52 protein-coding genes and 1 pseudogene (2 of these 53 running past the window's edge) are annotated in these 57,381 nt (G+C 59.6%); 25 read left to right on the top strand and 28 right to left on the bottom strand.

The features are described from left to right. Positions 1 to 684, bottom strand: partial view of an AraC family transcriptional regulator gene (locus JFU37_RS00785; protein ID WP_342214899.1) — the 5' portion only. It extends 324 nt beyond the left edge of the window; 684 of the gene's 1,008 nt are visible here — the first part of the coding sequence; its start codon is at positions 682 to 684; the stop codon falls past the left edge of the window. A 288-nt stretch (positions 685 to 972) separates the two neighbouring features. Here JFU37_RS00785 and JFU37_RS00780 point away from each other — a divergent pair, with 288 nt between their 5' ends. The 5 genes from JFU37_RS00780 to JFU37_RS00760 all read left to right on the top strand — a co-directional run bounded on the left by JFU37_RS00780 (position 973) and on the right by JFU37_RS00760 (position 6,812). After that, entirely contained in the window at positions 973 to 2,028 is a 1,056-nt protein-coding gene (locus JFU37_RS00780; RefSeq protein WP_201111905.1) for a 3-keto-5-aminohexanoate cleavage protein, read from the top strand. 113 nt (positions 2,029 to 2,141) lie between these two features. Next, complete coding sequence (locus JFU37_RS00775; protein ID WP_342214898.1) at positions 2,142 to 3,428, top strand: MFS transporter; 1,287 nt, start codon at positions 2,142 to 2,144, stop codon at positions 3,426 to 3,428. Between the two features lie 63 nt (positions 3,429 to 3,491). Continuing rightward, positions 3,492 to 3,818, top strand: a complete 327-nt coding sequence (locus tag JFU37_RS00770) for a Rieske (2Fe-2S) protein (RefSeq protein WP_201111903.1) — start codon at positions 3,492 to 3,494, stop codon at positions 3,816 to 3,818. A 19-nt stretch (positions 3,819 to 3,837) separates the two neighbouring features. Next, a complete protein-coding gene (locus tag JFU37_RS00765; protein ID WP_201111901.1) occupies positions 3,838 to 5,535 on the top strand; it encodes an AMP-binding protein in 1,698 nt (565 codons plus the stop codon). A gap of 266 nt (positions 5,536 to 5,801) precedes the next feature. After that, complete coding sequence (locus JFU37_RS00760) at positions 5,802 to 6,812, top strand: YeiH family protein (protein WP_201111899.1); 1,011 nt, start codon at positions 5,802 to 5,804, stop codon at positions 6,810 to 6,812. A 61-nt stretch (positions 6,813 to 6,873) separates the two neighbouring features. Here JFU37_RS00760 and JFU37_RS00755 read toward each other — a convergent pair whose 3' ends face one another. Next, positions 6,874 to 7,275, bottom strand: coding sequence for a carboxymuconolactone decarboxylase family protein (locus tag JFU37_RS00755; protein ID WP_201111897.1), 402 nt, complete (start codon positions 7,273 to 7,275; stop codon positions 6,874 to 6,876). Positions 7,276 to 7,397: 122 nt separating this feature from the next. Between JFU37_RS00755 and JFU37_RS00750 the strand changes: the two genes are divergently transcribed. Both JFU37_RS00750 and JFU37_RS00745 read left to right on the top strand, forming a co-directional pair. Beyond that, positions 7,398 to 8,432 carry an AraC family transcriptional regulator gene (locus JFU37_RS00750; protein ID WP_201111895.1) on the top strand — a complete coding sequence of 345 codons (1,035 nt, stop codon included), beginning with the start codon at positions 7,398 to 7,400 and terminating at the stop codon, positions 8,430 to 8,432. A 563-nt stretch (positions 8,433 to 8,995) separates the two neighbouring features. Next, positions 8,996 to 9,574: a hypothetical protein gene (locus JFU37_RS00745; protein ID WP_201111893.1), complete on the top strand. Its 579-nt coding sequence runs from the start codon at positions 8,996 to 8,998 to the stop codon at positions 9,572 to 9,574. A gap of 193 nt (positions 9,575 to 9,767) precedes the next feature. Here JFU37_RS00745 and JFU37_RS00740 read toward each other — a convergent pair whose 3' ends face one another. Next, the gene (locus JFU37_RS00740) at positions 9,768 to 10,760 is read right to left on the bottom strand and encodes a GlxA family transcriptional regulator (RefSeq protein WP_201111891.1); all 993 of its coding nucleotides are present in this window, start codon (positions 10,758 to 10,760) and stop codon (positions 9,768 to 9,770) included. Between the two features lie 128 nt (positions 10,761 to 10,888). Between JFU37_RS00740 and JFU37_RS00735 the strand changes: the two genes are divergently transcribed. The 4 genes from JFU37_RS00735 (at position 10,889) to JFU37_RS00720 (ending at position 15,065) form a co-directional block, all read left to right on the top strand. Continuing rightward, positions 10,889 to 12,115: an acyl-CoA dehydrogenase family protein gene (locus tag JFU37_RS00735; RefSeq protein WP_201111889.1), complete on the top strand. Its 1,227-nt coding sequence runs from the start codon at positions 10,889 to 10,891 to the stop codon at positions 12,113 to 12,115. 37 nt (positions 12,116 to 12,152) lie between these two features. Further along, positions 12,153 to 12,866, top strand: a complete 714-nt coding sequence (locus JFU37_RS00730) for an NAD(P)H-dependent oxidoreductase (protein ID WP_201111887.1) — start codon at positions 12,153 to 12,155, stop codon at positions 12,864 to 12,866. Between the two features lie 195 nt (positions 12,867 to 13,061). Next, the gene (locus tag JFU37_RS00725; protein ID WP_201111885.1) at positions 13,062 to 14,777 is read left to right on the top strand and encodes an amidase; all 1,716 of its coding nucleotides are present in this window, start codon (positions 13,062 to 13,064) and stop codon (positions 14,775 to 14,777) included. A 138-nt stretch (positions 14,778 to 14,915) separates the two neighbouring features. Further along, positions 14,916 to 15,065 carry a hypothetical protein gene (locus JFU37_RS00720; protein ID WP_201111883.1) on the top strand — a complete coding sequence of 50 codons (150 nt, stop codon included), beginning with the start codon at positions 14,916 to 14,918 and terminating at the stop codon, positions 15,063 to 15,065. 188 nt (positions 15,066 to 15,253) lie between these two features. On the opposite strand, the gene JFU37_RS00715 is transcribed toward JFU37_RS00720, so the two are convergent. Next, complete coding sequence (locus JFU37_RS00715) at positions 15,254 to 16,579, bottom strand: OprD family porin (protein WP_201111881.1); 1,326 nt, start codon at positions 16,577 to 16,579, stop codon at positions 15,254 to 15,256. 146 nt (positions 16,580 to 16,725) lie between these two features. Next, a complete protein-coding gene (locus tag JFU37_RS00710; RefSeq protein ID WP_201111879.1) occupies positions 16,726 to 18,075 on the bottom strand; it encodes a GntT/GntP/DsdX family permease in 1,350 nt (449 codons plus the stop codon). Positions 18,076 to 18,363: 288 nt separating this feature from the next. Between JFU37_RS00710 and JFU37_RS00705 the strand changes: the two genes are divergently transcribed. The 8 genes from JFU37_RS00705 to JFU37_RS00670 all read left to right on the top strand — a co-directional run bounded on the left by JFU37_RS00705 (position 18,364) and on the right by JFU37_RS00670 (position 28,101). After that, positions 18,364 to 19,035 carry a glutathione S-transferase family protein gene (locus JFU37_RS00705; protein WP_201111877.1) on the top strand — a complete coding sequence of 224 codons (672 nt, stop codon included), beginning with the start codon at positions 18,364 to 18,366 and terminating at the stop codon, positions 19,033 to 19,035. A gap of 260 nt (positions 19,036 to 19,295) precedes the next feature. Then, complete coding sequence (locus JFU37_RS00700) at positions 19,296 to 20,726, top strand: IS1182 family transposase (RefSeq protein WP_201111875.1); 1,431 nt, start codon at positions 19,296 to 19,298, stop codon at positions 20,724 to 20,726. Positions 20,727 to 21,647: 921 nt separating this feature from the next. Beyond that, positions 21,648 to 22,457: a response regulator transcription factor gene (locus tag JFU37_RS00695; protein WP_201111873.1), complete on the top strand. Its 810-nt coding sequence runs from the start codon at positions 21,648 to 21,650 to the stop codon at positions 22,455 to 22,457. 104 nt (positions 22,458 to 22,561) lie between these two features. Beyond that, positions 22,562 to 23,677, top strand: coding sequence for a polyamine ABC transporter ATP-binding protein (locus JFU37_RS00690; protein WP_201111872.1), 1,116 nt, complete (start codon positions 22,562 to 22,564; stop codon positions 23,675 to 23,677). Between the two features lie 38 nt (positions 23,678 to 23,715). Further along, positions 23,716 to 24,858 carry an ABC transporter substrate-binding protein gene (locus tag JFU37_RS00685; RefSeq protein WP_201111870.1) on the top strand — a complete coding sequence of 381 codons (1,143 nt, stop codon included), beginning with the start codon at positions 23,716 to 23,718 and terminating at the stop codon, positions 24,856 to 24,858. Between the two features lie 31 nt (positions 24,859 to 24,889). Next, entirely contained in the window at positions 24,890 to 25,807 is a 918-nt protein-coding gene (locus JFU37_RS00680; RefSeq protein ID WP_201111869.1) for an ABC transporter permease, read from the top strand. A gap of 1 nt (position 25,808) precedes the next feature. Then, positions 25,809 to 26,636, top strand: a complete 828-nt coding sequence (locus JFU37_RS00675; protein ID WP_201111867.1) for an ABC transporter permease — start codon at positions 25,809 to 25,811, stop codon at positions 26,634 to 26,636. Beyond that, the gene (locus JFU37_RS00670) at positions 26,629 to 28,101 is read left to right on the top strand and encodes an aldehyde dehydrogenase family protein (RefSeq protein ID WP_201111865.1); all 1,473 of its coding nucleotides are present in this window, start codon (positions 26,629 to 26,631) and stop codon (positions 28,099 to 28,101) included. Before JFU37_RS00675 ends, JFU37_RS00670 begins: the two co-directional genes overlap by 8 nt. A 1,039-nt stretch (positions 28,102 to 29,140) precedes the next feature. On the opposite strand, the gene JFU37_RS00665 is transcribed toward JFU37_RS00670, so the two are convergent. The 9 genes from JFU37_RS00665 to JFU37_RS00625 form a co-directional block, all read right to left on the bottom strand. After that, entirely contained in the window at positions 29,141 to 30,649 is a 1,509-nt protein-coding gene (locus tag JFU37_RS00665; protein WP_201111863.1) for an aldehyde dehydrogenase family protein, read from the bottom strand. Beyond that, entirely contained in the window at positions 30,630 to 31,703 is a 1,074-nt protein-coding gene (locus tag JFU37_RS00660) for an aminoglycoside phosphotransferase family protein (RefSeq protein WP_201111861.1), read from the bottom strand. The genes JFU37_RS00665 and JFU37_RS00660 overlap by 20 nt, the downstream gene beginning before the upstream one ends. Before the next feature lie 5 nt (positions 31,704 to 31,708). Beyond that, positions 31,709 to 32,053, bottom strand: a complete 345-nt coding sequence (locus tag JFU37_RS00655; protein ID WP_084317822.1) for a cupin domain-containing protein — start codon at positions 32,051 to 32,053, stop codon at positions 31,709 to 31,711. 130 nt (positions 32,054 to 32,183) lie between these two features. After that, positions 32,184 to 32,552 carry a cupin domain-containing protein gene (locus JFU37_RS00650; protein ID WP_201111859.1) on the bottom strand — a complete coding sequence of 123 codons (369 nt, stop codon included), beginning with the start codon at positions 32,550 to 32,552 and terminating at the stop codon, positions 32,184 to 32,186. After that, positions 32,545 to 33,828 (bottom strand): nucleotide disphospho-sugar-binding domain-containing protein, encoded by a 1,284-nt coding sequence (locus tag JFU37_RS00645; RefSeq protein WP_201111857.1) that lies wholly within the window; start codon positions 33,826 to 33,828, stop codon positions 32,545 to 32,547. The genes JFU37_RS00650 and JFU37_RS00645 overlap by 8 nt, the downstream gene beginning before the upstream one ends. Positions 33,829 to 33,860: 32 nt before the next feature. Then, the gene (locus JFU37_RS00640; RefSeq protein ID WP_201111855.1) at positions 33,861 to 34,940 is read right to left on the bottom strand and encodes an ABC transporter ATP-binding protein; all 1,080 of its coding nucleotides are present in this window, start codon (positions 34,938 to 34,940) and stop codon (positions 33,861 to 33,863) included. Next, positions 34,933 to 35,739 (bottom strand): ABC transporter permease, encoded by an 807-nt coding sequence (locus tag JFU37_RS00635; RefSeq protein ID WP_201111853.1) that lies wholly within the window; start codon positions 35,737 to 35,739, stop codon positions 34,933 to 34,935. Before JFU37_RS00635 ends, JFU37_RS00640 begins: the two co-directional genes overlap by 8 nt. After that, a complete protein-coding gene (locus tag JFU37_RS00630) occupies positions 35,736 to 36,596 on the bottom strand; it encodes an ABC transporter permease (RefSeq protein WP_201111851.1) in 861 nt (286 codons plus the stop codon). Before JFU37_RS00630 ends, JFU37_RS00635 begins: the two co-directional genes overlap by 4 nt. A gap of 81 nt (positions 36,597 to 36,677) precedes the next feature. Continuing rightward, positions 36,678 to 37,733 (bottom strand): polyamine ABC transporter substrate-binding protein, encoded by a 1,056-nt coding sequence (locus JFU37_RS00625; RefSeq protein ID WP_201111849.1) that lies wholly within the window; start codon positions 37,731 to 37,733, stop codon positions 36,678 to 36,680. A gap of 197 nt (positions 37,734 to 37,930) precedes the next feature. Between JFU37_RS00625 and JFU37_RS00620 the strand changes: the two genes are divergently transcribed. Both JFU37_RS00620 and JFU37_RS00615 read left to right on the top strand, forming a co-directional pair. Continuing rightward, positions 37,931 to 38,863 carry a GntR family transcriptional regulator gene (locus JFU37_RS00620; protein WP_201111847.1) on the top strand — a complete coding sequence of 311 codons (933 nt, stop codon included), beginning with the start codon at positions 37,931 to 37,933 and terminating at the stop codon, positions 38,861 to 38,863. Between the two features lie 99 nt (positions 38,864 to 38,962). Continuing rightward, positions 38,963 to 40,243 (top strand): nucleotide disphospho-sugar-binding domain-containing protein, encoded by a 1,281-nt coding sequence (locus tag JFU37_RS00615; RefSeq protein ID WP_201111845.1) that lies wholly within the window; start codon positions 38,963 to 38,965, stop codon positions 40,241 to 40,243. 264 nt (positions 40,244 to 40,507) lie between these two features. Here the strand turns inward: JFU37_RS00615 and JFU37_RS00610 are convergent, their stop codons facing one another. Beyond that, on the bottom strand, positions 40,508 to 41,797 hold the full coding sequence (locus tag JFU37_RS00610) for an NAD(P)/FAD-dependent oxidoreductase (RefSeq protein WP_342214897.1): 1,290 nt from the start codon (positions 41,795 to 41,797) through the stop codon (positions 40,508 to 40,510). A 272-nt stretch (positions 41,798 to 42,069) separates the two neighbouring features. On the opposite strand from JFU37_RS00610, the gene JFU37_RS00605 reads away from it, so the two are divergent. Continuing rightward, complete coding sequence (locus tag JFU37_RS00605; RefSeq protein ID WP_201111841.1) at positions 42,070 to 43,023, top strand: nuclear transport factor 2 family protein; 954 nt, start codon at positions 42,070 to 42,072, stop codon at positions 43,021 to 43,023. Between the two features lie 367 nt (positions 43,024 to 43,390). Here JFU37_RS00605 and JFU37_RS00600 read toward each other — a convergent pair whose 3' ends face one another. Both JFU37_RS00600 and JFU37_RS00595 read right to left on the bottom strand, forming a co-directional pair. Next, entirely contained in the window at positions 43,391 to 43,798 is a 408-nt protein-coding gene (locus tag JFU37_RS00600) for a DUF1801 domain-containing protein (protein WP_201112622.1), read from the bottom strand. 39 nt (positions 43,799 to 43,837) lie between these two features. Further along, a complete protein-coding gene (locus JFU37_RS00595; RefSeq protein WP_201111840.1) occupies positions 43,838 to 44,356 on the bottom strand; it encodes a hypothetical protein in 519 nt (172 codons plus the stop codon). Between the two features lie 84 nt (positions 44,357 to 44,440). Between JFU37_RS00595 and JFU37_RS00590 the strand changes: the two genes are divergently transcribed. Then, positions 44,441 to 44,767 (top strand): NIPSNAP family protein, encoded by a 327-nt coding sequence (locus JFU37_RS00590; RefSeq protein ID WP_201111839.1) that lies wholly within the window; start codon positions 44,441 to 44,443, stop codon positions 44,765 to 44,767. On the opposite strand, the gene JFU37_RS00585 is transcribed toward JFU37_RS00590, so the two are convergent. Both JFU37_RS00585 and JFU37_RS00580 read right to left on the bottom strand, forming a co-directional pair. Beyond that, on the bottom strand, positions 44,710 to 45,198 hold the full coding sequence (locus JFU37_RS00585) for a GNAT family N-acetyltransferase (protein WP_201111838.1): 489 nt from the start codon (positions 45,196 to 45,198) through the stop codon (positions 44,710 to 44,712). The two genes, JFU37_RS00590 and JFU37_RS00585, sit on opposite strands and share 58 nt — an antisense overlap. A gap of 38 nt (positions 45,199 to 45,236) precedes the next feature. Then, positions 45,237 to 46,175 carry a Ppx/GppA family phosphatase gene (locus JFU37_RS00580; protein WP_201111837.1) on the bottom strand — a complete coding sequence of 313 codons (939 nt, stop codon included), beginning with the start codon at positions 46,173 to 46,175 and terminating at the stop codon, positions 45,237 to 45,239. Between the two features lie 223 nt (positions 46,176 to 46,398). On the opposite strand from JFU37_RS00580, the gene ppk2 reads away from it, so the two are divergent. Beyond that, on the top strand, positions 46,399 to 47,292 hold the full coding sequence (gene ppk2 / locus JFU37_RS00575; RefSeq protein ID WP_201112620.1) for a polyphosphate kinase 2: 894 nt from the start codon (positions 46,399 to 46,401) through the stop codon (positions 47,290 to 47,292). 159 nt (positions 47,293 to 47,451) lie between these two features. Here ppk2 and JFU37_RS00570 read toward each other — a convergent pair whose 3' ends face one another. After that, positions 47,452 to 48,468, bottom strand: coding sequence for a succinylglutamate desuccinylase/aspartoacylase domain-containing protein (locus tag JFU37_RS00570; RefSeq protein ID WP_201111836.1), 1,017 nt, complete (start codon positions 48,466 to 48,468; stop codon positions 47,452 to 47,454). A 170-nt stretch (positions 48,469 to 48,638) separates the two neighbouring features. Here JFU37_RS00570 and JFU37_RS30510 point away from each other — a divergent pair. Next, positions 48,639 to 49,124, top strand: a pseudogene (locus tag JFU37_RS30510) (TetR/AcrR family transcriptional regulator); the annotation flags it as partial. Here JFU37_RS30510 and JFU37_RS00565 read toward each other — a convergent pair. The 8 genes from JFU37_RS00565 to JFU37_RS00530 form a co-directional block, all read right to left on the bottom strand. After that, positions 49,080 to 50,087, bottom strand: coding sequence for a DMT family transporter (locus JFU37_RS00565; RefSeq protein ID WP_201111835.1), 1,008 nt, complete (start codon positions 50,085 to 50,087; stop codon positions 49,080 to 49,082). The pseudogene JFU37_RS30510 and the gene JFU37_RS00565 sit on opposite strands and share 45 nt — an antisense overlap. After that, on the bottom strand, positions 50,087 to 50,785 hold the full coding sequence (locus JFU37_RS00560) for an ABC transporter permease (RefSeq protein ID WP_201112597.1): 699 nt from the start codon (positions 50,783 to 50,785) through the stop codon (positions 50,087 to 50,089). Before JFU37_RS00560 ends, JFU37_RS00565 begins: the two co-directional genes overlap by 1 nt. A gap of 5 nt (positions 50,786 to 50,790) precedes the next feature. Further along, positions 50,791 to 51,504, bottom strand: a complete 714-nt coding sequence (locus JFU37_RS00555; RefSeq protein ID WP_201111834.1) for an ABC transporter permease — start codon at positions 51,502 to 51,504, stop codon at positions 50,791 to 50,793. 146 nt (positions 51,505 to 51,650) lie between these two features. Next, the gene (locus tag JFU37_RS00550) at positions 51,651 to 52,433 is read right to left on the bottom strand and encodes a transporter substrate-binding domain-containing protein (protein WP_201111832.1); all 783 of its coding nucleotides are present in this window, start codon (positions 52,431 to 52,433) and stop codon (positions 51,651 to 51,653) included. Between the two features lie 27 nt (positions 52,434 to 52,460). Beyond that, on the bottom strand, positions 52,461 to 54,464 hold the full coding sequence (locus JFU37_RS31005; protein ID WP_201111830.1) for an aminotransferase class I/II-fold pyridoxal phosphate-dependent enzyme: 2,004 nt from the start codon (positions 54,462 to 54,464) through the stop codon (positions 52,461 to 52,463). A 346-nt stretch (positions 54,465 to 54,810) separates the two neighbouring features. Continuing rightward, entirely contained in the window at positions 54,811 to 55,140 is a 330-nt protein-coding gene (locus JFU37_RS00540; protein WP_201111828.1) for a hypothetical protein, read from the bottom strand. A 121-nt stretch (positions 55,141 to 55,261) separates the two neighbouring features. Further along, on the bottom strand, positions 55,262 to 56,950 hold the full coding sequence (gene betA / locus JFU37_RS00535) for a choline dehydrogenase (RefSeq protein WP_201111826.1): 1,689 nt from the start codon (positions 56,948 to 56,950) through the stop codon (positions 55,262 to 55,264). A gap of 2 nt (positions 56,951 to 56,952) precedes the next feature. Beyond that, on the bottom strand, positions 56,953 to 57,381 hold the final stretch of the coding sequence (locus JFU37_RS00530; RefSeq protein WP_201111824.1) for a purine-cytosine permease family protein. It continues 1,140 nt past the right edge of the window; 429 of the gene's 1,569 nt are visible here — the last part of the coding sequence; the start codon falls outside the window, past its right edge; the stop codon is at positions 56,953 to 56,955.

Below are 57,381 nucleotides of genomic sequence, written 5' to 3'. Positions count from 1 at the left end.
CGGCATCAACAAATAGATCGCCTTGCGCACATCGAAAATCACCGAGTGCTCACTAGCTCCTGCCATCGAGTCCATGAACTGGCGAGCGTAAATAGCCATCGCCGGGTCGGCTTGCGGATTGAGTTGATCGATATCCGCGCCATTACAGACGATGCCATCGAATTCGGCGTCGAACACCACCCGGCAACGAAAGAATCGCGTGTAGTCCTGCAGGCTTGCCGGGGCCTCATGGCTGAAATGAATGCTGCGCGGATGCCAGTCGCTACCCATAAGCGATTTGCACGTACGGTGCAGGATGCCGATTGCCAGTTCGGCGGCTTGACGCTTGGGTACGCCCGCCTCGGCCATGATTTCATCACGGATCAGCACCGTGTTTCCCACCGTTTCCAGGTTCATGGCCAGCGTCCGATTTAGCAGATGCCGATACTCGATACTGGTGAGCAACATATCGCGCAGTGTGCGCTGATGACTGAACAGCAAGCTGATGGCACCGAGGTCCGAGAGTCGTCGGGCCTCTGCCATGCGCAGGCCAAAGGTCGGGCAGGATGAGCGAGCCGCCGAGCTTTCCAGCAGCTTGAGCGCCGCCTCCAGCGGTAGCATGCATTCCGGGTCGTTCAGCATGGCCGGCGTCAGACCGACGCCTTGCAGCATCTCGCTCGGATTCAAACCAAGGCTCTGGGCCACCTCCCTGTAATTCTTGAGAGTTGCAGCTCTTACGAACGCTCCCATCGCACATTCTCCAGTGATGTCGGCCGCGATATCAGCGAGGCCTGCACTCGATTATATGGCACCGATTGAAAACTCACGCAACGAGCGCACCGACCCTATAACACGCTGCCGCTGGCACGTAATGAAAGGTTTTTGGCACGTCTTGAGAGGTTTTCACCTGCCATCTGCCTCAAAGTACAAGCCATGAACCAGCGTCATCAACACCTTGAAAAGCACAAAAACAACAACAGACTGGAGACATGCATGAACTTTCTCGACGGATCCCTGCACCCCGAAAATCAACAGAAGCTCGTCATCACCGTTGCGCCCTACGCTCCCGAGTGGATGCCTTCGGACTTCCCGGAAGACATTCCGGTCACCATGGCAGAGCAGGTTCAGATGGCGGTCGACTGCTACAACGCCGGCGCCACTGTACTTCACCTGCATGTCCGCGAGCTGGATGGCAAGGGTTCCAAGAGACTGTCCAAGTTCAATGAATTGATCGCCGGCGTCCGCGAAGCGGTGCCGGACATGATCATTCAGGTCGGTGGCTCGATTTCCTTCGCCCCGGAGGATGACAGCGACGTCGCCAAATGGCTCTCCGATGACACGCGCCACATGCTCGCCGAACTCTCGCCGGTGCCCGACCAAGTGACGATTGCCATCAACAGCAACCAGATGAACATCGTCGAGCAGATGTGCGAAGCCGATCTCGCCGGCACCAGCATTGCCACGCCCGAGATCTATCGCGCCTACCGCGAGATGACCATTCCGGCCGGCCCCGAGTGGGTCGAGGAACACATCAAGCGTCTCTCGGCCAGTGGCATCCAGGCGCAATTCCAGCTTGGCAACATCCCCTCGTTCGAAACGGTCGAGCGCATGATGCGCCGTGGCGTGTGCAATGTGCCGTTGGTCCTGACTTGGGTGGCGATTGGTGGCGGCTCCGACGCCCCTAACCTCTACAACCTGGCGAACTTCGTGCGTGCCTGCCCGGACGGTTCCGTGCTGACCCTGGAAACCGCCATGCTCAATGTGCTGCCACTAAACGTAATGGCGATTGCCATGGGGATGCATGTGCGTTGCGGCACCGAGGACAACCTCTGGACGCAAAGCCGTGATCGCAAGATGAGCAATGTCGAGCAGATCGAGCAACTGGTGCGCATTTCCAGGGAAATGGGGCGCGAAGTGGCCAACGGCAAAGAAGCCCGTGAGATCTACAAGATCGGCACGTTCTACAAGGACGCCGATGAGACGCTGGCCGAGAATGGCTTTGCGCCAAACCGCAAGCCTGGCCAGAAAGGCTTTACGCAACACGGCTGAGTCAAATTTGCGGGGTGCGCGTTCCCTGTACATGAGCGCACTCCGCACGTATCGCGGCACCCAATTTACAAGAGCTGCGCAATGAACGCGGCCGTAACGAGAGGAGAGTCTTCGTGACTTTGCACGCCCCAATAGAAATAGGCGGTGACACCTGGCGACGTATCGCCCGACCCTACGCCTGGGTGGTTTTCGCCCTGACCTTCGGACTGCTGCTGTCAGACTTCATGTCACGGCAGGTGCTGACGGTGGTTTTTCCGCAGCTCAAGGCTGACTGGGGCCTCTCCGATTCCGAGCTGGGCGCGCTTTCCAGCGTCGTCGCCATCGCCGTCGGCGTGCTGGCCTTTCCGCTATCGTTATTCGCTGATCGCTGGGGGCGTGTCCGCAGCCTCATCCTTATGGCCTCCATCTGGAGTCTGGCCACCCTGGTGTGCGGCTTCGCTGCCAACTATCAGGAAATGTTCGTGGCGCGCTTCTTCATCGGCGTCGGCGAGGCAGCCTATGGCAGCGTCGGTCTTGCCGTGGTGTTGAGCATTTTTCCGCCGCAGCAACGGTCCACAATAACCGGCGCTTTCCTGGCCGGAAGCATGGTCGGTTCCGTACTCGGCATCGGTCTGGGCGGCGTCCTCGCGACACATTTCGGTTGGCGTGCGTCCTTCGTTGGCATGGCGATCTATGGCATTGCACTGACGGCTGTGTACGCACTGGTCGTCAGGCCTGCTCGCATCGAATCGCCTCGCCAGAGTGCGGACTCGGGTCTGCCCAAGGTCCATCCTCCGCTCAGAACCCTGTTCTCGACGTCTTCGGTGCTGAGCGTCTATATCGGCAGTGGCCTGCAGTTGTTCACCGTCGGCGCCCTGCTGACCTGGCTGCCCAGCTACCTCAATCGTTTCTACGACATGCCGCTCACCCAGGCGGGTGCAGTCGCCGCGATCTTCATGCTCTGCACGGCGGTCGGCATGCCATTGTGCGGTGCCATCGCCGACCGACTGTGTCACGGCTCACCAACGCGCAAGATCAGGTTGACCATGGGCTACTGCCTGCTCTGCAGTGCTCTGTTGGCCGTGGCTTTTCAGCTTCCGGTGGGCATGGGACAACTGGTCATGATCGGCCTGGCAATGTTCGTTGGCGGTGGCGTCGTCGGCCCCTCCGGCACCATGGTCGCCGACCTTACTCCCCCCGCGCTTCACAGCACCGCAATGGCCACGCTGGCCATTGCAAACAATCTGCTGGGCATGGCCCCCGGCCCCTTCGTCACCGGCTTGCTCGCCGATCGCATTGGCCTCGCCTCGGCGCTACAACTGCTGCCATTGGCAGGCGTTGCAGCTGCCTTGGCGCTGATGGTGGGGGTACGCAACTACCGCACTGATCTGGAACGCGTGTGTCCTCAGCCCTGTTCCTGAGACGAGCGCCATGGCACGCGAAAGCCCTCGTCCAAGCGTCTCCCGCACGCTAGAGGCCAAATCATGACTCGTACCCTGGATGTGCCCGTCTCTGTCGATCTGGGCATGGGTAAACGCGCTCGCGTGCAGTCCGACGGCATCGATATCGCGTTGTTCAATATCGAGGGTCAGATTTACGCCATCAACGACAGTTGCCCGCACTCCGGCGCCTCGCTGTTGTTCGGCAAACTCGACGGTCGCTTCGTGCAATGTCCCGCCCATGGACTGCGTTTCGACCTTGCCACTGGCTGCATGCGCGGTGGCGGCATGACCGTGCGCGCCTATCCCGTCGAGGTCGTCGAAGGTCGCGTGCGTATCACTCTGCCCGTCCCCATCACCCATCAACAATAACTTCAAAAGCAGGTTGATCATGACCACTTCCTTCACCCCTCCTCGTCATTGGCAACAGAGTTACGACGCCCGCGTACCGACGGACATCAACCCCGATGCCTGGCCTTCTATCGTGGCGATGGCGCAAGAGGCAATGCAGCGTTATGCAGGCCACACAGCATTCCGCTGCTTCGGGCACTCACTCAGTTATGCCGATGTCAACCGGCAGTCGTGCGCATTTGCTGCCTACCTGCAGCATGAAGGTGTGCGTCGTGGGGATCGTGTCGCGGTCATGCTGCCCAATATTCCGGCATTTCCCGTTGCGATGTTCGGTGTCCTCCGAGCCGGCGCAGCCCAGGTTAACGTTAATCCGACGTACACCGCGCAAGAGCTCTTGCACCAGCTCAACGACGCTGGGGCCCAGACCATTGTCATCATCGCCAGTGCGCTCCCGACACTGGAAACGATACTGGTCGGCACAACCATCAGAAAAGTCATCGTGGTACACCCCGGCGACACCTTGGACGGGGCGGTGGTGACCGCCGACATCGATACCCAATCATCGCAGAGATTCCCGTTGACGCGTTTCGACGATGCCCTGCGCTTGGGCAGCGCATTGCCAGTTACACCGGTCGACCTGACGGGTGATGACTTGCTCTTTCTGCAGTACACCGGCGGTACCACTGGCCCCTCAAAAGGTGCCGCCCTCTCTCATCGCAACTTGATCGCCAACATTATGCAGGCGCGCGCTTTTCTCCCTGACATGTTCGACACTGACGGTGACAACGTTGTGGTCACGGCACTCCCGTTGTTCCACGTGTTTGCTCTGATGGTGAATCTGCTGACCTGCTTTTCGGCCGGGGCCGAGAATTGGCTGATCCCCGATGCGCGCAATAGCGATGATCTGGTCGACACGCTGATCGCGGCCCGGCCGACGCTGTTGACAGGGGTCAATACTTTGTACGGCGCACTGGTGCGCCATCCACGCATTGGCGAAGTGGATTTCTCGCGCTTGCGACTGGCCATTGGCGGTGGCGCCGCCGTACTGCCGGCAACTTCGGCGCAGTGGAAGCACATCACCGGTCAGGAAATCCTCGAAGGCTACGGCCTCTCCGAGACGTCGGCCATCCTGTGTCTGAACGTCATGGGACGGAGCAATTTCTCTGCAGCCGTTGGTTTGCCGTTGCCTTCGACCGACATCGTGCTGCTCAAGGACGATGACCAACCGGCCACGCTCGGCGAGGCCGGAGAAATTTGCGCCAAGGGGCCGCAGATCATGTCCGGTTACTGGCAAAAACCCACTGCCAACGCCACTGCGTTTACGGCCGATGGCTATTTGCGCACCGGCGATATCGGCATCTTTTCCACCAACGGCTTACTCAAGATCGTCGATCGCAAGAAGGACTTGATCATTGTCTCGGGCTTCAACGTTTACCCCAACGAGGTGGAAGCCGTTGTTGCCAGCTGCACAGGTGTCAGCGAGTGCGCCGTGATCGGTATGCCGGATGAGCGCAGCGGTGAATCCGTATGCCTGTACGTCGTCAAGGCCGCCAATGCCACGCTCGATGAAGCCATGCTGATCGAGCACTGCCGCGCGCATCTTGTGGCCTACAAAATACCCCGCCACGTGCGGTTCCTGGCGGCATTGCCCAAGTCCACGGTGGGCAAGATATTGCGTAAAGACTTGCGCGCACTCGCGACCTCGGGCAGTTCGACTGAAACGATTCTGGTCGGTTGAACGACGCCGCACACTGCATCTGTGGCGAGGGAGCTTGCTCCCGCTGGACTGCGCAGCAGGCCCATTTTTGGGGCTGCTCCGCTGCCCAGCGGGAGCAAGCTCCCTCGCCACAGGTTACTCAGCGGCATTAGGCCCGTCGGCGGTCTTTGGCATCAATTGAAAGGTGCCTGGCATGAAATGAGAAGTTCTCAAACAGCCGTCGCCCTAGAGTTAATCACCTGCCCGTTTCCACATCCCCACGGCATCGCCAGCGAGGACTCCACTTCATGAGCTCAATCGCTCTCGTCAATATTCACACCCGCGCACTCGACCTCGCGCCGGGTTTAATCGTCAGCGTGATCGTTGCAACAGCGGCGACTTTCCTCTCTGAGCACTATGGTGCGCCAGTGATGCTGTTCGCGTTGCTACTTGGCATTGCGATGAATTTTCTATCCGGCGAGGGCAAGTGCAAGGCCGGTATCGAGTTCACCGCACGCGTTGTTCTGCGCCTCGGTGTAGCCCTGCTGGGAATGCGCATCACTCTGGAGCAGATCGCCACGCTGGGCTGGAAGCCGGTGGCACTGGTGGTCATTCTGGTGGTGGTGACGATTGCCGTTTCGATCCTGGCGGCCAAGGCGCTGGGCTTCAATCGCCTCTTCGGCATGCTCACCGGTGGTGCCACGGCGATCTGCGGCGCCTCAGCAGCCCTGGCCCTGGCTGCTGCGCTTCCCAACCATCCGCAAAAGGAGCGCGCTACCCTGTTCACCGTGATTGGCGTGTCGGCGCTGTCCACTTTGGCGATGATTCTCTACCCGATGATCGCGAACTGGTTCGCGTTGCCGCCGCAAGTGGCCGGTGTTTTTCTCGGTGCCACCATCCATGACGTCGCCCAGGTGGTTGGCGCCGGCTATAGCATGTCCACCGAGACCGGCGACACCGCCACCGTGGTCAAGCTGATGCGGGTGGCAATGCTTTTGCCGGTCATTCTCTGCGCCACGCTGATCACTCGTGCGCAGGGTGCGGACCCAACTGGCAAGCGCCCTCCACTGCTTCCCATGTTCGCCGTCGGCTTCCTGATCCTGGCCTGTATCAACAGCACCGGTTGGGTCGCGCCAGCGGTGCAGGGCTTCGTCAACGAGCTGTCGCGTTGGTGCCTGGTGATATCCATTAGCGCCTTGGGCATGAAAACCCAGCTCAAGGAACTCGCCACGATCGGCATCAAGCCGATTCTTTTAATGGTGGGGGAAACCGTGTTTCTCGTTGGCCTGGTGCTGCTATTGCTGCATTGGGGATTGTAAAGCGTGGGTCTGCGAAGGCCGGTCCGGCCTTCGCATCCGAGCGAGGAGTGACGTGATGAATTCAGAACGTGCCTTTCACCGGACCATCGACAGCCAGCTTCTGCGCTTCCTCGATGAGAATCGGGGCGCCCAGCGCCATGCTGTGGATGCCCAGTATCGTAGTCAACTGCAGCACCGCCAGTATTTCCTCGACGCTGACGCCCAGTTCGAGTGCCTTGCGGATGTGGCGACGCACACCCGGGGCATACATATGAGTGCAGGAGGCATCGACAGCGATGGCGATCAATTCGAAGGTCTTGGGGTCCAGAATCCCCTTGCGTATCGGGTGTGTGGCCATGCCGACAAACTTTTCCATCCACTCGGCATCCAGCTCGGCCAGCGGGTCCCAGGCGTGATTCCAGTTTCCAGAATCACGCATGGCATCGCAGGTAGGGGTACCGGGTTTGGTTTGATCGTCATTCATTTGCAGTTCCTCAAGGTTGAGTGGTTGCTTTCAACTCTAAGCGTGCCGATGCCACCTGTATTGACTATAGGGGGCGCGGACATGACATCTCGGGACACATGCAACGTATGGGTAAATCCTCAATGAAAGGTCTTGTTCGAAGTGCCAGCCTCACCAACTACGCGGAAATTGCCCGCTCGTTGAACGTCGAGCCCATGCAGCAACTGCGTCTTGTCGGTCTTGATCCACGCTGCTTGTTGCAGCCGGACCTGAAAATTTCCATCGAAGCAGTGGCACGGTTGCTGGACAGTTCGGCGCGGGAGGCCGGCGTAGAAGATTTCGGCCTGCGCATGGCAGAAAGTCGCAAAGCCTCCAATCTCGGGCCCCTGGCACTGTTATGGCGCGAGCCAACCCTGCGTTCAGCCTTGAAGGCGCTCCAGGAATTCCTCTATCTGCACAATCAGGGTTTGGTCCTGGATATCGAGGAAAGCGGCGGTGTGGCTGTGTTACGGCTTGAGCTGGTGACGGTCAGCCACTTGTTTGTGCGCCAGTCGGTGGAGTTGGCGGTAGCGGTTACTCACCGAATGCTGAAGGCCTTGCTCGGTAATCACTGGCATCCTTCAGCGGTCTGTTTCCGTCACTGCGCTACCCTGGACGATAGCCGGCATCAGCGTGTGTTCGGCACGGCTGTACAGTTCAACTGCTTGATGGACGGCATTGTCTGCCGCACCAGCGATCTCGACCGGGCCCTGCCCAGTGCCGATCCAGAAATGGCCCGCTGCGTTCATCAGTACCTGAAAAGTATTCGCGAAGACTCCAGAACTGCCCTGTTGGAGCAGGTGCACCAGATGATCTGGGTGCTGCTGCCCACTGGACGCTGCTCGGTGGAACAGGTAGCGGCCCACCTGGGACGTGACAGACGGACGCTGCATCGGCAACTGACGCGGGAGGGTGAGACGTTTTCTTCACTGCTGGATCAGGTACGCGGGGAACTGGCGACGCGTTACCTGGCAAACCCCCATCATCCCTTGAGCGAGATTGCTGGCGTTCTGGGTTTTTCCGAACTGAGCGCCTTTTCCCGCTGGTTCAGCCGGCTCTTCGATTGCAATCCATCGTCCTGGAGAACTCAGTCCTCCCCGATCGCAACAAGAAAGCCTGCAGCTCAGCTATTCAATTAGAGGATGCCCGGATGTCGGCACGATCCCCCACGTTGCGGGCACTAGCCGATGGTCATGGTCCTGCTGCGAGCCACCCTGCTCACAACCGCACAGTCAGCCGGGTCCAACTATAGGGCAGCGAAACCCATAGAAAAACCCAAGCTATCGCCTAAGCTCCAGGAAGGGATAGTGGGTGCGACCACTCATGGCACCACACTATGAAACACACACCACTAATGCGATTCCATGGATTGAATCCAAGCCACTTGACCTTCAGGTTTTGGAGATGTCGATGTGCAAGCATTTGAGTCCATTTTTTTTACTTGCCGCTACCATCTGTCTCAGTGGAGCATCCTGTCACGACCATAAAGATGAAGACAATTCGCAGGACAAACCATCGATGGAGGGTGGCCAAAACCGGATGGGGGCCGGGATTGTGCCCCGGCAACAAATTCAACCCAGAATGAACAGAACTCATTGAGCAGGCATATCGGCAATCGGTGACTATGCTTTCGCGTGAGCAACGCGCTCTGACCCAGTATTCGCTGCGTTGCCCCGTCAGCCACCATATGGAAAACAGGCCAATGAAACCGATCCGGTCCCTTGCCCACGCTGTTGCTCTCGCCTCACTCATGTCCACCTTCAGCTTTGCGGCCCATGCAGCCGATGTGCCGCTGGGTAGTACTGCTCTGGAGGGTCACATCATTACGCACGTACTGGCCGTCGATGCGGCGAATTATCAGGTCACTGTGGAAGGTTCCGACAAAAACCCGGTACCCATCCAGCTCACCGACAAGGCCAAGGCCCTGCACAACCTGAAAGTCGGCGACAAGGTCGACATACACGTTGCCCGCTCGATTGCCTACGTGCTCGACACTGATGTCGACAGCGATAGAGGTGTCAGTACTAAAACAGGGATCACCCGCGCCGACAAGGACAACCCTAATCCGGGCGGTGAGGCATTTCGCCAGGTCAAGGTCACGTCGAAGATCACCCACATTGACTTGAAAAAACATGAGGTGACCTTGCTTCCTCCAGAAGGAAAAGTAAAAGTCGTCAAGGTCGAGGACCCCGAGCTCCAGGCTCGCATGAAGAACCTCAAGGTCGGTCAGACGGTCGACGCCATCTACACCGAAGTGCTGAAAATCAAAACCTCACGCTAGCACCGTACGCTGACCAGAGAAGGCCTCGACGAAGACGATCTGTGCAGTACTGTGATTGCTCACTCTGGTTGGCGATTCGTCCTACCGTGCCGCCCCGGACCGGTTATCCCCGGTCCAGGTCAAAGACAGACAGTCGCTGACGACAGCATCTGACAAAAGGCCCTGCGCAGGACCCGATCGACGGCGTTTTCAGTTAATCCGCTTTTGGTAACTGAAATCTGGCCCGATACGCCCCCGGCGTAAATCCAACCCGCTCACGAAACAGGCGGGAAAACGAGCTGATGTCGCTATAGCCAACATATTGAGCGATTCGCTCGGTGCTCAGGTCGCCGGCTTCCAGTAACGCTCGCGCCGTATCGATGCGCAAGTTCTGCAAATAGGTCAGGGGGGACTGCTCAAGCACACTATTGAAGCGGCGTATCAGTGTACGTTCGCTGACTGCCAATCTCGTTGCCAGGTCTTTCATGCGTATCTGATCCGCCAGGTGATCCTGTAGCCACTTCTGTGCGCGCTGAATCAAGGGGTCATTGTGGGTGTTGTCGGCAATAAGTGGCTGCAAAGGTGTCTGTGTCGTTTGAGTCAAATCGATCAGCATGCTGCGTGCGCACTGCATGGCTATCGCCTTTCCCGCAAATTGATTGAGCACGTGGACCGATTGCAACAAGAAGGTGGCGTGTGCGCCGCCACACACGAGTCGCTCAGATTCAGTGACCAGAGGACGCATTTGCAGATCGACCCGCGGGAATCGCTCGCGAAAATGCCCCTCCAGCCACCAGGTGGTCGTTGCAGTTCTGTTATCGAGCATGCCGGTATCGGCGAGCAGAAAGGTACCCGTGCAATTCGCGCACAGCCATGCACCCTGCTCCCATTGCTTGATCAGCCATTCGCGCACGGCTATCTGATTATCCAGAAATTGCTGGAAATGCTGCCAGCCTCGGTAATGCAGGCTTGGGATAAAGACCAGATCGTAATTCTGGCTCTGCGGTAGTGGCCGCATGGCAAGTTCAAGTCCATTGCTCGTACGTACAGGCCGCCCGCTCTGCGATATGAAATGCCATTCAAACAATCCGGCTGGCGGCATTCCTTGCCTGGACATATGCGCATTGGCGACCTGAAGCATGTCGGCAAATCCTCCAATAACGGAAGCATAAGAATCGTCAAATCCTAGAATCGCGACGGTAGGCATGGCGACACCTTTTTAAATGGGTATGGCGATATTCGCATATTTACAGTCGTTTTTGCCTATTACGCCATCTCAGGCGTCTCTTTACAGTTCTCGCCACGTTACTTTCCAGGCCGCTTACGAGAGACCTCATGACCCAGACGACTATTCCCCGCTACCAGAACAGCCTGTACCACGACCTCAATACCCCGGAGGAAATCCTGGCTATCCGCCAGGAGGTTCGTCGCTTTGCTGATGAGCATGTCGCACCAGTGGCTTATGCAATTGGTCATACCGAGGAATCCGTCGCAGCCTTCCCGAGCGACCTGTTCGCCAAAATGGCCAAGGCAGGTTTGTTCGGCATCCCATTTGCTGCCGACATTGGCGGACGCGGGCTCAAGTACCCCACCGCAGCCACTGCCGTGATGATCGAAGAGTTGGCCTATCATTCGAACTCGGTGGCCGCCATCGTTGACGTGCATTGCATTCTCGCAGGCAATGCGCTGAATCACGGGTCAGACTCGATCAAGCAACGCTATCTCACTCCTTTGCTCAACGGCGACAAGATCGGGAGCTTTGCCACTACCGAACCAGATGCCAGCACCGACCTGAGCATCCAGGCCATGACCACCCATGCCACGCGCACCGAAGATGGCTACATCGTCAACGGCCGCAAGCGCTTCATTTCCAACTCGCCCGTCGCTGACTTCGTTGTATTGCTCTGCGTCGATGGAGAGCGCATGACCGAGCTGGTCGTTGAACTGAATTGGCCAGGTGTTCGTGTTGGCGAACCAGACAAGAAAATGGGCAACCACGGTCAGTTGACTGCGGATATCTACTTTGACAACGTCAAGGTACCCACGGCGAACGTTGTTGGCCTGCCGGGTCAAGGTCTCAAGATTGCGTTGCAAACGCTGACTTACGGGCGCGTCGGGATTGCCGCGAGCGGGACCGGCATGGCTCAGGCCCTGTTTGATCATAGTGTCGAGCGCCTCAAGACCCGCCGGGCATTCGGTAAAGCCATTGCGCAGTTCCAGCACTGGCAGTTCAAGCTGGCTGAGCGCGCCACTGAAATCGAGAATGCCCGCAACCTGTATCTCAAGGCAGCGTTACGCATGGACGAAGGGCACAGTTTCCCGGAACCTGAGGCCGCGATGGCCAAATGGTACGGCACTAACCTTGCCGGTGAATTTGCCCGTGATGCGGTACAGATCTTTGGCGGTTACGGCTTTATGCGCGAACTCGCGGCTGATGGTTCGCACTACCGAGTCGAAGAGATTTACCGCGATTGCAAGATCGCCGAGATCTATGAGGGTACCAATGAGATTCAAAAGTTGGTCATCGCACGCGGGATCTTTGGTAAAGACATCACAGGCTGATGGGTCTGCCAATTAACGCTCACTGGAGGCCTGTCCAATGAATATCTTCATTATCCATGCACACAACGAGTCGCAGTCGTTCAATACAGCCATGAAAAATCTGGCCGTCGAAGAACTACAAGCGCAAGGACATTGCGTCGACGTTTCCGACCTGTATGCCATGAACTGGAATCCGATCGCCAGCGCAGCTGATTTTGGTAGCCGTGCCAATGCCGACTACCTGACGTATGCACTGGAACAACGTCACAACCATTCGCAGCACACCCTGGCACCGGATATCCAGGAGGAGTTGGACAAGTTGCTGAAAGCAGATCTTGTGATCTTCAACTTCCCGATCTATTGGTTCTCGATGCCGGCGATCATGAAGGGCTGGATAGACAGAGTGCTGATTTCCGGCGTTTGCTATGGCGGCAAACGCTTCTACGACCAGGGAGGCTTGGTTGGCAAGAAAGCCATGCTTGCCATTACCATCGGTGGCCAACCTCACATGTTGGTCAAGGACGGCGTGCACGGTGAACTCAACGATATGCTCCAGCCCATCCTGCGTGGCACGCTGGCCTATACCGGAATGGCAGTGTTACCCACCTTTGTTGCGCATCACGTGCCGTATATCTCCCAAGAGGCGCGCGCCACACTGTTGGAGCAGTATCAGCAGCACTTGCGTTCGCTGGATACCCTCGAAGCGCTTGCGTTCGTATCGCTCAATCAGTTCGACGAAAAGTTGCACCCGACCTCTGCCCCAAATAACTAGCGATATCACCTTCTCTGCTCCCGGCTTCGGTGTTAAATAGGCGGTTCAGGTTGTAAGTCCAGACCCTGTCGCCTAAGGCAGTGCAACGAGAGTCGATATGAGAATCCATTTTGAAAAAAGTGATGCCCGTGAGCCCAACGTCGAGCGTCATGGAAACATTCACCGAATCACCCCTCAGCCGTCGGCGGTAACAGCATGATCGAGGTCACCGAGGTTTCCATTGCCCAACTGCGTACGGCGCTTGAGTCTGGCCAGACAACGGCGGTCGAGCTTGTCCAGGCTTACCTCGCCAGGATTGACGCCTACGACGGCCCCGACACGCCTACCGCCCTCAATGCGGTGGTGGTGCGAAATCCCGATGCGCTCAAAGAGGCGCAGGCGTCCGATGCCCGTCGGGCCAAGGGTGAAGCGCTGGGTCCGCTCGATGGCATTCCTTATACGGCCAAGGACAGTTATCTGGTGAAGGGGCTGACCGCCGCCTCTGGCAGTCCGGCCTTCGTGAACCTGGTGGCTTATCGTGATGCCTTCACCATCGAACGGCTTCGCGCTGCTGGCGCGATCTGCCTGGGCAAGACCAACATGCCGCCCATGGCGAACGGCGGTATGCAGCGCGGGGTCTACGGCCGCGCAGAGAGCCCGTACAACGCTGACTACCTCACCGCCCCTTTCGCATCGGGTTCATCGAATGGCGCTGGGACTGCAACCGCCGCCAGTTTCGCGGCCTTCGGCCTCGCTGAAGAAACCTGGTCGAGCGGACGCGGTCCTGCCTCCAACAATGGCCTGTGTGCCTACACGCCTTCGCGCGGGGTGATCTCGGTGCGCGGGAACTGGCCGCTGACGCCGACGATGGACGTGGTCGTGCCGTTTGCCCGAACCATGGCGGACCTCCTGGAGGTGCTCGACGTGGTGGTGGCGGAGGATCCCGACACACGGGGTGATCTGTGGCGGATGCAACCCTGGGTGCCCATTCCGAGTGTCGCCTCGGTGCGTCCCGCCTCCTATGCCGAGCTGGCCGCGAACACCGATGCACTCGCCGGAAAGCGACTGGGCGTTCCCCGTATGTACATCAACGCGGACCCTGAAGCGGGCACGGCGGACGCGCCGGGTATCGGTGGCCCAACGGGTCAGCGAATCAACACCCGCGCCTCGGTGATCGGGCTCTGGGAACAAGCTCGCCACTCACTTGAAGCGGCCGGCGCCGAAGTGGTCGAGGTCGATTTCCCGCTCGTTTCCAACTGCGAGGGTGATCGTCCGGGCGCGCCGACGGTGTTTACCCGAGGCCTGGTGTCCAAAGAATTCCTACACCATGAGTTGTGGGATCTGACGGCCTGGGCGTTCGATGATTTCCTGCGGGCCAACGGCGATCCGGCATTGAACCGTCTGATCGACGTGGACGGGCCGCTGATTTTCCCGCACGACCCGGGCACCCTGCCCAACCGCGAGGGCGACCTCGTCGCGGGCATGGACGAGTATGTGAGGATGGCCGAGCGCGGCATCACGCCGTGGGACCAGATCGTCACGGTGCCTGACGGTCTGCGCGGACTTGAACAGACCCGTCGAATCGACCTTGAACACTGGATGGATCGGCTGGGGCTCGATGCGGTGCTGTTTCCGACGGTCGCCGACGTGGCGCCGGCGAATGCCGATGTCGATTCAGCGTCTGCGGATATCGCGTGGAGCAACGGCATCTGGGTCGCCAACGGCAACCTTGCCATCCGTCACCTGGGGGTTCCGACGGTCACCGTGCCAATGGGCGTCATGCCGGACATCGGCATGCCCGTCGGTCTGACATTTGCCGGTCGCGCCTATGACGATTCGTCGCTGCTGCGCATTGCTTCGGCGTTTGAGTCGACCGGGACGAAGCGAATGATCCCGCCTCGAACCCCTCCGCTGCTGGCTGGCAAAAAATAGAAGCGGCGGGATTGGGGCACACGCCCCAATCCCGCACAGTCATCATCACCACCGACCAAAGGTGGCTAGCGCCAGAACAAATCTCGAACTCGCTCATGACCGCCGCATCCAATGTATAGGCCAATGGAGGTACGCGACATGAACAAAGATGACCGTAATAACGAGCCCGAGCCCGAAAGTGTTGATGAAACCAATGCGCCCCCTTTAACCCCGGCCCAGGTAAAGGAGGCCGAGGAACTCAGACAAAAAATTGCCGAGATAGAGCGCAAGGTAGCGGATGGTAATTAACGATATTCGAGAAATGTGTTGCCCATAAAAACCCCGGTTCACTGTGGGAGCGAGCTTGCTCGCGATGGACTCAAGAGCGCCGTGTTTAGCCAGTAAACACGCGTTATCGTTAACGACCATCGCGAGCAAGCTCGCTCCTACAGTGAACGGCATGGCGAAACAATTCGGGTTTTTTATGAGATTGCCGGTTACAGCAGCGAAATAGTGTAGTTAACGATAAAGCGATTTTGATCCACATTCCGGCCAGCGTCGGTGTTCGATTTGCCGTTGCGCAAGCTGAAGCCAAGTCCTTTGAGCGTGCCTGATTGAAGGACATAGTCCAGGGTCATGTCGCGCTCCCACTCGGACTGATCGCTGGCGTTTTGGGCTTTGATGTCAGTGCCCTTCAGGTACACGATGGTCGCTTTCAAACCCGGTACGCCCAAGGGTGCGAAGTCATAGGAATATTGGCCGAAATTGGTCTGTTCACCTGCGCGCGAAAAGCTTTGGATCATGCGGTCTGTGGGCAAGTAAACGCTGCCGCCACCCGCACCTTTATCAATCAGGCTACCCTGGTTGGGCTGAACGAAGTTGCTGCCGTCCCCCACACGCTGATGCCCCAGCGACACCGCGTGCCCACTGTTCGCATAAGTGATCATCGCAACCCAGGTGTTGTTGTCGATTTCACCGTTGTTGTCGTCGGTGTAACCCGATACCCGATAGCCTTGTGCACGGCCTGCGGCGGAGCTGTTTGCACCGGTCGATGTGGTGCGGAAGTAACGCAGGTCGGTGGTGAACGAACTGTTGCTGTCGATCGGCAGGACGTGCGTCAGCCCGAAGAAATTCTGGTTGTAGAAATCTTCCATCTGCGCAAAGTAGTACTGCGCCTTCAGATCCTTGGTGACGAAGTAGTCACCTCCCGCGAAGTAGAACTTGTTGCTGTCCTGAGTGCTGCCTGCCACGGATAGACCGGTTCGGTCCGTTGAGGCACGGCCGACCGCATGTTCAAGCACACCACTCGTCAGCATCAGGCCATCGATGTCGTTCGAAGTGATCTGGGCGCCGGTGAACGACTGCGGCAATAGACGGGCATCGTTCGAGAGCAGGATCGGCAGTTTTGGCAGCAACGTACCGTAGCGAAACTCGGTTTTGGCAAAACGCATCTTCGCCGTCGGGCCGAAGCTGCTCCAGGAATCAACAGCACCGTCGCCATCGGTAGGAATCATACCGCTGCCGACATGGCGCCCGGAACCGCTGTCCAGCGTAATCCCGAGCAGCGCCTGCGCATCGAGCCCGAACCCTACCATGCCCTGGGTAAACCCGGACTCGTAGCGCAGCACAAAACCCTGCGCTGTCTCCTCGGTTTTCGAGGGGGCGGCGGTGCCGTCGCGGTTATCGCTGTTGAAGTACAAGGTGCGCATCGACAGGCTGGCCTTGCTGTCTTCCAGAAAGCCGTGCGCGGCGGTGTCTGCTGCCTGCGCGCCCATCGAACTGGTGGCCAGCAAGAGTGCGGCGGGGATTGCTCGCTTAAACATACGGTGCTCCTGGGTAATTTTTTTATGTTTTTTTTGAGTGTTGAACGACCGCAATCCGCCCGTGGCACCTGACACCGGCGCGCACAAAGACGCGCCCGATGAGTGACCATCAGCTTTGAATCTGGAAAGCGATCGGGGTGTTCGAGCTAGATCAGGTAAGAAAGACCCACGGTCAGACCGAACGCGACCACCGAAATAAGGGTCTCGAGCACGGTCCAGGTCTTGAAGGTCTGGGCAACGGTCATGTTGAAGTATTCCTTGATCAACCAGAAGCCGCCGTCGTTGACGTGGGAAAAGATAACCGACCCGGCGCCGGTCGCCAGCACCAACAACTCCGGGTGCGGATAACCCAGCCCCATCGCCACCGGCGCGACAATCCCCGAGGCGGTGGTCATGGCCACGGTGGCGGACCCGGTGGCGATGCGCATCAATGCCGCGAACAGCCAGCCCATGATCAGCGGCGACAGGTGAAATTCGTGGGCCAGGCTGACGATCTGGTCGGTGACGCCGGCGTCCACCAGAATTCGGTTCAAGCCGCCGCCCGCGCCGACCAGCAAGGTGATGCTGGCGGTCGGGGCCAGGCATTCGTTGGTGAACTTAAGGATCGATTCGCGGCTGAAGCCCTGGGCGATACCGAGGGTCCAGAAGCTCAGCAACGTGGCCAGCAGCAAGGCGATCACCGAGTTGCCGATGAACAAAAGGAACTGGTTGAAACCGCTGCCCGGCGTGGAAATCAGGTTGGCCCAACCGCCGATCAGCATCAGCACCACCGGCAGCAGAATGGTCGCCATGGTGATGCCGAACCCCGGCAGGCTGTCGCGCGGTTCACGGTCGAGGAACTGCCGCTCCAGCGGGTTCTCCGCCGGCAGTTGAATGCGCGGCACGATGAATTTGGCGTACAGCGGACCGGCGATGATCGCGGTCGGGATGCCGATCAGAATCGCGTAGAGCAAGGTCTGCCCCACCGACGCCTGATAGACCTGCACCGCCAGCATCGCCGCCGGGTGCGGCGGCACCAGCGCATGCACCACCGACAACCCGGCGACCATCGGCAAACCGACCATCAGGATCGACACGCCCACGCGCCGCGCCACGGTAAACGCAATCGGCACCAGCAACACAAAACCGACCTCGAAGAACAGCGGCAGCCCGACCAGGAAGGCGATGCAGACCATCGCCCAGTGCGCATTTTTCTCACCAAAACGGTCGATCAAGGTGCGCGCCACCTGCTCGGCGCCACCGGACTCGGCCATCATCTTGCCGAGCATCGTGCCCAGCGCCACGACCAGCGCAATGTGCCCCAGGGTTTTGCCGACCCCGGCCTCGTAGGCACCGACCACGCCGGACGCCGGCATCCCGGCCAGCAGCGCCAGGCCGATGGACACCAGGGTGATGACGATGAAGGGATTGAGTCGGTAACGGGCGATCAACACGATCAGCGCAATAATGGCGATGGCGGCGTACACCAGCAGCCAATAGCCGAAGGACAGGGTCATGCGGTACTCCTCGAAAGGGTCACGTCGAATGGATTGTGAAACTCATAAAACATTTCGAGGCGTGATTTTCAAACGAGGCGAAAGTAATTTTCGTATAGGGATAAGGGTTGTCGCACAGAGGCATGGGCCGTCGCTGTTTTTGAAACTCGGTCAGGCGGATTTTCATCCTTCCGGCCTGTTCGTCTTCAGTGGCGACGGCTCCTCGCGCATCTGCGGACATTGGCCAATACTTCAAGGTCTTGCTGGTTGGCAACAGTGCGCGCCACCCTTGCGCCGAGGAGTTGAAAAATGTCGCTGACGCTCTACTACCATCCGCTGTCGTCGTTCTGCCAAAAAGCTCTGATCGCGCTCTATGAGCACGGTATCGATTTCGAGAAGAGGATCATTGACCTCGGGAACGAGGCAGACAGGGCGGAGCTTCAAGCGCTATGGCCAATCGGTAAGTTCCCGGTGATCCGCGATCATGCGCAACAGCGTAGCGTGCCCGAGACCACGGTCATCATCGAGTACCTGGATCGCTTTTATGCGGGTCAGTCCTGCTTGATTCCAGGCGATTGGGATACCGCGCTGGAGGTGCGTCTGTGGGACCGTTTTTTTGATCTTTATGTACAGGAACCGATGCAAGCCATTGTCGGTGATCGGTTACGCGCCGCTAACGGCGACTTGACCAAAGAGCGCTCTATGCTGATGACGGCGTACGGCATGATTGACCGTCAGGTGGCGTCCAGAACCTGGGTGGCGAGTACGGAGTTCAGCCTGGCCGATTGCGCGGCGGCTCCGGCACTTTTCTATGCCAGTACGCTGGTGTCGTTTCCTGATGGCTATGGACATTTGAGGGCGTATTTCGACAGGTTGACGCAGAGGGCCTCATTTCAGCGGGTTATTGATGAGGCCAGGCCTTACTTTTCGCTTTATCCGTTTGTGGAGGCTATCCCTGGGCGGTTTCTGGCCGGGGGTTAGTTGGGTTTTGATTGGGGGTATATCCGTTTTTTTGGTAGCGCCGGCTATTGGTTCCGCCCTTACGGCGGGTCACTTTGAAAAGCGCAAAGTAACCAAACGCTTCTGCCCCTTTCGTTCGGTGCCTCGCCTAGGCTCGGCATGCCCTCGCTCCGGTCCTGCTCCGTGGGCCCGCCGCCATCGGCCATCCATGGCCCAGAGTGTGTAAAAATCCAAGCCAACCCTTGCTATGATTTCCCGGGATTTCATCGTAAGGGTTAGCCATGAAACGCTTCATTCAAGGTGAACACCGAGGTCAAAGTACCTTGCTCCCCGAGAGCCTGGACGATTACGTCAGCGACACCAATCCGGTGCGCGTTGTCGATGTCTTCGTGGATGAGCTCGACCTGATCACCCTGGGTTTTGAAAGCGCGGTCCCAGCTGAAACGGGCCGACCGGGCTACCACCCCGCCGTCATGCTGAAGATCTACATCTACGGCTATCTCAACCGTATTCAGTCGAGCCGACGCCTTGAGCGCGAGGCGCAGCGCAACGTCGAGCTGATGTGGCTGACCGGTCGCCTGATGCCGGACTTCAAGACCATCGCCAACTTCCGCAAGGACAACGGCAAGGCCATTCGAGGCGTTTGCCGCCAGTTTGTTGTGCTGTGCCAGCAACTAGGGCTTTTCTCGGAAAACCTGATTGCCATCGACGGCAGCAAGTTCAAGGCGGTGAACCACCGCGACCGCAACTTTACCAGCGCCAAGCTGAAGAAGCGGATGGAAGAAATCGAATCGAGCATTGCCCGTTATCTGAAGGCACTGGATGCCGCTGATCGTGAAGAGCCCAAGCCCTCGGACCCAAAAAGCGGCGGCCTGGAAGAGAAAATCGCCAAACTCAAGGAGCAAATGAAAGCGCTTCAGGAGATAGAAATTCAAGTTGAGACATCGCCGGATAAGCAGGTCTCGCTGACCGACCCGGACGCCCGCTCGATGATGACGAGCGGTAAAGGCATCGTGGGTTACAACGTACAGACCGCGGTCGATACCAAGCACCACCTGATCGTTGCGCACGAAGTGACCAATGTGGGCCACGACCGTGATCAGCTCAGTTCGATGGCGGTGCAGGCCCGTGAGGCGATGAAACTCGAATCGTTGTCGGTGGTGGCTGACCGCGGGTATTACAAAAGCGGGGAGATCCTTGCCTGCCATGAAGCAGCGATTACCGCGTATGTGCCGAAGACGCAGAGCTCGCGGGCCAAATTCGATGGCCGCTTTAACAATGATGCTTTCATCTACGACGCGGACAAAGACGTGTACGTCTGCCCCGCCAAGGAAGTGCTGACCTGGCGCAACGCTTGCGTCGATAATGGCAAGACGCTGAACAGTTACTGGAGCTCGAACTGTCGGTCCTGCTCGATAAAGGCGCAATGCACACCGGCCAGAGAGCGAAAGGTTCGTCGCTGGGAACATGAAGCGGTGCTGGAGGAGATGCAGGTCCGCCTGGACGAAGCGCCGGAGATGATGAAGATCCGCAAACGGACAGTTGAACATCCTTTCGGGACGCTCAAACAATGGATGGGTGCGACGCACTTTTTGACCCGACGACTTGCCGGGGTGAGCACCGAAATGAGCTTGAATGTGCTCGCTTACAACTTGAAAAGGGTGATGAAAATCCTCGGTGCGCAGAATCTGATGAAAGCGCTGGCGGCCTGAAAAGCCCCCGTTTTGTCTGGTAGACGAGCTGTGATGCGCCGCCAGAGGCCCCTTGATAACGGGCTGGAGCTACGAAAAACGCTTTTGGTTTAATGAGCCAGCCAACACTCGTCGGCGCACGCGCCGACGATGTTTGAGCCCGTTTTTACACACTCTGGGCCGGGGGCGGCTAACCCGGCATCCATGCCGGGTTGCCCACTGCGCAGAACCGGAACGAAGCCTCTCGAGGGGGCGGTGCATCGAGATCAACAGCTGCAGGCGAGCTAACGCTCGGCCTGTTGAGTGGTGAAAAGCCAAAGCCGTATGCGGATCTGCTGTGTGTGGGAGCGAGCCTGCTCGCGATGGACGTGAACGATAACGCGTACTGTCTGAAAAAATGCTTTGCCTTCGAATTCATCGTCGGAACGCCGCCCGGAGCAAGCTCGCTCCTACAGGGGGAATGCGTACACTCTGTAGGAGCTGCCGAAGGCTGCGATCTTTTGATCTTGATGTTGCTTTAGATTGTGATCTGCCTGCCCCTTTCCCAGAGGCCGAACGCAGGCGTTGCGCAGGGGGCCCCCGGAGCAATGCCGGAGTGAGGGCATGCCGAGCCTTAGCGAGGCACCGAATGGAGGGGCAAGCGTTTTTGGTTACTTTTTACTGGGCCGGCATTCCGGGCGTTTGTAAAAAGTGACTCGCTGTAAGAGCGAAACCGCCAGCAGCCGCTACCAAAATAACGGATATACACCCAACCCCAATCAGCCAGCGCAGCGTCTCCAACCCTTCACTTCTGATACCAATCCTGTAGCACTCGGTAACACCCAGCCCCGTTGCAGTGCGCATTTCCACCGACCACGCCCACCCTGCCCCGCCACCACAGGCCAAACCACCCATGGCGTACTTTGTGCATCAAAACGCAACCCAATCCAGCCTGAAGTCACCATGCGCCCCAAGGAACTGAAACTCTGGACCACCGGTGTCGCCCACCTGCTGGACCTGCCCCCCGGGCATGCGCGGCTGGCGGGCCTGAGCCACTGGTTGCGGCATGTATGCCCGGTCGATCATTTCGTGCTGTTCGTCTACGAAGGCAATCACCGGCCGCTGGCGCTGTTCGATACCTTCTCCGCCGACAAACGTGCCGTGTATGTCGATGACTACCAGTGCGGGCCCTATTTGCTGGACCCGTTCTACCTCGCGTGTACCCGTGGGCAAGCGCCCGGGTTGTGGCGTTTGCGGCAGTTCGCGCCCGATCACTTCTACCTCGGCGAGTACTACCTGACCTATTACCAGCAAACCGGTCTGGCAGAAGAAGTGGCGTTTTTCGTCGATCTCGGCGATGGCTCCATGGCCGTTCTGTCGTTGATGCGCTCCTCCGCCAGTTGCGCGTTCAGCCGTGACGAGATGCAGTTGATCGAGTGCGCCCAGGCCGTGGTCGAGCAGGTCATCAATGAAGCCTGGCGTCTGCGTCAGGCCCAGCAACCGCGTCCGGCGCAGGACCTGGATTTCAAGATCCGCGAAGCCTTCGATCAGTTCGGCGCGCACATCCTCACCGGGCGTGAGCAGGAGATTGTGCAGTTGCTGTTGCGCGGTCACTCCAGCGCCTCGGTGGCTGAACAACTGAGCATCAGTCCCGGTACGGTGAAGATTCATCGCAAGAACATCTACGCCAAGCTCGGCATCGGCAGCCAGTCCGAATTGCTCGGGTTGTTTATCCGCGACCTCACCGGCCAGGAATTGGTCGTCGAAGCCTGATAGCCGAAAACGACTCTATCCCCCAAGGGATATATACAGCGCAAAACCCCCATTGCTAGTTTGGCCCTCGACGCACTGAGTCATCACTGCAAGGGAGCCGGACCGTGAACGACAACCCGCCAAGCGATATCGAATTCTGCAATGTGGTCAAACGCTATGGCGAGGTGTCGGCCGTCAATGGCCTGAACTTCGCGGTGCGCCGTGGCTCCTTCCACTCCTTCCTCGGCGGTTCCGGCTGCGGCAAAACCACCACGCTGCGCATGATCGCCGGCTTCGAACAGCCCACCCATGGCGAAGTGCGTCTGGCCGGCAAAAGCGTTGCCGGCGTGCCGGCGTTCGAGCGGCCGGTGAACATGGTATTCCAGCATTACGCCCTGTTCCCGCACCTGACCGTGGCGCAGAACATCGCCTATGGCCTGCGTTATCGCAACCCGCGTCCGGACAAAAAAACCCAACTGCGCATGGCCGATGAGGCGCTGGAAATGGTCCGCCTCAGTGGCTTCGGCCAGCGCAAGCCGAGTGAGCTGTCCGGCGGTCAACAGCAGCGCGTGGCCCTGGCCCGCGCGCTGGTCAACAAGCCTACCGTGTTGTTGCTCGATGAGCCGCTGGCGGCGCTCGATCGCAAGCTGCGCAAGGAGATGCAATCCGAATTGCTGCGTTTGCAACGCGAGGTCGGCATCACGTTCGTCTTGGTCACCCACGACCAGGAAGAAGCCCTGTCGATGAGCGACAGCATCAGCGTGATGCACAACGGTTCGATCATCCAGACCGCCACCCCGGAACAACTCTATGAAGCGCCGGCCAGCCGTTACGTGGCCGACTTTATCGGCGAATCCAACCTGTTCGACGGCACGGTGCGGCGCCTGCACGGCAATTCGGTGGTGCTGCGCACCGCCCAGGGGCTGGAACTGACCAGCCCGCTGACGCCCACCGGCAAAGCCCTGAGCGCTGATGCCGACGGCTGCATCGCCGTGCGCCCGGAGCTGATCAGCATTGCGGGAGCCAGCGTTGACATGGCCCGCGAAGTGACCCTGCAAGGCTGCGTGGAAGACCGCATTTACCTGGGTAACTCCACCGAATACCGCGTGCGTACCCAGGCGTTCGGCGTGGTGTGCGTGCGTGTACCGCGCCAGCAGGATCACGGCGCCAACGCATTCGAACACGGCGCGGCAGTGCGCGTCGGCTGGGATCACGCCAACGGCCTGGCCATGGCGTTGTAAGTCATCGATTCGTTTCATCAACCGGATGGGAGCGTGTTATGGACCAGAAAACGTTTATCAAGACCCTGCGCAGCTGGCAGAACGGCTCGATCAGTCGCCGTGAATTCCTCGGCCGCACAGGCCTTGGCCTTGCCGCAGCGGTGGTCGCCACCAATATGCCCGGCCTGCTGACTTCAACGGCCGAAGCCGCCGACCAGACGAAACTGGGCGATCGCCTGTCGCTGGCGACCTGGCCGAACTACCACAGCCAGGAAAACCTCGACGCCTTCACCAAGACCACGGGCGCCCGCGTCTCCATGAGCGTGTTCGGTTCCAACGAAGAAATGCTCGCCAAGTTGCAGGCCGGTGGAAGCGGCTGGGACGTGCTGGTGCCGACCAATTACACCATCAGCACCTACGTTGGCCTGGGCCTGATCGAACCGCTGGACCTGTCGCGCATTCCCAATTTCGATGCGTCGGCCTTCCAACAAAAGTTCATGGCTCAAGGGACGGTGGACGGCAAGGTGTACGCGGTGCCGAAAAACTGGGGCACCACCGGCATGCTCTACGATACCGGCAAGCTGAAGAACGGGCCGACTAGCTGGAAAGAATTCTGGGCCGCCGCCCAAGGCCCTGCCAGCGGCCGGACGATGGTCCACGACTACCAACTGACCGCCATCGGCAACGCCCTGAAAAGCTTCGGCTACAGCTTCAACTCCCTGGACCCGAAAGAACTGGCCGACGCCGAGAAACTGCTGACCGAGGTCAAGCCGCACTTGTTTGCGATCAACTCCGACATCCAGCCGTCGATGCGTAGCGGCGATGCCTGGCTGGCGATGTCCTGGACTGGCGACGCATCGCAGTTGCACCGCGACAACGCACAAATGCAGTTCGAACTGGGCAAGGAAGGTGGCGAGTTGTGGAGCGATTTCTTCGCCATCCCGAAAAGCTCGGAGCACAAAGACGCCGCTTACGCCTTTATCAACTACCTGCTCGACCCGCAGCACAACAAACTCGAAGTGTTGAGCCACGGCTACCCAAGTGGTGACAAGCGCGTCGATGCGTTGCTGCCCACCGCCATGCTCGATGATCCGATCATGTACCCGGCCGCCGAAGCCCTCAGCCCACTGGAATTCGGTGCCGCCGCGACGCTGACCAGCCCTGCGCGCGCCGAACTGATGGCCCGCTTCAAGTCCGCCTGATCACCTGACCATGGCCAATGAGGAGTCACCCATGAACGCCGCCGCCCACCCGCAAACGGTGCAGTCGGGCAATGCTCTGTCAGTCGAGGTTCGCCAGCGGCGCAGCCTCGGCCGGCGGATTACCCTGCTGATGCTCTTGCCTTCGACATTGTGGTTCCTGCTGCTGTTATTGATGCCGCTGGTGATCATCCTGGTCTTCAGTTTCGGCGAGCGCAGTGCCGTGGGTGGTTACGCCGGTGGCTTCACGCTGGCCAACTACCTGAACCTCGGCTCTCGCGGGGCGGCGTTCAGCAACACGCTGATGTTGGCGCCGCTGGGCACGTTGGTGTGCCTGGTGGCGGCCTACCCGCTGGCGTACTTTCTGGCGGTCAAGGTCAGCAAGAACCGCTCGCTGTTGCTGACGCTGGTGATCGTGCCGTTCTGGACCAGCTTTCTGATCCGCACTTATGCCTGGATCTTCATCCTCAGCGGCAAGGGCATTCCGGCCTTGCTGGCCAGCCTTGGCCTTGAGGACGTGCGCCTGATCAACACGCCGTGGGCGGTGCTCATCGGCATCGTTTATGGCTACCTGCCGCTGATGGTGTTTCCGATTTACGTCAGCCTGGAGAAACTCGACAAGCGCCTGCTCGAAGCGTCGGCCGACCTCGGCGCCAGCGCCTTCGAAAGCTTTCGCCGGATCACCCTGCCGCTGTCCGCGCCGGGGATCATCACCGGGGTGATGCTGGTGTTCATCCTGCTGATGGGCGAGTTCCTGATCCCGGCCATTCTCGGCGGTGGCAAAGTGTTTTTCGTCGGTAACGCGCTGGTCGACTTGTTCCTGCAATCGCGCAACTGGCCCTTCGGCAGTGCGCTGGCGATGACCCTGGTGGCGATGATGCTGCTGATCATCGGCGCATATCTGAAACTGGTGGCGCGCTACGGCGGCCGTCCTGCAGACGGAGGTGTATGACATGTGGTTGCGCAGCTATTCGACGTCGCTGTACCTGTTTCTCTACGCGCCGATCGCGTTGATTGTGCTGTTCAGCTTCAACGCCGGGCGCAGTGGCCTGGCATTCGAATGCTGCTCGGTGCAGTGGTTTGGTCGCGCGTTCGGCAACCCGTTCATCATGGAAGCGCTCGGGCATAGCGCGTTCATTGCGTTCACCTCGGCGGTGATCGCCACACTGTTCGGCACGCTGGCGGTGTTTGGTTTGCAGCGGGCCGGCCCCAAAGTGCGCCTACTGTTCGATGCACTGACGTACTGCGCGATCATCGTCCCGGGCATCGTCATCGGCATCTCGACGCTGATTGCGTTCATCAGTCTGTTCGACCTGATCAACCCGTTGCTGGCGACTTTGGTCCCCAGCGTTCCACGCCTGAACATGGGCTTCTTCACGGTGATCGCGGCGCACTCGCTGTTCACCATGGCACTGGTCATGGTGATTGTGCGCAGCCGCGTCGACTCGCTGGACAAGGCCTTGCTGGAAGCCTCGGCCGATCTGTACGCACCGCCGATGCAGACTTTCTGGCGAGTCACCCTGCCGCAGATCAGCCCCGCGATCATGGCCGGGTTCCTGCTGGCGTTCACCTTCAGCTTTGACGATTTCATCATCGCCTTCTTCGTTGCCGGTTCGGAAACGACATTGCCGATCTACATCTTTTCCTCCATCCGCCGTGGCGTGACGCCGGAGATCAACGCGGTCTCGACGGTGATCATTTGCGCGTCGCTGGCACTGCTTTTCACATCCCGCTCTCTGCAAAACCGCCGCACCGGCGTTCAGGAGTCTCAGCATGCGTGATCAGCTATACATCAACGGCGAGTGGGTCAGCCCGGATCTGGGGGGTTACCTGGACGTCATCGACCCGGCCACTGAACACACCTTTCATCGCGTCGCCGCGGGGACTGAAGAAGACATCGATCATGCCGTGCGCGCCGCCCGCCGCGCGTTTGACAATGGCTGGAGCCAAACCAGTGGCGCCGAGCGCGCGCAGTGGCTGGAAGCACTGGCCGACGAGCTGGAAAGTGGCCAACAAGCACTGGCCGAACTGGAAGTGCGCGACAACGGCAAACCGTTGCCCGAAGCACAGTGGGACGTTGGCGATGCGATCGGCTGCTTTCGCTACTACGCCGGACTGGCCCGGGAACTGGATCAGCAGCAAGACCAGCCCCTGGCGTTACCGGACGCGCGTTTTCGCTGCCGCATCCGCCATGAACCAATAGGTGTGGCCGGGCAGATCATCCCCTGGAACTACCCCTTGCTGATGGCGGCGTGGAAGGTTGCGCCGGCGCTGGCTGCCGGGGCCACGGTGGTGTTGAAACCCTCCGAGCTGACGCCACTGACCGCGCTGGAACTGGCCGCTGCCGCCGACCGTATCGGTCTGCCGGCCGGGGTCTTGAACGTGGTCACCGGCCTGGGCGCCGACGCCGGCAGTCCACTCACCGAGCACCCCGGCGTCGACAAACTGGCCTTCACCGGCAGCGTGCCCACCGGGGCGAAAATCATGTCGGCGGCGGCCCGCGACATCAAGAACATCAGCCTCGAACTGGGCGGAAAGTCCGCGTTCATTGTATTCGACGACGCGGATGTCGAGGCTGCCGTCGAATGGATTCTGTTTGGTATTTTCTGGAACCAGGGTCAAGTGTGCAGCGCCACCTCACGCCTGCTGGTGCAGGAAAACATTGCCTCGCGGTTGATCGAGCGGCTGGTCGAGGAAACCCGCAAAATTGCCATTGGCCCAGGCCTGGAGCCGGGTGTTCTGCTCGGCCCGTTGGTCAGTCAAAGTCAGTACGACAAGGTTCTCGGCTTCATCGACCAGGGCCTCGCCAGCGGCGCCCGCCTGCTCACCGGAGGTCGACGGCCGGCGCGTCTGGCACAGGGTTACTTCATCGAACCGGCGATCTTCGACGAACCCGGGCACAGCAGCATTCTCTGGCGTGAAGAAGTGTTCGGCCCGGTGCTGTGCATCAAACGCTTCAAGACCGAAGAACAGGCCGTGCAAATGGCCAACGCCAGCCGCTTCGGCCTTGCCGCTGCGGTGATGAGTGCCGATTTACACCGCACCACCCGCGTCGCCAACCAGTTGCGCGCCGGGATCATCTGGGTCAATTGCTCGCAACCGACCTTCGTCGAAGCGCCTTGGGGCGGCATGAAACACAGCGGGATTGGCCGCGAATTGGGCCAGTGGGGGCTGCACAATTACCTGGAGGTCAAGCAAGTCACCGAGTATGTCAGTGACCAGCCTTGGGGCTGGTACCTGAAATAGTCTGCACTCCCACAGGGATTGCGGGTGGGTTCAAGACTTGCGGACACCCGGAGAAAAATGTGGGAGCGAGCTTGCTCGCGATGGCGTGTCAGTCGACATCTATGTTGCTGATACACCATCGCGAGCGAGCTCGCTCCTACAGGGATTGCGGGTGGGTACAAGACTTGCGGACACTCGGAGAAAAATGTGGGAGCGGGCTTGCTCGCGATGGTGTGTCAGTCGACATCAATGTTGCTGATACACCATCGCGAGCAAGCTCGCTCCTACAGGGATTGCGGGTGGGTACAAGACTTGCGGACACTCGGAGAAAATGTGGGAGCGGGCTTGCTCGCGATGGCGTGTCAGTCGACATCAGTATTGCTGATACACCATCGCGAGCAAGCTCGCTCCTACAGGGATTGCGGGTGGGTACAAGACTTGCGGACACTCGGAGAAAAATGTGGGAGCGGGCTTGCTCGCGATGGTGTGTCAGTCGACATCAATGTTGCTGATACACCATCGCGAGCAAGCTCGCTCCTACAGGGATTGCGGGTGGGTACAAGACTTGCGGACACTCGGAGAAAAATGTGGGAGCGGGCTTGCTCGCGATGGCGTGTCAGTCGACATCAGTATTGCTGATACACCATCGCGAGCAAGCTCGCTCCTACAGGGATTGCGGGTGGGTACAAGACTTGCGGACACTCGGAGAAAAATGTGGGAGCGGGCTTGCTCGCGATGGTGTGTCAGTCGACATCAATGTTGCTGATACACCATCGCGAGCAAGCTCGCTCCTACAGGGATTGCGGGTGGGTACAAGACTTGCGGACACCCGGAGAAAAATGTGGGAGCGAGCTTGCTCGCGATGGCGTGTCAGTCGACATCTATGTTGCTGATACACCATCGCGAGCAAGCTCGCTCCTACAGGGATTGCGGGTGGGTACAAGACTTGCGGACACTCGGAGAAAAATGTGGGAGCGGGCTTGCTCGCGATGGTGTGTCAGTCGACATCAATGTTGCTGATACACCATCGCGAGCAAGCTCGCTCCTACAGGTATGGGTGTTAAGCCGGGTCGCGATAGAACACGTCGTCGGCATATGGATACCACCAGTCCTGGATCTTCGGCTGGTGATCGATAATGACCATTTTCGAGCGACGGAACGCTTCAAGGCCCTGACGCCCGAGTTCGCGCCCGAGGCCGGACATCTTCCAGCCGCCAAACGGTAGTGCATCGTTGTCGATCAACGGATTGTTGACCCAGACCATCCCGGCCTCCAGGCGCTCGGCGGCTTCCATGGCTTCGGCAAGGTCAGTTGAAAACAGTGACGCACCGAGACCGAACGGCGAATCATTGGCCAGGCGCACCGCTTCGTCGAAATCACTGACACGGCAGATCGCCGCGACCGGGCCGAAACACTCCTCCTGCAGAATCGCCATGTCTGCTGTGACGCCGGTGAGAATGGTCGGCTCATAGAACCAGCCCACGCTGTGCTGCGGTGGAATCCGTCCCCCGCACACCAGCGTCGCACCCTTAGCCAGGGCGTCGTCGACCAGCCGCATGACTTTACTGCGCGCTGCCTCGCTGACCATTGGCCCGATTTCCGAACGCTCCAGGCCATGGCCGATGCGCAAGGCGCGGGTGCGCTCGGCGAACTTCGCGACAAACTCATCGTGGATTTCATCGACCACGTAGAAGCGTTCCGCCGAGGTGCAAATCTGCCCGCTGAGGTGAAACGCGGCGGTCACCGCCCCCGCCGCCGCCACCTCCAATGGCGCATGTTTAGAGATGATCAGCGGGTCGCTGCCACCGGCCTCGATCACACAAGGTTTCATCTGCTCGGCACACGCCACCGCCACCGCTTTGCCCGCCGCGACACTGCCAGTGAACGCCACCGCATGAGTCCCGGTCGACTTCACCAGCAGCTGTGCAGTCACCGCATCGCCCGGGACACAAGACACCAGGCCCGGCAACAGCGAGGTGAAATGCGCCATGAACTTGAGCGTGCACAGGGTCGTGGCTTCTGCCGGTTTGACGATGCAGGCGTTGCCCGCCGCCAACGAGGCGGCGACGGTCCAGCACATCAGCAGGATCGGAAAGTTGAACGGCATGATGTGCACGCTGACGCCATACGGCTCATACCGTACATGCTGGAACGAGCCGATTTGCGTGGTGCCGGCGACCTTGCCCGCATCGTCCCGGGCCATTTCCGCGTAGTAGCGAAAGATCGGCGCGCAGTTGGCCAACTCACCCATGGCTTCGGGAAACGGCTTGCCCATTTCCAGTGTCATCAACCGCGCGACTTCCCGATTACAGGCGATGTCTTGCTCGATGGCATTGGCCAGTTGGTGCAGGCGCGCAGCGCGGCTTTTTGCATCGATCAGGCGCCACCGTTTTTGCGCGACGGTGGCGGCATCGACGGCGGCTTGCACGTCCGTCTCGTCGCACAGGCCGACCTGCCCGACACGTTGCAGGGTCGCCGGGTCAAGCACCTCGCGCACACGGCCATTGGTCAGCGGCAGGTAGTCGGCGTTGATGAAGCGCAATGCAGTATCAATGTTGAACGTGGCCATGGGTTGATCCTTGAACCAATCGATAAGGGGTTTCGCGTAGCGCCGCCAGGGTCTCGGCCGGCAGTTCTTCGCGCCAGCCCGGCACATGGCCGTCGAGCCAGGCGCGCAACGGCGCAAAGGCTTCGGCGTCGAGTGCCCGAATAAACAATCCGAGGGTGCGCGGCAGGTGCGCCAGGTAACCCTGCTTGCCGTCCCGTCCGGCCAGGCGCACAAAAATCCCCAGCACCTTGGCGTGACGCTGGGCGGCCAGGCGCCGGTAATCCTCGAGAAACCGCGGCGCGTTGAGTTCCGGACGCTGCATCAGGTAATGGGTAAGCAGTGCCACGCGCAACGCTTCGGGCACGTCGCGGCGAGCGTCTTCGAGCAACGACATCAGGTCATACGCCGCCGCACCGACCAACGCGTCCTGAAAATCCAGGAGCCCGCAGGCCGCGACGCCTTCGCGGCCGTCCAGCAGCATCAGGTTGTCGACGTGAAAGTCGCGCAATACCAGCGCCTCGCGACGCTGCGCGACCTCACCGCAGGCGTCGGCGAACAGCGCCAGATACGACTCGCGCAGGGCCTGCGCGGCGTCTTGGCCAATCAGCAACGGGACGTACCAGTCGATAAACAGCGCGCACTCGTCGCTCAATCGTCGGGCGTCGTAGGCCGGCAGCTCGGCGGCCGGCGGTGCGCGATGCAACGCCACCAATGCATCGACTGCCAAGCGATACAGCAAACTTTCCGAATGCCCTGCCGCCAGCAGTCGAGTGTAGGTGTCGTGACCGAAATCTTCGATCAGCGCCAACCCTGCGGCTTCATCGACCTGCAGCAAGGCCGGCGCGGACAGGCCCAGCGCCTGCAGGTGCCGGGCAACCTGGACAAACGGGCCTATCGGCTCGCTGTGTGGCGGTGAATCCATCAGCAGCAGACCTTCGCCGCTCAAGCGAAAATAGCGCCGGGTCGAGGCGTCCGCCGGCAACGCGATCAACGGTGTTTCGGCGAAGCCGGCACGCGCCAGAAAGGCTGCGCGCTGGTCTTCACGGGTGGGCGAAGACGTACGTGTTTCATTCATGGCTATCACCGGATCATGTAGACCTTTTTCACCGTCTCGTGGACGGTGCACACACCTTTCCAGTCCTTGCGAAAGAAGGCCGCCGTGTCGGGTTTGATTTCAATCACTTCGCCGGATTCGTGGACGTACGTGCAGCGACCTTCGAGGAAGTGGCAGAACTCATCGCTGGTGACATGGCAAAACCATTTGCCCGGCGTGCAGATCCACACGCCACACTCGGACTGGCCCTCGGGGCCTTTGTGCAACACCACGCCAGAAACACGGGACTCACCTTCGAGCATGGTCGGGATCACGCCCCAATCCTTGACGTCAGTGATGCTCAGCGGGTCGTACAGAAACGGGGTTGTCATGGTTGCTCTCCAAAAAATTCAGGTTCTGTAGGAGCGAGCTTGCTCGCGATGGACGTCAACGATGACGCGCGCTGTCTGGATGAGCGCGTTGTCCTGACGTTTCTCGCGAGCAAGCTCGCTCCTACAAGCTTCAGGCCAGCATGTACACGTTGCGCAGGGTTTCACGGACGTGGCATTCGCCGGTCCAGCCGGCCGGGAACAGCACCAGAGTGTTGGGGCGAACGTCGATCACTTCGCCGTCGTCATTGCGGTAAGTGGCGTCACCTGCCAGGAAGTGGCACAGCTCGTCACGGGGAATCGACAGCCGCCAGCGACCGGGCGTGCACACCCACAGGCCGGTTTCCGGGCTGTTGTTCGGACCTTTGAACAGCAATCGTCCGCTGGAATGCGAAACGCCTTCGACGGCGTCGCTCTGCATGCCCCAGTCCACCAGATCGGTGCGACGGCTGACCGCTTCGAGGTACGGCGTGATGCCGGCTGTGGTGTTTTGGTCAGGCATTGTTGAGCACCTTGTCGAGAATCGCGGCCGCCTCGGCTGGCCCCTTGCGTGATTGCATCTGCGCGCTGGTCTGCTGCAACCTCTGGCGCATCGCCTCGTCGTTGAGGCACGCGGCGAGTTTTTCCGCCAGCAACGCTTCGCTCCAGTCGTAGCGATCGAGCTTGAAACCGTGACCGCTTTCTTCGGCGCGCATGGCGTTGTCGTGACCGTCCCAGACGTACGACATGACGATCGCCGGTTTGCCGAAGAACAGGCACTCGGTGAAGCTGTTGTTACCGCCGTGGTGAATCACCGCGTCGACCTGGGCGATCACCGACGGTTGCGGGAACCAGTTGGAGATCTGCACGTTGTCCGGCAAGTCCGGGTATTCATCGAGGTGCTCGCCAACGTTGAATAGCGCGCGGTACGGCAACTTTCCGACTGCCGCGATCAGGCGTTTGAGCAACTCGATATCACCGGAACCGAGGCTGCCGAAACTGACGTAGAGCAACGGCTTGTCGTTGTGAGCACGAAACAGCGGAATCTCGTACGACGTGTCGTGACGCACGCAACCTTGCAGGTAGTGGAAACGCTCGGGGGGCAATGGATGACGGCGCTCGAACTTGACCGCATCCGGGTACAGCAGCAGGTTCATGTAGGGCGAGGCTTCGAAGAACGTGCCGAGCGGGTACGGCTGCTCGCCATGGGCTTGCAGGAACTGGTTGAAATCCTGATGAATCGGCCCGACCACCTGTTCAAAGCGCTGCCTGAATCGCGCGTGTCCGGCCTTGTCGTCGATGCTCATGCCAGACAGGTGCGGCGGGATATCCGGGTCTTCGATTTCATTCTCCGAGCAGGAAATGATCCGCACCCACGGCTTGCCATACTGCTTGATCGCTGGAAACAGGATGACGTTGTCGACGCAGATCAGGTCCGGCTTGACCTTGTCCAGCACCGCCGGCAAATCCTTCTGTGCCCATTTGGCGGTGTCGACGATGGCGGCCCAGCATTCCTTTACGTAGTTGTCGATCTGATCCAGCGGCGACTTGCGAAAGTTCGGAATGTGGCCGTTGATGAAGTCGACCCAATAGCGGGCCATCTCTTCGGCCGGCATCGGTGCCGACAGGTTGACCATGTGTTCTTCAAAACCATAACCGGCGTACACACCGCTCATGCCCGGATCGGTGAGGAACACCGCTTTGTGCCCGAGGGCTTCACAGGCCTGGGCGATACCGACGGAGTTCAGCGCCGGGCCATAAGCGGCTTCCGGAAAGAAGGCGATCACTTTCTGTTTCATCGAGCGGTTCTCCTGCCTGGTCTTTTTATTGTTCAGCGCGTCAATACGCGGGCGTGGCGAGCCTGCCAGCCCAGCCGGATGGTCATACCGATTGCAAAATGAGCGAATTCGAACTGCGACGACGGCACCCGGACGATCAAGGGTTTGTCGCTGAGAGGCGTCTGCACATGCACGTTGGTGTCGAGGCCGTGGTAGGCGATTTCGACGATTTTCCCGCTCACCTGATTGGCGCAATCACCGCCCTGCTCCGCCAGCACCTGCAAGCGTTCGGGACGCACGACGACAGCGACCTGTTGACCCTGGACCAGCGGCGCGTCGGTCTCGACGGCCAACGCCTGGCCGTTGACGCGCACCGAGCGCTCCCCGGAACGTACGCCTTCAAGCAGATTGCTGACGCCGATGAAGTTGGCGACAAACCGGCTGTTGGGGTTTTCGTAGAGCTCGGTCGGGCTGCCGCACTGGCAAACCTTGCCGCCATCGAGCACCGCCATGCGATCCGACATCACCAACGCTTCTTCCTGATCGTGGGTGACGATGATGAATGTAATGCCGCTCTCAAGTTGCAGACGCTTAAGCTCCAGTTGCATTTTTTCCCGGAGCTTTTTGTCGAGCGCGCCCAACGGTTCATCCAGCAACAGTACCCGAGGGCGTTTGACCAAAGCCCGTGCCAGGGCGACGCGCTGGCGCTGGCCACCGGACAGCTGATCCGGTTTGCGCTCGGCCAGTTCACCGAGCTGCGCGGTGCTCAATACTTCATCGACCCGACGGCGGATTTCCGCTTCGGGCAGGCGCTCCATCTCCAGACCGTAGGCAATGTTCTTGCGCACGGTCATGTTCGGAAACAGCGCGTAGGACTGGAACATCAGGTTCAGCGGGCGCTTGTTGGCCGGCAGCGGCGAGATGTCCTTGCCGTCCAGGTAAATGCAGCCGGCGCTGGGTGTTTCGAAGCCGGCGAGCATGCGTAACAGCGTAGTCTTGCCGCAACCGGAAGGCCCAAGCAGCGCAAAGAACTCGTTCTCGCGAATGTTCAGCGACACCTCATCAACCGCCAGACCGTTGCCATACGACTTGCTGACCTTGTCCAGAATCAGTACCGCAGATGAATTATTCATGGGTTCGAGGAGCCTTGTTGAGACGCTGCGAAGCCAGCAGCGCGGTGATGCTGACCAGCATCACCAGCGTCGCCAGAGCGTTGATTTCCGGGGTGACGCCAAAACGGATCATGGCGTAGATCTGCATCGGCAACGTAGTGGACGCTTGGCCGGAACCGGAGTTGAAAAAAGCGATGATGAATTCGTCCACCGACAAGGTGAATGCGAGCAATCCACCCGCCAGGACGCCGGGAAAAATCGCCGGCAGCAACACCCGGCGAAACGTGGTGAACCAGCTCGCGCCCAGATCGATCGAGGCTTCAAGAATCGAATAGTCGAAGTGCTTGAGCCGTGTGCGCACAACCGCACAGACGAAGGCGATGTTGAACACGGCGTGGCTGATGATGATCGAGTGCAGCCCCAACCCGACCTTGAGCAGGTTGAAAAAACTCAGCAGCGCAATCGCCAGCACGATGTCGGGAATGATCATCGGCGCCATCAGCAAGGTGTCGACCACCTGCCCCTTGTCATTGCCCTTGCGCTGCAACTCGATGCCCAGCGCCAGGAACGTTCCGAGCACGCAGGCAATGAACGTCGCCGACAACGCGACAATCAAGGTGTTGAGGGCTGCCGACAAAATCGCCGTGTTATGCGCCAGCGCCACATACCACTTCAGCGATACGCCGCCCCAGGCCGTCGGCAAGCCGGACTTGTTGAACGAGAGCAGGATCAACACCAGGATCGGCACATACAGGAAGGCATACACCAGACCCAAGTGCGAGCTGAGCAGTGTGCCGCCAACAGAACGTGGCTGACTCATGAGCGAGCCCCTTCTGCACGACGAGCCACCAGCGCCTGAATGAACAACAGGACCAGCATGATTGCGATCAGGAAGAAGCTCAGCGCTGCGCCGAATGGCCAGTCCCGCGCCGTCAAGAATTGCGAATAAATCAGGTTGCCGACCATCTGCACCTGCTTGCCGCCCAACAGGTCTGCGGTAATGAAATTGCCGATGCTGAGGACGAAGACGAACACCGCGCCCGCCGCAATACCGGGGACGCTCAGCGGCAGAATGATCCGTCGGAAGGTCATCCAGCCCGAGGCGCCGAGGTCTTTCGAGGCGTCCCAGAGTTCGTTGTTGATTCGGGACAACGAAGAGAAAATCGCCAGGATGACAAACGGGATGTAGTTGTAGACCAGCCCCAGCACCACCGACGATTCGGTGTATAGCAAACTGATGGGCTCGCCGCTGTAGCCGAACAGCTGCAGCATCCGGTTGATCAAACCTTCGCGGTTGAGCAGGACGATCCAGGCATAGGTGCGAATCAGGTAGTTGCTCCAGAACGGCAGCATCACCAAAAACAGAAACACCGCTTGGCGGCGCCGTGGCGCACGGGCAATCGCATACGCGGCCGGGTAGCCGATCAGCACCGCGAACACAGTGGCCAGGCCGGCAATTTTTGCTGATTTGAGCAAGATGCCGAGGTACAGCGGGTCGAATGCGCGCTGATAGTTTTCCCAGGTAAACAGCCAGTCAATACCGCCATAAGCACCGCGCTCGACGAAGCTGTAGACCAGCACCAGCAGGCAAGGCATCACCAGAAACATCAGCAGCCAGCCAAAGCCGGGCGCAAGAAGCCAGGCCGACAGACGCCTGTCAGCGTGCAAAGCACTCATTACCCATATCCTCCCGCCTCAGAACAGAGGCGGCTTGCTAGCGTGGCGAGGCATGCCGGGCACACCTCGGATCGGTGCGGACTAGTTCTGTGCCGCCATGATTTCGGTGACGGCGCGGGTGTAGGCTTTTTGCGTGGTTCCGCCCAGATCGCGCAATTGCTCCATTTTCAACAGCTCGCTCGGAGCGATCGTCAAGTTCGGGTATTGCTTGAGCAGGTCAGCGGACAAACCCGCCATTGCGGCCTGGTTGGGGATTTTGTAGAGGATGTTTTCGGCCACCCAGACGTGGTTTTCCTTGGCGAGCATGAAGTTGACGAACTTGAACGCCTCGTCCTGATGCTTCGAGCTTTTCAGCACGACCATGGTGTCTACCCAGAGGTCGGAGCCTTCTTTGGGCACGACAAACTTGATGGCCGCGTTGGCCTGGGTGCCGTAGTTGCACCAACCGTCCCAGGCATGCGCCATCAGCGATTCGCCGGACGCGAGCTTGGAGTAGAAGGTGGTGTCATCGAAGGCAAGGATGCGTTTTTTGGTGGCGATCAGTTGGTCGCGAACAGCGGCGATATGGCTGGGGTCGTTGTCGTTGACCGACCAGCCCTTGGCCAGGAACCCGGCCCCGAGCATCCAGCGGTCGGTGGCGAGCATCGTTACTTTGCCCTTGAGGGCATCGCTTGGGTTGAGGAGCTCGTTCCAGCTTTGCGGTACCGGTGCCACCTTGTCGGTGCGGTAGCAAATACCCGTTGTGCCCCAGGTGTAAGGCACCGAGAAATGGTTGCCAGGGTCGTATTCCAGCCGGGTGGCTTCAGGGTAGAGATTTTTCAGATTGGGTACTTTGACCGGATCGATGTCGGCCAGCAGACCCTGTTTGTGCAGGACTTCGGCGAAGGGTGAGGAGACAAACACAACGTCGTAACCTTCACCGCCGGACGCCATGAGCTTGCCCATGATTTCTTCGTTGGTCGCGTGCAGGGCCTTGTCGACATCAACGCCGCTGGCTGCTTTGAACTTGTCCAGCGCATCCGGGGCCATGTAGCCGTCCCAGATGGAAATCACCATGTCTTGGGCACTGGCGGCCTGTGAAGCGATCGCCAGGGAAACGCTCAATCCCAGACACAGAAGGTCTTTCAGCTTTCTCATAATACTCACCCGACGATTGTTAATTTTTTTGTGTTCGAAGGCAGTACGGTAAAAAGAGAAACGGTTGCGTGTGTTTTTTTTTAGAAATTAGGACCGACGAGATGAGATGTCAACGCTTTTTTTGCGCCTGACTGATCTACGATGCATGGCATAAGATGAGCACCTGAATCCGAAGCGACCCCACCGAGATAAGACGCTTGAGCACAGCAGCCGAGAAGAAGCCCCGCACCAACCACCTGGAACTCGCCCGGCGGATTCTGGAGCACACCCAGGAAACCGGGCTGGTGGCCGGCGATCCGGTCGCAGAGCAGGCGCTTGCGCGGGTGTTCCAGGTCTCGCGCACACTGATTCGTGGTGCACTGAAAGTGCTGCTGGAAGAAAACCTGTTGAGCCATGAACCCGGTAAGGGCTATCGATTGATCGCGTCGCCCGCGGGCCAGGCGTTCAACACCGCACTGCCACAAGCCGAGGAAGAAGAACTGGCCACCTCGGTCCTGCGTGACCGCATGGCCGGGCGGCTTGCCGATAGCATCAGCATCAGCGAACTGATGCGCCGCTATGACATCGGTCGGCCAGCGGCACAAAAAGCCCTGCAGCAATTGAGTGAAAGCCAGGCCATCGAGCGCGGCCCCGGCCAGTCCTGGCTGTTTCGGCCGTCACTGAACAGTCTCGCCGCCCTCGAAGAAAGCCTGAAGTTTCGATTGATCCTGGAACCGGAAGCGTTGCTCAGCCCCAGCTTCAACGCCGATCCGCAACGCCTGGCATTGCTGCGTAGCGCCATGCAAAGCCTGCTCTCCAGCCCGGTGGAAAATTTCGATATCCAACAGTTTCGCGAGCTGGACATCAGCTTCCACGAACTGCTCGCCCAGAGCTGTGGCAACCGCTTTATCGGGGACGCCCTGCTCCAGCACCAAGGCCTTCGGCGCCTGCCAAACCTTTTGCCGTCGGTCAGCGTGCACCGCCTGCAAGAGGCACTGCGCGAACACCTGCACATCATTGCGCACATCGAGCGCGGGCAAATGGAGATCGCCGCCGACCTGCTGCGCCTGCACCTGCGCCTGAGCGCCGCCCAGCGCCCGCAAACCGCCAACCGCGGCATTCCGCAGGGTCAGTTGTTCGCACGCCGCTGAACCACGCCAAAAAACATGATGATTTATTTTTTAAAATAAGACAGCATCAAGTCAACTTCAGGTACGGCGGGATGACCCCGCCATGGACAGTCCGCCGCCATGCACACACACAAACTGATCGCCCTGTTTCCGGAAGCCAGTTTCGGCGCGGCCTTGAACTGCATTGGGATCGCCCAATCACTGCGAGAGCTGGGGGCAACGCCGGTGTTCATCTGCCACGAGCATTTTCAAGGGCTCTTCAGCGAATACGGCTTCGACGAATACCCGATCCCGCAGGCCAGTCCGTTGTCGGCGGCAGAACACCAGCATTACTGGGAGCGCTTTATCGAGCGCAGCATTCCCTACTTCGACCAAACCCCGCTGGCACAGATCGACAGCTATGTAGCGCCGGCCTGGGAAGCCATTATCGACACCGCGATCGAAGCGGAAAAACCGTTGCAACAGTTGCTCGGCCGCCTGAAACCCGACGTCATCGTCCTCGACAACGTGGTGATGTTCCCCGCCATCGCCAATGCGGGTTGCCCTTGGGTGCGGGTGGTTTCCTGCGCCGAAACCGAACTGCCTGATGCCGCCGTGCCGCCGTATTTGTCGGGGTGCCGGGCGGATGAAGCGGCCGCCTGCAAATCCTTTGACGAGCATTACCAGACGGCCGTCGCACCGGCCCATCAGCGTTTTTTGCAGTTTCTCGCCAACAACGGCACCGCGCCCTGCCCGCCCGGCCAGTTCCTCGTCGACTCGCCGTGGCTCAACTTGCTGCTGTCACCGACCCCAGTGCGGTATGAAAGGCAGTCGCCGCTCGATCCGCAACGTTACGTCTACCTCGACGGTTGCGTACGGCGCGAGGCGCCTTACATTGTTCCGGACTTTCCGCGACACAATGAAGCGCCACTGATTTACATCAGTTTCGGCAGCCTCGGCGCCGCCGACACCGACATGATGAAACGCCTGATCGGTACCATCGAAACCTTGCCCTATCGCTTCCTCGTCAATGTCGGCGCCTATCGAGACATGTACACCACGGTCCCGGACAACGTGTACCTGGACAGCTGGTTTGCACAGCCGGCGGTGCTCAAGGAGTGTGATCTGTTCATCCACCACGGTGGCAACAACAGTTTCTGCGAGGCGCTGTACTTCGGCTTGCCCTCGCTGATCATCCCGTACTGCTGGGACGGTCACGATAACGCCGCACGCGCCGAGGAAGTCGGCGTTGGCCGCTACTTGCCACGGTTCGCCGATCCGCTGGCCGCGCTCCCTGCCGCCCTCGAACAGCTACTGGCCGATCAGTCGATGAAACAGCGTCTCACAGCGTTCAGCGAAACCATGCAGGCTACCCGCGGGACCGACCTTGCTGCGCGGGCGATTCTGGCGCTGCCCATTTGAGAGGGATGTTGTCTGACGTACCGCGATCGCGAGCAAGCTCGCTCCCACATTGATACGGTCGTCCACAGATCCTGTGTCCTCTGAAGATCAACTGTGGGAGTGAGCCTGCTCGCGATGAGGCCAGCACATCCAGCATCGATGTCGCCTGACACACTGCCATCGCGAGCAGGCTCGCTCCCACCTTGATATGGTCGTCCACAAATCCTGTGTCCACTGAAGATCAACTGTGGGAGTGAGCCTGCTCGCGATGCGGTTCACGCCCACTCAAGAATCAAAACCGATTCCCAGCGCGTCCAGCCCTTTAAGCAGCCAGTCACGGTGTCCGGTGAGGTCTTCGCGGGCGAGTGAGCGCTGCGCCATCGACACACCCATGTAACGGAAGGGTTCGGGGGGAAACGCAAAAGGTGGGGTCGAGGTCATCGCGAGCTTCGTGCGCTCGGTGGATGTCCCGTCGAGTAAATCAAGCATAGTCAGTGCCGCAAAACGGCTGGCTGACACACCCTGTCCGGTGAACCCTTGGGCGTATGCGACACGACCGCTGGACGCTGTTCCACAGAACATCGTGGTACGCGCCGAGGTATCAATGATGCCGCCCCAGGCATGACTGAACGTGACGTCGGCCAATGCCGGAAAAGCCAATTGAAATTGCCGGGCCAGGATCACGAAGCTTTCGGGACGTTGCGTCAACGCCTCGTCGCGCCGGCTCCCGTAGTGGTAAATGGCATCGTAGCCCGCCCAGAGAATGCGGTTGTCCTCGGTTTTACGCAGGTAATGAAACTGGTTGCCGCTGTCCGCAATGCCGTAACGCCCTACCCAGCCGATGGCCCACAGCTGATCATCGTCCAGAGGCTGAGTGGTCAGGGCGTAGTCATATATCGGAATGACCGCCGACTTCAATGCCCCCAGCAGCGGTGGCGCAATGTTGGTGGCGAGGGCGACTTTACCGGCTTTTACGCTGCCCATTCCGGTCTGTAATCGCTGCTGACTGCCCTCTGCTTGCAAGTCAGTCACTGGCGAATGCTCGAACAGCTGCACGCCTTGCTCCAGGCATACGCGTCGCAGTTCCGAGACCATTTTGACCGGGTTGAGCAACGCATAGTTGGGCTCGAATACCCCGGCGATATAGGCAGGTGAATCCAGCCGCGACTTGAGCTCATAGGCGTCCAGAAACTCGCAGTCGATACCAAAGCGTCCATAGTTCTTCTGCATCGCCCTGAGCCCTTCGACCTGCCAGGGCTGACTCGCCACGTTCAACTTCCCTGAACGTTCAAAGGCTACGTCCATGCCGAAGCGCTGGAGGTCCTCCTCAAACGCCACCAGGTTTTCCCTTCCCAGTCGTACCAATTGCTCGGCTTCTTCAGGCCAGCGTTTCAGTGCATTGGAAACGCCATGGGAGATACTCGGCGCACAGAACCCGCCATTGCGTCCGCTGGCTTCACCGCCGCACTGCCCGGCATCCAGCACGACAATCGTGGCATCGGCCCAGCGCTGACGTGCCAGTAATGCTGTCCACAGGCCGACAAATCCACCGCCGACGATCGCGATATCACACACCACGTCCCCCGTAAGCCTCGGCGCGATGATCGTCGGCGGTCGTGTCTCCTGCCAAAAAGGATAGGGCCTAGCGTCAGCCAGGGACCGGTACGCGTTGTGGGGTGTCATGCACGTATGCTCCGCAATCATTTCATGGGCTGACGCTAAAGCAATCGCGGGCACTTTCACAGAGAGGACACGGCGGCAAACATCGCAGCGGACACGGGCGGAAAAACGGCGCTTCTGGAATACTCTGCGCATCGCGCTGCCTGATCTGCACCCTGGAGCCTGCCTTGGAAACGCCTGACTTACTCATCACCCCCGTTGTCCTGGCGGATGCCTCTAGCGTTCACACTCACGACGCTGCGGTGCGGTATCACGAGGCATGGAAACGACGCGATCTGGACGGCGTGATGGCGCTCTATCACCCGATGATCGAGTACCACGATTTTTTCCAGAACCGCCGCCTCGCACACGCGCAGTTGCGTGACTACCTTAGGGCAAGCATGCCGCTGGGCGCAGCGGAATTTCAAACCTACACCGACCGCTTGCGAGTCGATGGCGATACGGCTTTTTTACAGTACCGAGTGACGCTCAACGGCAGCGATGGCCTGGTGTCATTCCAGGCGATTGAAGCCCTTACGGTCAAGGACGGGCTGATTGTCAACGTCAATGAGCATGCGGTGTTGGTCAGCCATATGCCAACGGGACCACGCCCACCCTACAGCCGTGAGGCCGTCAGCCGTTTAGGGTTGTCGGCTCGTCAGGTCGGGGCGCTGTCCAACGACTTGCAGCAGTACTTCGAGCAGTCGAAGCCTTATCTTGACCCCACGCTGGATCTTTCCCAGGTAGCGGCATTGACTGGGTATTCGCGCAACCAAATCTCTTTCTTTCTCAATCAGGTCCGGGGGCAAACCTTCTACAGCTTCCTCAATCAGCTGCGCCTGGAGGAGGCCCTTGTGCATTTGACTGCGCAATGCCACGCGTCACGCATTGACGAGATTGCCCGTGCCTCGGGCTTCAACTCGCTGTCGACGTTCTACCGTTGCTTTAAACAAAAAACCGGGTACTCGCCCAAGTCCTGGCTACAAAAACGTGAACCTGCAGACGCGAAAAAGCCCGCACAAGGCGGGCTTCGAAAATCGAGTAGGTGGCCAGTGCTGGTCTCCGGCTTACAAGGTTTATCAGGCCTCCCACAGAACAGTTTTTTTGAACCGTTACATGCTGCTCTGCTTCACACGGCATAAGGGCTGGATCTCAGCGCGGAGATCTTTCTAACCGTGTACCCTTCGGAACGCGCCCCACGTTTCCTCGCTATCCGCTTGCGCATCAGTCTGCGTCATCACCTACATCTTCAAGCATAGCAACGGTTCGAAGAGTTGAAAGGGCATTTTTAGACCGATTTCATTCAGCGGAACACGTGGCAGAATGGAAAAATTCTATCCCTCGCACCTGTAGCAGCTGGCGAAGCCTGCGTTCGGCGGCGCAGCCGTCGTAAAACCTGTGCGCGAGGTGTTTCTGATGCACCGCGTCGGCTGATTTCACGACGGCTTCGCCGCCGAACGCAGGCTTCGCCAGCTGCTACAGATCGTGTCATACACCGGTGCATTGTCATTAGCGAGCGGCGGTGTTGAGCGCCACGGCGGAGCGAATGAGCGCTTTCAGCGCTTTTTCATCAATGTTCTCGCCTTCATGCACATCAATCGCACGGCGGGTGTTGCCTTCGAGGCTGGCGTTGAACAGTCCGCAAGGGTCTTGCAGCGAGGCGCCCTTGGCAAAGGTCATTTTCACCACGCTCTTGTAGGTTTCTCCGGTGCAAAGGATGCCGGCGTGTGACCACACGGGGACGCCTCTCCACTTCCACTCTTCGACCACGTAGGGATCAGCCTCGCGGATGAGCGCCCGGATCCGGGCCAGCGTGTCGCCTCGCCAATCGCTCAGCTCGTTGATTCTGGCCTCTATCAGCTCAGAGGCAGAGGCGCCCTCTCCTGCTGCCATTGGGCCGGTCGTCTCCTTCTTCATGTTGCTCATCGTCCTCTTCCGGGTGGTTATCGGCATCGATCAAACATCACCGTGAAAGTAAGTCGCGTGCTCGACCAGCCACTGTTTCCCTTCCTCGAGACCCTTTTTTTCCCTGGCGAGGATCCAGTCCGATGTTCGAGCGACGCCAGTGCGGTCCTGGCCCAAGGCCTGCCCGACCAAAACCTGTCCTTGAGGCAGCGTCAGGAAGCTGAATACGCCCGTCGAATGCGCGGCTTTTCTGATCGACTTCCACGTGCCGTAAAGATAACGCTCGTCATAAATGTCGCAGTTCCCCTGCCAGAGGTAGCCGCCCACATTCCTGGAATTCAACAACCGAAGACGCCCATCGGCGACATCCACGTTGACTTTCTCGGTGACCCATTGGTTGGGGTCATCCGCGTCCTGCCACGTGGACTCCCAGTCACCGAGAAAATCATCGCGGCGCAGGTAAGCCTGGGTGCTCTGGCGTTTGGCCCACCATGGCGACAGCCAGACACCGAAACCCGTGCTGAAGGCCGCGACGATGATGGGGAACCAGTAAACCTCAAAGGCGCTCATGGGCTAGAGACCTCCAGATAAATCTGAGGCAAAGTCTAGTTCACGCCCTTGATGATTTCCCCACTAAACCCAAGAGAGGCAACCATGGTCACTTGTCACCTGAAATACGTGCTTGATCCCTACCAGATCGAAGCGTTTGAACACTACGCGTTGTTGTGGATTCCGCTGGTTGAAAAATTCGGTGGTCAGCATCACGGCTATTTCTTGCCGTCCGAGGGCGCCAACAATATCGCCATGGCGATGTTCACCTTTCCCAGCCTTGCAGACTACGAGCGCTATCGGCAAGACTCGATGAAAGACTCGGACTGCCTTGCGGCCTTCAAGTACGCGCAGGACACAAAGTGCATCCTCAGCTATGAGCGCACGTTTTTCAGACCTGTGCTGGGTGAGCCAGTCAAATCCAGGCAGTAGGTGTAATACCCCGGATCGCGCACGTAGCCCAAGGACTCATACAAGCGTTGCGCCCCGACGTTATCCGTGGCCGTTTCCAGCACCATGCCCTTGGCGCCGGTCGACAGCGCAAAGTCTCGCGCGGCGTTCATCAGCAGCGTGCCGACCCCTCGCCCGCGCGCAGAGGGGGCGGTGAACAGGTCGCTCAGCAGCCAGGTGCGGTGTGCATCGATGGAGGAAAACGTCGGGTACAACTGAACGAAACCCAGCGCGTCGCCAGTGGAATCCTGGACGTAGAAGATGGCGGATTCATTCCGGGCGATGCGCTCGGCAATGAAGTCGCGCGATTGCGCCAGGTTCGATGGCTGGCCGTAGAAGCCTCGATAGGCGTCGAACAGGTTGGCGATTTTTTCGAGGTGGGATGCGTCGGCGCGCAGGACTTGGACAGCCATGACAGGGGCTCACTCGGTGCTGAGATCGACGCCTAAGCCTAGCAGCTCTTATGGATCAACCCATGAAGAACGCCAAACCTTAAGCCGGGCTCGGAGGGCGTCATGTGCGAGATCCCGAAGACCTTGAACGCGGCCAGCATGACCACGAGGCCGCCGGGCAGAATACTCAGCCGATGACTTTGCAAGCCCGCCAACTTGAGTTGTTTGACATGCCCCACTTCGAGCAGGCGCAACGACAGGCGCAACAGTCCGCTATAGGTGATACCGCTTTGGCCGAAATCGTTTAGTCCGTTGGCCTTGAGCACTTTGGCCAGCATCCGCGCAGTGCCGGAAGAGCCGATGGTCTGCTGCCAACCCAGCTCGCGGTACCGACGCGCGACTTTTTCAAACTGCAACGTGGCGACCCGCTCGGCCTCCAGAAGCGCATGAGCGGTGATGCATCCACCCTGAAAGTAACGCGCCCCGAACGTGCCGCTGCCGATCGCAATGCTTTCGGTGATCAGCGGCTGAGCGCCTCGACCCAGAATCAGTTCAGTGGAGCCGCCGCCGATGTCCACCACCAGTCGCATGCTCTCGGCGGCCGGTATCGTGTGGGCCACCCCGGCATACACCAATCGGGCCTCTTCGTGCCCCGATATGACGTCAATCCGAAACCCCAGGTGCCGCTCCGCACTGCCCAAAAACAGTTGCGCATTGTCGGCTTCACGCACGGCACTGGTTGCCACGGCGCGCACCCGACCCGCCTCGAAGCCACGCAATTTTTTGCCAAATCGCGCGAGCGCCTGCCATCCCCGGTCCAGCGCCAACTCATCCAGCGTTCCAGCCTGAAATCCTTCCGCCAAACGGACCGGCTCACGCAGGGTTTTCACTTCCTGGATCACCCACTGCTGATTTCGCCTGACCGATTGTCCGATCATCATGCGAAACGCATTGGAGCCCAGATCAATAGCCGCAAACAGGGAGGCGTCGCCTTTCATGGTGGGGATTCCTGGCAGATTGATCAGCCAACGTACGGCATTGCGCCGGGCATTCGAGACGGTTTGCGAAGATCCTGCCATGCCATAGGTGACACCCAGATGACACCCGCCATTTTTTTGCAGCACTCCTCAGCGTCACCAGCCCGTCATATCCACTGGCTTAGCATGAGCACTTCCACCTTCGTCGGGAGTTCCAACCATGCTTTTGACCAACGACACCCTGATGCAACGCATTCACCGCGAGCTGCTCGATCACAGTGACGAAGAGCTGGAACTGGAATTACTGGAGGACGATCACGACCTCAACGCGCTGTTCGATGAGCACATCGGCGACAACAGCGAAAAAGAACAAAGACGCCGCTATTTCAGCGAACTGTTCCGCCTGCAAGGCGAGCTGGTGAAGCTGCAAAACTGGGTGGTGAAAACCGGGCACAAAGTGGTGATTTTGTTCGAAGGGCGTGATGCAGCGGGCAAAGGTGGCGTGATCAAACGCATTACCCAACGCCTCAACCCTCGGGTTTGCCGGGTCGCCGCCCTGCCCGCCCCCAATGACCGCGAACGCACCCAATGGTATTTCCAACGCTACGTCTCGCACCTGCCTGCCGCGGGCGAAATCGTGTTGTTCGACCGCAGCTGGTACAACCGCGCCGGTGTTGAGCAAGTCATGGGGTTTTGCAACGCCGACCAATATGAAGAGTTCTTTCGCACCGTGCCGGAGTTCGAACGGATGCTCGCACGCTCGGGAATCCAGCTGATCAAATACTGGTTCTCGATTTCCGACCAGGAACAGCACCTGCGCTTTCTCAGCCGCATTCATGACCCGCTGAAACAATGGAAGCTCAGCCCCATGGACCTGGAGTCCCGTCGACGCTGGGAGGCTTACACCAAGGCCAAGGAAATCATGCTGGAACGCACCCACATCAGCGAAGCGCCGTGGTGGGTGGTGCAAGCGGACGACAAGAAAAAAGCCCGCCTCAACTGCATCAACCACCTGCTCGGGCAAATGCCTTATGAAGAGGTAGAACAGGCGGTGATTGAACTGCCGGAGCGCGTGCGCCAGGAAGATTATTCACGCAATCCGACACCACAGGAAATCATCGTGCCTCAGGTTTATTGAGACAGACCCAGCGAGACTGTGCGCTCGTTTGGGTAACGCCCCCCTGTAGGAGCGAGCTTGCTCGCGATGGGTTCACGAGCGGCGCGTTTATTCAGAAAACGCGCGTTAACGTTCACATCCATCGCGAGCAAGCTCGCTCCTACAGGGGCGCATTGTCAGCTAATTCGGGTCCAGTAACCCGCCATTCCAGTTGCGTGACACGCGGCTGCCGGTGAATTTCGCCACCACCATGCCCTGAGGCACCAGTCGGTCCCGATAGCGCGTCACCATCCGCCCCGCTTGTTCTGCGTACAGCACCACTTCGGACGACGGATCACCCGGCCGGCGCAGAATTCGCGCAAACCGCTGCCCTTCTTCGACGAAATCGCCCAGCTCTTTTTCAAAGATCAGCACGCCGGGTTGCGGCGCGAGGACAGTTTCCATGTGGCCCATTTCCATCGCCTCGACGGGCCAGTCAGCTGGCGAATGTGCCTCATCGATCACCCCGCAAGCGCAAAGCCAAACGTATAGCCCGTCGGCGTCCTGCTCGGCAAAGCGGTCGCTGACATCGCCCTGCCCGCGCAACTCCAGCGTTGCGGCCATGTGCTGATCGCTGACGCCGTCTCGCAGCCACGGCGCGATAATGGTTTCCTCGAAGGAGCCATCACCGCCATCGTCCCAGATGATCGCCACGTCCATTTTCATCGCCGCCGCCAGTTCGCGGCCACGGGGCCAGAATCGGCGGTGAACGTAGAGGTACGGCAGGGCCTCGTCGTCGGTGTGCAGATCGAGCACCACTTGCGCCGGGGCTGCCAGTTGCACCAGTTTTTTTTGCCATTCCTGGACATTGGTCGAAGGGTGGGCCATGGCGGTCGACTGGTCGAACAAGCGGTTGAAGTTATGCCCGGTGGCGTCGTGAAACCGGCCAAGAATTCGCCCCTGGCGAAACTGCCCGATGCCCAGCGGATTGGCCTGGGGCACCACCGTCACATGGCCTTTGAGCCGGCCCTGGTCCTCGGCGACCTGAAGGCGCTGCATCAACCGGTGCAGGACCAGCATTCCGGCGATTTCATCGGCATGCACACCCGCCTGCAAGTGAACGGTCGGCGCGCTGCCATCGCCCTCGAAACGCCAGGCACCGACTTGCACCGCGTCACCGTTGTTGTTGCGAACGTTAAACGAAATATCCTGCGCCATACGCTTGTCCTCCCGTGATGACCGTTAAAAACCGCTGTGTCGCCGCTGCGAGACTGGTGATTGAACGCCCGTTCAACTAAGCTCGCCCATCAGGCTCAGCACCCAAGGACGCCCTTGTGACAACCCTCGCCCCTAAAAACCGCCGTGCTGAACCGGACGAACGCCGCGAAATGCTGGTGGCCGCCACGTTGCGCTGTCTGGTCCGCGACGGGCACGCCGGTATTTCCGTGCGGCGCATCGCCACCGAAGCCGGGGTGTCCGTCGGCCTGCTCAACCATCATTTCGGCAGCATCGATGCGTTGATCGCCGATACCTACCAGAAGCTCGCCAGCGAGCTGACCGTTGCCCTTCAACAGGAAATCGAGCAGGCCGGCACACCGGCCGAAAAGATCGACGCGCTCCTCACCGGCTCGTTTTCGCCTCGGGTCATGGACCCCAAATTGCTCGGCGCATGGGTGGTGTTCTGGAGTCTGATTCGTCACTCCGAACACGTCAGCCAGTCCCACGAAAAAAGCTATCGCGCCTACCTCGATCTGCTCCGCCAACTGCTCGATGACCTGGCGGCCAGTGAAGGTTTCGTGATCCACGACACCCGCCTGGCCGCCATTGGTTTATCCGCGATGCTCGACGGACTCTGGATCGAGTGGTGCCTGAACCCCGAAACCTTCAGCCCCGCCAACGGCCTCCATATCTGCCGCTGCTGGATAAAGGGGTTGCGTCACGGAGCATTCAGCGCCGACGACATCCTGTGATGGGTGACGACCGAAGATCATCGCCAGGGTGCCGCTGACCGCGATCAACCCGGCACCGATCATCAGCGACACATCCATCAGCGTGCCCCAGATCAGGTTGGATAACAGGAACGCCCAGATCAGGCCGGTGTACTCGAACGGCGCCAGCAAGGTCGCGGTGGCCCGCTGAAAACTGGCGAACAGCAGGAACTGGCCGATGCCTCCCACCAGTCCGGCCCCCAGCATCCCCAGCCAGGCCGGGGTCGGTGCCGGCGTGTGAGTCCAGGGCAGCGCCACCGCCATGCACACCACAAACACGACGTTGGTGATCAGCATCTGCTCCAGCACGGACGTCTGCTCATCCACCTGCCGCAACTGGATGTAGGTGAACGCCCAGCACATCGCCGCCAGCAGCGTCAGTACGATGGGCAAGGGATCGGCCATATTGCTCGGGCGACAGGCAATGATCACCCCGACAAAACCCACGACCAGCGTAAACCACTGCCAGGCGCTGGCACGTTCCTTGAGAATCACCGCCGCCAGCACCGTCACCATGATCGGGGCCGAAAAATACAGCGTGGTCATTTCCGCCAGGGTCAGGTCCCTTGCGGCGGTGTAGTACAGCAGCCAGGCCACAATCGACAGCAAGCCGCGCACCACCAGCAAGCGCCGGCTCGGTGAGCGCCAGGCCCGCTGGACCAGGCGCAACCGCCCCACCAGCAGACAGGCGAGCACCACCACAAGGCCCCGCCAGAACAGGATGCTGACCACCGAATAATCGGCCACCAGAAACTTGATGGCCGCGTCCTGCAACGCCAGGAACGCGTAGCCCAATGTGCACAGGCCAATGCCCTGCAACGACCGGTCGACCACTCGTGGCGCACTCATTACACCGCCCTGCGCATCGGCGTCCCGCGCCGCTCGGCAAAGGCAAACAGCGCCTCGATCAGGAACGTCAGGCAGACATAAACCCCGGCCACCAGCAGCAACGGCTCATAGACCTGAAGGGTTTGCGCCCGCACAACGTTGGCGGCGCCCAGCAGGTCGATGATCGCAATCGTCGAGGCCAGCGCCGTGGACTTCAGCAACATCACCGTCTCACCGGCCAGGGTCGGCAACAGCAAGCGCATGGCCCGAGGCAAGCGCACCCGCAACAACGACTGGCGCGGAGTCATGCCGAATGCCGACGCTGCTTCCATTTCACCTTTTGGCACCGCCAGCAGGCCACCACGAATCACTTCACCGACATAGGCGCCCACCGACAGCACCAGGGCGAACACGATGTACCAGTAACCGTCGCGCAGATACGGCCAGAGAAAACTGCCGCGTATCAACGGAAACTGTGCAAACAGGCTGCCGAGCCCGTAATAGAAAATGTAGATCTGGATCAGCAACGGTGTGCCGCGCAAGACGCTGGTGTAGAACAGGCTGGCCTTGGCGATCACCTTATTCTTCGAGATCCGCGCCAGCGCTACCAGCACCGCGAGTGCAAAACCGAACACCATGGAGATCAACAGGATGGTGATGGTCGTTTGCAGCCCCCGGCTCAACAGCGCCGCGTATTCAACTATCCACGCTGGAATCATTTCATTCACTCAGCCAAAGGCATCCAGCGACGGATGCGTCGCTCAAGCCGTCCCGACAGGTAGTTGGACACCAACGTCACCGCGTAATACAACGCCGCGGCCGTGAGGTAGAACAACAGGTAGTGACGCGTCGAACCCGCGCCTTGCTTGGCGGTGTACAACAGCTCGTTGGTGCCGACCACGCTGATCAGTGCACTGTCCTTGATCAGGTTGATCCACAAGTTGGCCATACCGGCCATTGCGTAGGGCGCCATGATCGGCAGCGTGACGCGCCGGAACAGACCGAACCCGCTCAGGCCGAACGCTCTCGCCGCCTCGATCTGGCCGAAAGGAATCGCCTGGATCGCCGCCCGAAAAATCTCTGAAGCGTAAGCGCCTTGCACCAGTCCCAGCACCAGGATCGCCGCCAGCGGCCCGCTGACATTCAGTACGCCGTAACCCATCTGGGCCATCAGCGAATTGAGAAGCATGGAACCGACGTAGTACAGCAACAGGATCAGCAACAACTCCGGAACCGCACGGAACAACGTGGTGTAGCCGCGCATCAGTGCCGCGATCGGTTTAGGCGCGCCCAGCTTGAGGCAGGCCACCACCAGACCAATGAACAGCCCGACCACGAAGGCCCCGGCCGATATCTGCAGGGTCATCCAGAGCCCTTTTAACAGCGCACTGCCCCATCCTTGTTCGCTGAAACTGATCAACTCGAACATTGCCGGCATTTCACTCTCCCGTTAGCGCAACCAACCGGTTACCGCGATCCCTTGTAGGAGCGAGCTTGCTCGCGAAGAACGTCAGTGCGCCACGGTTCATCAGGCACCCCGCGTTAGCGTTGACGTTTGTTCGCGAGCAAGCTCGCTCCTACAGGTCAGAACGCCGGTTTCACACTGGTGCCAAAGTAGCTTTGGGAAAGGGCGTCATAGTCTTTGCTCGCCAGCAAGGTCGTGATCGCCTTGTCCAGCTTGGCCTTGAGCTCGGCGTCATCCTTGCGCAGACCGGCGCCCACACCCTTGCCGAAGATCGGGTCATAAGGCACCGCACCGAGGTATTCCAGGTTGCTGGCATCGGGCGTCTTGACGAACGACGCCATGGCCGTGCCGTCCGCCATCATCAGGTCAATGCGACCGGCAATCAGGTCGGCGTTGGCCGAGTCCTGCGTGTCGTAATACTTCACGTCAGCAATTTTTTCGTAGTACTGCTTCAGGTAGCTCGCGCTCACCGTCGAGTTCTGCACGCCGATGATCTTGCCCTTGAGGTCATCCGGGTACTTTTTCACCGAAGTCCCCTTCGGCCCGACAACCGCGACCACCGAGTCGTAATAAGCCTTGCTGAACGCGATCTGTTTTTCGCGCTCTTCGGTCACCGACATGGAGGAAAAAATCACGTCGATCTTCTTCGCCAGCAGCGACGGGATGATCCCGTCCCACGCCACTTCCTTGATCTCGCACTCGGCTTTCATGTCGCTGCACAGCTTGTGAATCAGGTCCACTTCAAAACCTTTCCACTCACCGTTAGCCTGCTTCTCGGTGTACGGCGGATAGGGTTCGGCCGCCACCGCGAATCTGATCGGCTGGGCCTGTGCCGCACTCATGCCGGCCAGCATTACGCAGGCCACGCCTGTCATCCAGTTTGCCAAACGTCGATTTCCCATGATTTTTCCCCGTCTTTTTATTGTGTATTAGCGAGTCTGATGAGCGTTGACGAATTGTCGGCAACGTTCGCTGCGTGGGTGTACGAACACTTCGTCCGGCGAGCCGGTTTCCTCGATCAGCCCTTGATGCAAATAGGCGACTTTGGAAGAGACATCGCGTGCGAAAGCCATTTCATGAGTCACCAGGATCATGGTCCGGCCTTCTTCCGCGAGAGAGCGGATCACCCGCAGCACTTCGCCGACCAGTTCCGGGTCGAGTGCCGAGGTGGGTTCATCGAACAGCATGACCTTGGGCCGCATGGCCAGGGCCCGGGCGATGGCCACCCGTTGTTGCTGTCCCCCGGAGAGAAACGCCGGGTACTCGTTGCGCTTGGCGGCAAGCCCCACACGTTCGAGCAAGGCTTCGGCCCGTTCAGTGGCCTCCGCACGGCTTTCACGCAGAACCTGGGTCGGCGCTTCGATCAGGTTTTCCAGCACCGTGCGATGGGGCCAGAGGTTGAAGTTCTGAAACACCATGCCCAGGCTCGAACGGATCCGTACCAGTTGCTTGGCGTCGGACACCAGCGGCAGGCCGGGGCGGGTTTGATTGAGGTGGATGCTTTCGCCGTCCACCAGAATGCGCCCCTGGTCCGGCACTTCGAGCATGTTGATGCAGCGCAGCAAGGTACTTTTGCCCGAGCCGCTGGCGCCGATCAGCGAGATTACATCGCCTTCGCGGGCCGTCAGGGAAACGCCTTTGAGCACTTCGATATTGCCGAAGCGTTTGTGCAGGCGATCGACTTCAATCATGGTCTTGCCCGCGACCGGTTCAATGGTCGCTTCGCAGGTGACCCGGCTGATCACTGGCCTCGGCGCTTCGCCTTTCAACACCAGGACAAAGTCGCGAATACGTTGGCAAGCCTGGGCCAGCCGTTCTTCCCCCAGGGTGAACGACAGCCGCACAAAACCTTGGGCCGGCTCACCAAAAGCGGCCGCATCGAGGACCGAGACGCGCGCCTCGCGCAATAGACGCCAGGCGAATTCCAGAGAGGTCAGTCCGGTGCCACGGACGTCCACCAGCACGAACATGCCGGCGTCGGGTTTGAGCACTGAAATCCCCGGGCAGTCAGACAACCCCGCGACCACCAGATCACGACGGCGGCGATAGATGTCGCGCATGCCGTGGGTCACGTCCTCATGGGCTTCTACTGCTTTCAGCGCAGCTTCCATGACAAACCCCGGCAAGCCGTAAAGCATGCTCAGCACCAGGGTTTCGACATGCGCGACCAGGGTTTCATCGGCGACGATCCAGCCGATGCGCCAGCCGGTCATGGCGTGGGATTTCGACAGACTGCCGATCACCACGCAGCGCTCGGCCATACCCGGCAAGGCCGCCAGGCTCAGGTGTTCGCGCTCGAAACACAGGCTCTCATACACCTCGTCCACCACGACCCACAGGTCATGGGCGATGGCGAGTTCGGCGATGGCTTGCAGTTCCTCGCTGTTGAGCACCACGCCGGTGGGGTTGTTCGGATTGGACAGGAAAATGGCCCGGGTGCGCGGGGTAATGGCCTTGGCCAACACCGCGGCATCGAGCCGGAAATTTGAATCCGCCGCGCAGGGCACGCGCACCAGCGTCGCGCCGGAGGCCTTGAGCGTTGCCTCGTAGGTCACGTACATCGGGTCCAGGGCAATCACTTCATCGCCGGCCGTGAGCAGGCACATCGAGGCGGCAAACAAGGCGTTCTGCGCCCCCGCCGTCATGATGACGCTGGACGCTTGCACCTCACGGTCAAGCAACGGGCTGTAGCGAGCGGCGATGGCTTCACGCAAAGCGTCGCGCCCGGCAATTTCGGTGTAGTGGGTGTCGCCCTCACGCAGGGCGTGGATCGCGGCGTCGGTGATGAAATCGGGGGTGGGGAAATCCGGGTCACCGATGCTGAGGATGATCACATCCTCGCCACGGCGCTGGGCTTCAAATGCCGCATTGTGAATATCCCAGGCGGCAACACCGTCGCCTGAAATCCGCTCAACAAAGGGTGAAAACCGCATGCCAGTGCCTCGTTCGAATAGAAGAAACGCAAGCCCGCGCAACCAGCCGGGGAGGTGGAACGAACATAGTCGAAGCTGAACACTCGTTCAACAGAAAAATCATCGAGCTTCGCGTTCAGCGTAAACAGGTCGTTTTCACGACAGTCGTGGCGTTTTTCGATAGGGAGCTAAGGAGGGAATATGGCGGCGGCGCCCTGAGGGAAATGGGGGGAAGCAACACACGTCCCTGTAGGAGCGAGCTTGCTCGCGATAAACCTGAGGGCGACGCATTTTTCCATACCGCACGCGTCATCGTTCACGTCCATCGCGAGCAAGCTCGCTCCTACAGTGACGGACGCAGGCCCGGTTATTTACGGGCCAACTTGTAGCGGATGCACTCCTCGTAGAAGCTCTCCCGGACAGCCGCAGGCTTGAACCGCGACGGGCTGTCGTAGGTTTGCTCGGTAATGCCCATGGCCATCATCCGCATCCAGGATTTGTTGAAGGGGTAGGCGTGTATTTTTTGTCGAGCGGCATACAGCGACACCCCCGAGAGTTTGAGTTCCTGGGCTCTCGCCGCAGTACCCGCGCCCCAGCTGCACATGAACCGATCATTCGCCAACAGCTCTTTGGCCTGGACCGAAGCCGCGACATTCGCCAAAGAAAACGAGACCAGCGCGATCACTACCTTGTGCATTTGCATCCACCTAACCACCTGAAAATAAAATGATTTTGGCGGTAAGTGCGAGACTGCGGGGCCAGCAAAATGCCTTATCGCCGGGCTACCCTCCCGGTAGCCTGGCTTTCGGGGCCCTGGATTAGACCCGGACGTTGCGTCCCGGCAGCGATGAGCGCTGGCTGGTTTCCCAATCCTGGACCACACCGACAGGCACCTCGGACGCGGGCAACATTTTGCGCCCGCGAACCAGATCGGAGGCCCGTTCGGCGAGCATGATGGTCGGGGCATTGAGGTTGCCGTTCGGCTCGGTCGGGAACACCGAAGAGTCGATCACCCGCAAACCGGCGATGCCATGCACGCGCAATTCGGAATCGACCACCGCCAATTCGTCCTCGCCCATTCGGCATGAGCCGCAAGGATGGTAGGTGCTCTCGAGGTTTTCACGCACGAAGGCGTCGATTTCTTCATCAGTGTTGACCAGCGCACCCGGTGCGATCTCGCCATCGCGGAAACGGTCCATGGCCTTCTGGCCGATGATTTCCCGTGTCAGGCGGATGCAGCGGCGGAAACCTTCGCGGTCCTCTTCGCGTTGCAGGTAGTTGAACTGAATCTGCGGATGCTCGTAAGGGTCAGCGGAACGGGCCCGCACGTAGCCGCGGCTTTTCGGTTTGTTCGGCCCGGTGAGCACCATGAAGCCGTGGCCTTTGATCGGTTTGTTGCCGTCGTAACGCATGGCTGCCGGCAGAAAGTGGAACTGAATGTCCGGCCAGCGCAGGCCTTTTTCGGAGCGGATGAATCCACCGGCTTCGAAATGGTTGGTGGCGCCGAGCCCGTCCTTGAACAACAGCCAGCGCAGGCCGATCAGCAGTTTGCTCAGCGGGTCCATTTTGCTGTTGAGTGTCACCGGTTCCTTGCAGCCGAACTGGATATACACCTCGGCGTGATCCTGCAGGTTCTCCCCTACCCCCGGCAAGTCATGGCGGACGCCGATCCCGGCTTTGCGCAGCACGTCGGCCGGGCCGATGCCGGAGCGTTGCAGCAAGTGCGGCGAACCGATGGGCCCGGATGAAACGAGCACTTCGCGGTTGCAATAGACCTGGTGGGTCTGACCCTCGTGGTCATAGCTGACCCCTACCGCGCGTTTGCCTTCGAGGATGATCTGGCGGGTCATCGCGTGGGTGATCACGGTCAGGTTCGGACGGCCCATGGCCGGGCGCAGATAAGCGTTGGCGGTGGAGCAACGCACGCCATTTTTCACAGTCATGTGCATCGCGCCGAAACCTTCCTGCATGAAGCCGTTGCAGTCGTCGGTCTTGAGGTAGCCCGCTTCGGCGCCCGCTTCGACCCACGCGCCATACAACGGGTTTTTCATGTGATTGCCGTTGGTGGTGTGCAACGGCCCGGTTTGCCCACGATAGTTGTCGCCACCGTCCTCATAGCTCTCGGCCCGTTTGAAGTACGGCAGGCAATTGCGGTAGCCCCAGCCCTGTGCGCCGAGCGACTCCCACTCGTCAAAGTCATAGGCGTGGCCACGGATGTAGACCAGGCCATTGATCGACGATGAGCCCCCCAGCACCTTGCCGCGCGGACAGTGAATTCGACGGCCGTTGAGGTAAGGCTCCGGTTCAGTCTCGTAGCGCCAGTTGTACTTCTTGGTGTTCATCGGGATCGAAAAGGCACTCGGCATCTGGATCACCACACTGCGATCACTGCCGCCGAACTCCAGCACCAACACGGAGGTGTCCGGGTCTTCACTCAAGCGGTTGGCCAACACACAACCTGCCGAGCCGGCACCGATGATGATGTAGTCGTATTTTTGCGTAGCCATGGTTATCTCCCGACCGTCGATTCGTTGAAAACGGGCAACGAGTGCAAGGTCAGCTTGTCGCCAGTGGTGTATTGAGGGGATGTTTTTTCGATGTGCTGGATGACCGCTTCTTCGCGCTTGAGGTCGATCGAGCGGCTGAACCAGTAGTACACCAGCCCCGACACGATCAGGCCGACCAGCCAGGCGATGTCGATACTGCCGAGCGCTTTGGCGAGCGGGCCGACATAGACTTCACGCTGCTCGACGCCGTCGTAGATGTAGAAGAACGGGATCATCGAAATGAAGCCGATGGCATACGCCGCAATGCCGCGCAGGCCCCAGCTGCCATAGATGTTGCCGTGGGGCATGAAGAAGTGCGGGATGGCATAGCGGCCTTTGCGGACGAAGAAGTAGTCGGTCAGGTTGACCGAGGTCCATGGCACCAGGAAGTA

Origin of the sequence: Pseudomonas sp. TH41 (assembly GCF_016650695.1) — a bacterium.
Classification (GTDB): Bacteria; Pseudomonadota; Gammaproteobacteria; order Pseudomonadales; family Pseudomonadaceae; genus Aquipseudomonas.
The sequence above is the reverse complement of the archived record's forward strand: the minus strand, read 5'-3'. Positions and strand labels throughout refer to the sequence as shown.

Bases quoted from the DNA above. Each gene is read 5' to 3' on its own strand.
- JFU37_RS00625 (WP_201111849.1), bottom strand. From the start codon at position 37,733: ATGAGAAAGCTGAAAGACCTTCTGTGTCTGGGATTGAGCGTTTCCCTG.
- JFU37_RS00695 (WP_201111873.1), top strand. From the start codon at position 21,648: ATGCGCCCCAAGGAACTGAAACTCTGGACCACCGGTGTCGCCCACCTG.
- JFU37_RS00615 (WP_201111845.1), top strand. From the start codon at position 38,963: ATGCACACACACAAACTGATCGCCCTGTTTCCGGAAGCCAGTTTCGGC.
- JFU37_RS00715 (WP_201111881.1), bottom strand. From the start codon at position 16,579: ATGTTTAAGCGAGCAATCCCCGCCGCACTCTTGCTGGCCACCAGTTCG.
- JFU37_RS00760 (WP_201111899.1), top strand. From the start codon at position 5,802: ATGAGCTCAATCGCTCTCGTCAATATTCACACCCGCGCACTCGACCTC.
- JFU37_RS00770 (WP_201111903.1), top strand. From the start codon at position 3,492: ATGACTCGTACCCTGGATGTGCCCGTCTCTGTCGATCTGGGCATGGGT.
- JFU37_RS00675 (WP_201111867.1), top strand. From the start codon at position 25,809: ATGTGGTTGCGCAGCTATTCGACGTCGCTGTACCTGTTTCTCTACGCG.
- JFU37_RS00765 (WP_201111901.1), top strand. From the start codon at position 3,838: ATGACCACTTCCTTCACCCCTCCTCGTCATTGGCAACAGAGTTACGAC.
- JFU37_RS00705 (WP_201111877.1), top strand. From the start codon at position 18,364: ATGTCGCTGACGCTCTACTACCATCCGCTGTCGTCGTTCTGCCAAAAA.
- JFU37_RS00560 (WP_201112597.1), bottom strand. From the start codon at position 50,785: ATGATTCCAGCGTGGATAGTTGAATACGCGGCGCTGTTGAGCCGGGGG.
- JFU37_RS00595 (WP_201111840.1), bottom strand. From the start codon at position 44,356: ATGAGCGCCTTTGAGGTTTACTGGTTCCCCATCATCGTCGCGGCCTTC.
- JFU37_RS00585 (WP_201111838.1), bottom strand. From the start codon at position 45,198: ATGGCTGTCCAAGTCCTGCGCGCCGACGCATCCCACCTCGAAAAAATC.
- JFU37_RS00635 (WP_201111853.1), bottom strand. From the start codon at position 35,739: ATGAGTCAGCCACGTTCTGTTGGCGGCACACTGCTCAGCTCGCACTTG.
- JFU37_RS00710 (WP_201111879.1), bottom strand. From the start codon at position 18,075: ATGACCCTGTCCTTCGGCTATTGGCTGCTGGTGTACGCCGCCATCGCC.
- ppk2 (WP_201112620.1), top strand. From the start codon at position 46,399: ATGCAACGCATTCACCGCGAGCTGCTCGATCACAGTGACGAAGAGCTG.
- JFU37_RS00600 (WP_201112622.1), bottom strand. From the start codon at position 43,798: ATGAAGAAGGAGACGACCGGCCCAATGGCAGCAGGAGAGGGCGCCTCT.
- JFU37_RS00655 (WP_084317822.1), bottom strand. From the start codon at position 32,053: ATGACAACCCCGTTTCTGTACGACCCGCTGAGCATCACTGACGTCAAG.
- JFU37_RS00700 (WP_201111875.1), top strand. From the start codon at position 19,296: ATGAAACGCTTCATTCAAGGTGAACACCGAGGTCAAAGTACCTTGCTC.
- JFU37_RS00740 (WP_201111891.1), bottom strand. From the start codon at position 10,760: ATGCCTACCGTCGCGATTCTAGGATTTGACGATTCTTATGCTTCCGTT.
- JFU37_RS00735 (WP_201111889.1), top strand. From the start codon at position 10,889: ATGACCCAGACGACTATTCCCCGCTACCAGAACAGCCTGTACCACGAC.
- JFU37_RS31005 (WP_201111830.1), bottom strand. From the start codon at position 54,464: ATGCGGTTTTCACCCTTTGTTGAGCGGATTTCAGGCGACGGTGTTGCC.
- JFU37_RS00550 (WP_201111832.1), bottom strand. From the start codon at position 52,433: ATGGGAAATCGACGTTTGGCAAACTGGATGACAGGCGTGGCCTGCGTA.
- JFU37_RS00630 (WP_201111851.1), bottom strand. From the start codon at position 36,596: ATGAGTGCTTTGCACGCTGACAGGCGTCTGTCGGCCTGGCTTCTTGCG.
- JFU37_RS00680 (WP_201111869.1), top strand. From the start codon at position 24,890: ATGAACGCCGCCGCCCACCCGCAAACGGTGCAGTCGGGCAATGCTCTG.
- JFU37_RS00640 (WP_201111855.1), bottom strand. From the start codon at position 34,940: ATGAATAATTCATCTGCGGTACTGATTCTGGACAAGGTCAGCAAGTCG.
- JFU37_RS00565 (WP_201111835.1), bottom strand. From the start codon at position 50,087: ATGAGTGCGCCACGAGTGGTCGACCGGTCGTTGCAGGGCATTGGCCTG.
- JFU37_RS00570 (WP_201111836.1), bottom strand. From the start codon at position 48,468: ATGGCGCAGGATATTTCGTTTAACGTTCGCAACAACAACGGTGACGCG.
- JFU37_RS00665 (WP_201111863.1), bottom strand. From the start codon at position 30,649: ATGGCCACGTTCAACATTGATACTGCATTGCGCTTCATCAACGCCGAC.
- JFU37_RS00650 (WP_201111859.1), bottom strand. From the start codon at position 32,552: ATGCCTGACCAAAACACCACAGCCGGCATCACGCCGTACCTCGAAGCG.
- JFU37_RS00725 (WP_201111885.1), top strand. From the start codon at position 13,062: ATGATCGAGGTCACCGAGGTTTCCATTGCCCAACTGCGTACGGCGCTT.
- JFU37_RS00750 (WP_201111895.1), top strand. From the start codon at position 7,398: ATGAAAGGTCTTGTTCGAAGTGCCAGCCTCACCAACTACGCGGAAATT.
- JFU37_RS00540 (WP_201111828.1), bottom strand. From the start codon at position 55,140: ATGCACAAGGTAGTGATCGCGCTGGTCTCGTTTTCTTTGGCGAATGTC.
- JFU37_RS00580 (WP_201111837.1), bottom strand. From the start codon at position 46,175: ATGAAAGGCGACGCCTCCCTGTTTGCGGCTATTGATCTGGGCTCCAAT.
- JFU37_RS00720 (WP_201111883.1), top strand. From the start codon at position 14,916: ATGAACAAAGATGACCGTAATAACGAGCCCGAGCCCGAAAGTGTTGAT.
- betA (WP_201111826.1), bottom strand. From the start codon at position 56,950: ATGGCTACGCAAAAATACGACTACATCATCATCGGTGCCGGCTCGGCA.
- JFU37_RS00645 (WP_201111857.1), bottom strand. From the start codon at position 33,828: ATGAAACAGAAAGTGATCGCCTTCTTTCCGGAAGCCGCTTATGGCCCG.
- JFU37_RS00755 (WP_201111897.1), bottom strand. From the start codon at position 7,275: ATGAATGACGATCAAACCAAACCCGGTACCCCTACCTGCGATGCCATG.
- JFU37_RS00670 (WP_201111865.1), top strand. From the start codon at position 26,629: ATGCGTGATCAGCTATACATCAACGGCGAGTGGGTCAGCCCGGATCTG.
- JFU37_RS00660 (WP_201111861.1), bottom strand. From the start codon at position 31,703: ATGAATGAAACACGTACGTCTTCGCCCACCCGTGAAGACCAGCGCGCA.
- JFU37_RS00590 (WP_201111839.1), top strand. From the start codon at position 44,441: ATGGTCACTTGTCACCTGAAATACGTGCTTGATCCCTACCAGATCGAA.
- JFU37_RS00555 (WP_201111834.1), bottom strand. From the start codon at position 51,504: ATGCCGGCAATGTTCGAGTTGATCAGTTTCAGCGAACAAGGATGGGGC.
- JFU37_RS00745 (WP_201111893.1), top strand. From the start codon at position 8,996: ATGAAACCGATCCGGTCCCTTGCCCACGCTGTTGCTCTCGCCTCACTC.
- JFU37_RS00780 (WP_201111905.1), top strand. From the start codon at position 973: ATGAACTTTCTCGACGGATCCCTGCACCCCGAAAATCAACAGAAGCTC.
- JFU37_RS00685 (WP_201111870.1), top strand. From the start codon at position 23,716: ATGGACCAGAAAACGTTTATCAAGACCCTGCGCAGCTGGCAGAACGGC.
- JFU37_RS00730 (WP_201111887.1), top strand. From the start codon at position 12,153: ATGAATATCTTCATTATCCATGCACACAACGAGTCGCAGTCGTTCAAT.